Origin of the sequence: Ramlibacter sp. 2FC (assembly GCF_005503345.1) — a bacterium.
Taxonomy (GTDB): domain Bacteria; phylum Pseudomonadota; class Gammaproteobacteria; order Burkholderiales; family Burkholderiaceae_C; genus SCMQ01.
In genome coordinates, this window is record NZ_SCMM01000020.1 from 1 (window position 1) to 56,170 (window position 56,170).

Here is a 56,170-nt window from a genome sequence, read left to right on the forward strand (position 1 = left end):
GCCCCGCCCCGCGCCGCCCCGCCGGCCATGCCGCGCACGAGGTGCGCATCATCGGCGGCCAGTGGAAGCGCACCCGGCTCAAGGTGGCCGACAGGCCGGGCCTGCGGCCCACGCCGGACCGCGTGCGCGAGACCCTGTTCAACTGGCTGGGCCAGGACCTGGCGGGCTGGCGCTGCGTGGACGCCTTCGCGGGCACCGGGGCGCTGGGCTTCGAGGCGGCCTCGCGCGGCGCCACCCAGGTGTTGATGGTCGAGCAGGACGCGGCCCTGGTGGCCCAGCTCGCCGCGACCCAGGCCAGGCTGCAGGCCGCGGCCGTACAGGTGCAGCGCGGCGACGGCGTGCAGGCGCTCAAGCGGCTTGCGCCGGCCAGCGTGGACCTGGTGCTGCTCGACCCGCCCTTCGACGCCGAGCTGTTCGAGCCCGCGCTGCGCGCCGCGGCCCAGGCCGTGGTGCCGGGCGGCCATGTATACCTGGAGGCGCCCGCGGCCTGGGGCGACGAGCAGCTGCTGCCGCTGGGCCTGAGCCTGCACCGCCACCTCAAGGCTGGTGCGGTCCATGCCCACCTGCTGCTGCGCAGCCGCTGAACGCGGCCGGCATAATCGGGCCGAACCCACAGCGAAGCCGCGGCCCCGCGCCGCGCGAGGAGACCCCATGTCACGCAGCGTGCTCGCCGTCTACCCCGGCACTTTCGACCCCATCACCCTCGGCCACGAAGACGTGGTGCGGCGCGCCTGCCAGCTGTTCGACCATGTGGTCATCGCCGTGGCCACGGCCTACCACAAGAAGACCCTGTTCAGCCTGGAGGACCGCATCGCCATGGCGCGCGAGGCCTTTCAGGACAGCCCCCAAGTCACGGTGGACAGTTTCAGCGGCCTGGTGCGCGACTTCGTCGTCGCCAAGGGCGGCAAGGCCATGGTGCGCGGCCTGCGCGCGGTGACCGACTTCGACTACGAGTTCCAGCTCGCCGGCATGAACCGCAACCTCATGCCCGACGTGGAGACCGTGTTCCTCACTCCCGACGGCAAGTACCTGTTCGTCAGCAGCACCTTCGTGCGCGAGATCGCCCTGCTGGGCGGCGAGGTCGACAAGTTCGTCTCGCCGCATGTGCTGGCGCGGCTGATGGAGAAGGCCAGCAGCGGCGTCAAGCCGTGACCAGAGGGCGCAAGGCCTACTTGCGCGTGTAGATCTGGTCGAAGGCCGCGCCGTCGGCAAAGTGGTCCTTGGCCGCCTGGGCCCAGCCGCCGAAGGCCTTGTCTATGGTGAACAGGTTCAGCTTGGGGAACTGCTTGGCGTATTTCGCCTGCGCCTTGGCGAAGGTCGGGCGGTAGAAATGCTTGCCCGCCAGGTCCTGGCCCTCGTCGCTGTACAGGTGCTCGAGATAGGCCTGGGCCACGGCACGCGTGCCCTTCTTGTCCACGTTCCTGTCGACCACGGTCACCGCCGGCTCGGCCAGGATGCTGAGCGAGGGGTAGACCACGTCGAACCGGGTGCCGAACTCCTTCTCCAGCAGGTAGGCCTCGTTCTCCCAGGAGATGAACACATCGCCCTGGTTGCGCTGGGCGAAGCTGATGGACGAGCCGCGCGCGCCGGTGTCGAGCACGGGCACGTTCCCGTACAGCCGGGCCACGAACTCCCTGGCCTTGGCGTCGTTGCCGTACTTGCGCTTGGCGAATTCCCAGGCCGCCAGGTAGTTCCAGCGCGCGCCGCCCGAGGTCTTGGGGTTGGGCGTGATGACCTTGACACCGGGCTTGACCAGGTCGTCCCAGTCCTTGATGCCCTTGGGGTTGCCCTCGCGCACCACCAGCACGATGGTGGAGGTGTAGGGCGAGGCGTTCTGGGGCAGGCGCTTCTGCCAGTCCTTGGGAATCCAGCCGCCGTTGGCGTGCAGGGCGTCGGTGTCGCCGGCCAGGGCCAGGGTGGCGACGTCGGCGGCCAGCCCGTCGATGATGGCGCGGGCCTGCTTGCCCGAGCCGCCATGCGACTGCTTGACCGTCACCTCCTGTCCGGTCCTGGCTTTCCAGTGCCTGGCGAAGGCGGCGTTGAACTCCACGTAGAACTCCCGCGTCGGGTCGTAGGAGACATTGAGCAGGGTGACGGGGGCGGCTTGCGCCAGCGCGCCGGCGCCGGTGGCCGCCAGGGGCAGGGCGCCCAGGGCGCGTATCAGTTGTCGGCGGGTGTTCATGGTGTTCCTCTCCAGGCAAAACAAAGTGCCCTGCATGATCGGAACAAAGCTTCAGATCGAAAACGAATAAGTTTTCAGTTGCTAATCTCAAAAAGATCTATGGTGAAGTTTCCCCCAGCTTCCCGTCGACCTACGGGTTAGACCCTATCGGTGCGTGGTCATGTTGTCATACCATTACGCCATTACTCAAGTCTTTGACAGGAGATTCGATGAAGACGGTGATTGCCCTGCTCGGCGCGGGCGGGAAGATGGGCGTGCGCTTGGCCAAGAACCTGCGCAACTCGGCCTACGAGGTGCGGCATGTGGAGGTCAGCGAGGTCGGCCGCGAGCGGCTGCGCCAGGAGCTGGGTGTGGAATGCGTGGCGCAGGACGCCGCGCTGGACGGCGCCAAGGTGGTGATCCTGGCCGTGCCCGACACGGTGATCGGCAAGGTGGCCGCGGCCATCTCACCGCAGCTCGCACCCGGCACCATGGTGATGACGCTCGACGCCGCGGCGCCGTTTGCCGGCCACCTGCCCCAGCGGGACGACCTGGTCTACTTCGTCGCCCACCCCTGCCACCCGCCGATCTTCAGCGACGCGCTGCGCAACGCCGATGGCCAGCCCGATTTCTTTGGCGGCGGCCACGCGCCCCAATCCATCGTCAGCGCGCTGATGCAGGGCCAGCCCGCGGACTTCGACCTGGGCGAGGACATCGCGCGCACCATCTACGCGCCCATCCTGCGCTCCTACCGCGTGACGGTGGAGCAGATGGCGCTGCTGGAGCCGGGGCTGTCCGAGACTGTGTGTGCCACGCTGCTGGACGTGATGCGCGAGGCCATGGACGAGGTGGTGTCGCGCGGCGTGCCGCGCGAGGCCGCGCGCGACTTCCTGCTCGGCCACATGACCATCCTGTCCGCGGTGATCTTCCAGGAGATCCCCGGCGCGTTCTCGGACGCCTGCAACAAGGCCATCACCTTCGGCAAGCCGCGCCTGATGCGCGACGACTGGCGCAAGGTGTTCGACCGCGAAGAGATCGCCGCGAGCATCCAGCGCATCACCTGAGCCACGCGGCGCGAGCCGCACCCATGACCGCCGGCCGGGCTCGCGACCCGGCCTGGCCGCTGCGTTAAACCCACCGCGAGACCCCATAGACAGGAGACAAGAGATGAAGATTCGCCATGCCCTGCGCGCCAGCCTGGCCGCCACCCTGCTTGCCCTCGCTGCCGGCGCCGGCGCCCAGCAGGTGCTCAAGATCGGCTACACCCCGGCCAAGGACTCGCATTACTGGGTCGGCGCCACGACCTTCTGCGACGAGGTGGAGAAGGGCACCCAGGGCCGCTACAAGTGCCAGCATTTCCCCAACAGCGCCCTGGGCGGCGAGCGCGAGATGATCGAGTCGGTGCAGTTGGGCACGCAGGACCTGGTCAACACCAGCACCGGGCCGCTAGGCAACTTCGTGCCCGAGACCAAGGTGGTCGACATCCCCTTCCTGTTCCGCGACTACGACCATGCGCGCAAGGTCATGGACGGCCCCATAGGCCAGGACCTGCTGAAGAAGATGCAGGCACGCGGCCTGGTCGGCCTGGCCTGGACCGAGAACGGCTTCCGCCACATGACCAACAGCAAGCGGCCCATCGTGCAGGCCGGCGACGCGGCCGGCCTCAAGATGCGCACCATGGAGAACAAGGTGCACATGGAGGGCTACAAGAGCTTCGGCCTGCTGCCCACGCCCATGGCCTTCCCCGAGCTGTTCACCGCCCTGCAGCAGGGCACGGTGGACGGGCAGGAAAACCCGATCCCGGTGATCCTGTCCTCGAAATTCTCCCAGGTGCAGAAGCACCTGTCGCTGACCGCGCATGTCTACTCACCCGCGGTGCTGATCCTCTCGCCCAAGGTCTGGGAAAAGCTCTCCGAGGACGATCGCAAGATCTTCCTCGCCGCCGCGAAGAAGGCCGCCGACGCGCAGCGCCGCAAGGTCAACGACGACGAGGCCAACGGCATCGCCCAGCTCAAGAAGGATGGCATGCAGGTGGTCGAGAAGGTCGATGGCGAGAGCTTCCGCAAGGCGGTCGCGCCGGCCTTCGCGGCCTTTGCCAAGGAGTTCGGTGCCGAGCGCATCGCGGCCATCCAGGCGGTGCGATGAAGCCTGCCGCCGATTGCCCGCTGCTCACCGAACCGGGAGCGGCCCGCCATGGCTGAACGCGTTCCTGAGCAGCCCCACTTGTCGGTGGCCGACGGGCGGGTGCGCGCACGCTACTGGCTGGAGACCGGGGACGATCCCCGGCGCGCGGCCGAGGTGATCGCGGGCGAGCAGTCCAGCGGCACCTTCACCGCCGTGCCGGGCGAGACGCCGGCCCTCAAGGAGCGCTCCGGCGCGCGCGTGGAGCGCGTCGAGCTGCTGGGCCATGCCGACCAGCCCAGCCTGCCGGGCGGCATGCGCTCCGAGCGCTACACCCGCTGCCTGCTCGAGCTGTCCTGGCCGATGGACAACTTCGGTCCCTCGCTGCCCAACCTGATGGCCACCGTGGCGGGCAATCTGTTCGAGCTGCGCCAGGTCTCGGGCCTGCGCCTGCTCGACCTTGCCGTGCCGCAGGCCTTCGTCGACGCCTGCCCCGGGCCCGCCTTCGGCATCGCCGGCACGCGCCGGCTGGCCGGCGTGGAACGCGGTCCGCTGATAGCCACCATCGTCAAGCCCAGCGTGGGCCTGTCGCCGCAGGAGACGGCCGAGACCGTGCGCCAGCTGGTCGCGGGCGGCATCGACTTCGTCAAGGACGACGAGCTGCAGGCCGACGGCCCGCATTGCCCGTTCGACGAGCGCGCCCGCGCCGTGATGGCGGTGGCCAACGAGGCCGCCGAGCGCCTGGGCCGCAAGCCCATGGTGGCATTCAACATCACCGGCGAGGTGGACGAGATGCGGCGCCGCCACGACCTGGTGCTGGCGCTGGGCGGGACCTGCGTGATGGTCAGCCTCAACTCGGTCGGCCTGGCCGGCCTGCTGGCGCTGCGCCGCCACGCGCAGCTGCCCATCCACGCGCACCGCTGCGGCTGGGGCTACCTGAGCCGCAGCCCGGCGCTGGGCTGGGACTATGCGCCCTGGCAGACCTTCTGGCGCTTGGCCGGCGCCGACCACCTGCATGTGAACGGCCTGGCCAACAAATTCAGCGAGCCCGACCACAGCGTGATCGCCGCGGCGCGCGCCGTGCTGCGCCCGCTGTCCGAAACCAAGCCCATGGCCGCCATGCCGGTGTTCAGCTCGGGCCAGACCGGCCTGCAGGCCGCGCCCACCTATGCGGCACTCGGCACGGCCGACCTGATCCACGCCGCGGGCGGCGGCATCCTCGCGCATCCCGGCGGCATAGCCGCGGGCGTCGCGGCCATGCGCCAGGCCTGGGAGGCCGCCATGGCCGGCACCGCGATCCAAAGCCATGCGCAAACCCATCGCGAGCTCGCACAGGCGCTGGAGACATGGTGATGACGGCGACCCCCGAAGGACCGGGCGGCCTGCTGCTGGCCTACTACGGCGACGACTTCACCGGCTCCACCGACGCGCTGGAGGCGCTGACCCAGGCCGGCGTGCCCACCGTGCTGTTTTTCGAGCCGCCCGATGCCCAGGCGCTGCGGCGCTTCCCCGGCGCGCGCGCCGTGGGCCTGGCGGGCCAGGCGCGCGGCCGCAGCCCCGCCTGGATGCGCGAGCAACTGGCGCCGGCGCTGGCCGCGCTGGCGCGGCTGGGCGCGCCCATACTGCAGTACAAGGTCTGCTCCACCTTCGACTCCTCGCCCGAGATCGGCTCTATAGGCTGCGCCATCGACCTGGGCGTGCCGCTGATGCCGGGCCGCTGGTCGCCCATGGTGGTCGGCGCGCCGCGCCTCAAGCGCTACCAGGCCTTCGGCAACCTGTTCGCGGTCGCCAACGGCGAGGGCCACCGGCTGGACCGGCACCCGACCATGTCGCGCCACCCGGTCACGCCGATGGCGGAGGCCGACCTGCGTCTGCACCTGGGCGCGCAGACCGCGCGCCGCCGCGCGCTGATCGACTTCACCCAGCTCAAGGCGGGGGCCGGCAAGGCCGCGCTGAGCGCCATCTGCGAAGCCGCGGCCGAGGTGCCGGTGGTGCTGCTCGACGTGCTGGACGAGCAGACCCTGCGCGAAGCCGGGCGCCTGGTCTGGGAGCAGCGCGGCGAGGGCCTGTTCTCGGCCTCTTCCTCCGGCCTGCAGGACGCGCTGGCCGCGCACTGGCAGGCCAGCGGCCTGGTGGCCGCGCCCGAGCACCTGCCGGCCGCGCAGCCGGTGGAGGCGATCGCCGTGGTCAGCGGCAGCTGCTCGCCGGTCACGGCGGCGCAGATCGCCTGGGCCCAGGCGAACGGCTTTGCCGCCCATCGCCTGGACGTGCCGCGCCTGCTGGACGGCTCGGCGCAGGAGATCGCCCGCGCCGTCGATGCCGCCTGCGCCGCGCTGGCGCAGGGCCGCAGCCCCCTGGTCTACACGGCCGCCGGCCCCGACGACCCGGCCGTGCTGGCCTTCGAGGCCCATGCCGCGGCCGCGGGCCTGGACCGCAGCGAGGCCGCGCTGCGCACCGGCCAGGCCCTGGCCCGCGTGATGCGCGCCATGCTCGACCGCCTGCCCGCGCTGCGGCGCGTCGCCGTGGCCGGCGGCGACAGCTCGGGCGCGGTGGCGGCGGCGCTGGGCGTGCAGGCCCTGACCATGGCGGCCAGGCTGGCCCCCGGCGCGCCGCTGTGCCGCGCCTGGTCGCAGGATCCGCGGCGCGACGGCCTGGAACTGGTGCTCAAGGGCGGTCAGATGGGAGGCGTCGACTTCTTCGGTGCCGTGCGCGATGGCCGGGATTCGTGATAATTCGGCACCCGGCGCCTTCACGCCCTCCCACATCACCCCAGGCCTTACCCATGACCGTGGTCCAACCGATCCTAAAACGCAAGCTCTACCAGGACGTGGTGGACCGGCTGATGCAGCGCATACAGACCGGCGAGATCCGCCCGGGCGAGCAGCTGCCACCCGAGCGCGAGCTGATGGACTTGTATGGCGTCGGCCGGCCTGCGGTGCGCGAGGCGCTGCAGACGCTGGAGCGCTCGGGCATCGTCGAGATTTCGCAGGGCGAGCGGGCGCGCGTGGTCATCCCCACGGCGCAGGACCTGATCCAGCAGATCGCCAGCGGCACGCGGCATCTGCTGCAGGTCCAGCCCGACATGCTCGAGCACCTCAAGCAGGCGCGCATCTTCCTCGAGGTGGGCACGGCGCGCATGGCGGCCGAGCGCGCCACGGATCAGGACGTGGCGGCCCTGCGTGCGCGCATCGAGGAACAGCGCGCCTCGCTCACGCGGCTCGAGGAGTTTCTCTCGCGCGACATGGCTTTCCACCGCGAGATCGCGCGCATCAGCGGCAACCCCATCTTCCCGGCGGTGGTCGAGGCGATTTTCCAGTGGGGCAGCGACTACTACCAGCCCATGGTGCGCGCGCCCGGGGCCGAGCAGCTCACGCTGGCCGAGCATGGCCGGCTGGTCGACGCGATCGCGGCGCACGACCCCGATGCGGCCGAGGCAGCCATGCGCAGTCACCTCTCGCGCTCCAATGAGCTGTACCACCACATCGAGGAAGCGCAGCGCCGCGGGCGCTGAGCCCCCCCGCCGTCATCGCGAGGCCGAAGGCCGCGGCGATCCATGGATGGCCGCGTCGGCTGCGCCGCCTCGCCATGACGGCCCCCTTTTGATCCACTCAGCGCAGCGCGCGGCAGATCGCCTCGGTCATGCCGCTGCAGCTGGCGTTGCCGCCCAGGTCGCGCGGCACGGTCTCGCCCTGGGCGAGCACCGCTTCCACCGCCTGCTCCACGCGGTCTGCGTCCGCATTCAGCGCGGCGTCGCCATGGCGCTCGGCCAGCCAGCGCAGCATCATGGCGCCCGACAGTATGGTTGCGACCGGGCTGGCCAGGTTCTGGCCGGCGATGTCGGGCGCCGAGCCATGCGCGCCCTGGAACAGGCCGTGCGTGTCGCCGACCTCGGCCGAGGCCGCGATGCCCAGGCCGCCCACGGTGCCGGCGCCCAGGTCCGAGATGATGTCGCCGAACATGTTCTCGGCCACGATCACGTCGTAGAAGTCGGGCTTCTTGAGCATGTGGACCGTGATCGCGTCGGCATAGGCGTAGTCGATCTCCACGTCCGGAAAGGAGCGCGCCACCTCGTCGCAGACCGCGCGGAAGAAGGCGTAGCTGCGCAGGATGTTGGCCTTGTCGCACACGGTGACGCGGTGCTTGCCATCGCGCGGCGCGCCCTTGCGGCGGCGCGCCAGCTCGAAGCTGAAGCGCGCGACGCGCTCCACGCCCTTGCGCGTGACCACCAGGGTGTCGGTGGCCAGCTCGCCGCGCAGGTTGACGCCCGCGCCGCGGCTGGCGTAGAGCCCCTCGGTGTTCTCGCGCACGATCACGTAGTCGATCTGGCCCGGCTGCCAGCCCGCCAGCGGCGATTTTGCGCCGCGGTACAGGCGGATCGGCCGCACGTTGGCGTACAGGTCCAGCTTGAAGCGCAGCTGCAGATGCAGGTCGTTGCCGACCTCGGTGCCGTCGGGGTAGGTGATGCCGGGCAGCCCCGCGGCGCCGTGCAGGATGGCGTGCGACTGCCGGCAGGCGGCGTAGGTGTCCTCCGGCAGCACCGCGCCGGTCTTGGCGTAGTGGGCGGCGCCGCCGTCGTAGGAAGTGAAGCGCAGGCGCTCGCCGCAGGCTTCGCGCAGGACGGTGATGGTCGACTGGCAGACTTCGGGGCCTATGCCGTCGCCGTCTATGGTTGCGATCTCGTAAGGGGTCATGGCGCTGGGGGTTGGGGTGGGGGTTCAGCGGCCCGTGCCGGCCGGCAGGGCCTTGGTCCCAGCGTAACAGCAAACCGCGTGCATCGATTAATTTGTATGATGAGTATGCAATATGATCTCTGAAAACACTTCTGACTTCAAGTCGCTCGCCGAGCGTCCGCGGGCCTACCTGTGCCGCCGCTTCACGCCGGCCGTGGAGGCGGCGCTGCGCGAGCGCTTCGACCTCGCCGTCAACGAGGACGACGCCATCCTGCCGCCCGAGGAAATGGTGCGCCGCGCCCGGGATGCCCAGGTGCTGTTCGTCACCGCCACCGAGTCGCTGCGCGCCCCGGCCCTGGCGGGCCTGCCGCAGCTCAAGGCCGTCGCCACGCTGTCCGTGGGCCACGACCACATCGACCTGCAGGCCGCCCAGGCCGCCGGCATCGCCGTGCTGCACACCCCCGACGTGCTCAGCGACGCCTGCGCCGACGTGGCCATGATGCTGCTGCTCAACGCCTGCCGGCGCGGCCTGGAGGGCGACCGCCTGGTGCGAAGCGGCGCCTGGCAGGGCTGGGCCCCGACCCAGCTGCTGGGCATGGGGCTGCAGGGCAAGGTGCTGGGCATCTTCGGCATGGGCCGCATCGGCCGCGCGATCGCCGAGCGCGCCCGCGGCTTCGGCCTCCAGGTCCACTACCACAACCGCAGCCGGCTGGAGCCGACGCTGGCGCAGGGCGCGAGCTACCACGCCACGCTGGACGGGCTGCTGGCTGCGAGCGACATCCTGATGGTGGCGGCGCCCGGCGCGCCTGCGCTGCGCGGTGTGCTCGACGCGGGCCGGCTCGCATTGCTCAGGCGCGGCGCGGTGCTGGTCAACATCTCGCGCGGCGACCTGGTCGACGACGAGGCCCTGATCGCCGCGCTGCGCAGCGGCCAGCTGCGCGCGGCCGGGCTCGACGTGTTCGCCAACGAGCCGCGTGTCCACCCCGGCTACCGCGAGCTCGACAACGTCTTTCTCACGCCGCACATCGGCAGCGCCACCGAAGAGACGCGCGACGCCATGGGCTGGCTGCTGATCGACGGCCTGGAGGCGCTGGCGGACGGCCGCCAGCCAACCAACCGCCTCTGCTGACGCCTGCAGACGCAGCCCCTTTTTTCAACCAGGAGACCCCAAGTGAAACGTATCGGCATGATCGGCATCGGCATGATGGGCCACGGCATCGCCAGCAACATCCTCAAGCACGGCTATCCGCTGGCCGTGCTCGAGCACCCCGGCAACCAGCCGCTGGACCAGCTCAAGGCCGGCGGCGCGACCAGCTTCACCCGCGCGGCCGACCTCGCCGCCCAGTCGGACGTGGTCATCCTCGTGCTCACCGGCTCGCCCCAGGTCGAGGCGGTGCTGACCGGGGAGGGCGGCGTGCTCGAGGGCCTGCGCCCGGGCAGCCTGGTGATCGACTGCTCCACCGCCATTCCCTCGTCCACCGTGAAGATGGCCCAGGCCGTGCAGGCCGCCGGCAGCCGCTTCATCGACACGCCCATGACGCGCACGCCCAAGGAGGCCGCCGAGGGGCGGCTCAACCTGCTGGTGGGCGGCGACGCGGCCCTGCTGGAGGAATGCCGGCCGCTGCTGTCCTGCTTCGCCGAGAACATCACCCATGTGGGCGCGGTGGGGGCCGGCCACGGCATGAAGCTGCTGCACAACTATGTCTCGCTGGGCTTCGTGGCCCTGCTGTCGGAAGCCGCGGCCTGCGCCCAGCGCAGCGGCGTGGCCCCAGACGCCTTCGTCGACGTGCTGGCCAAGGGCGGCGGCGGCGGCGCCGCGCTGGAGCGCGTCAGGCCCTACCTGCTGGCGCGCGACACCTCGGGCCTGCGCTTCTCGATCGCCAACGCCTGCAAGGACCTGGGCTACTACAACGCCATGGCCTCCGACGCCGGCGCCCAGCAGGGCATCGCCGAGGCGGTGCTCGGCACGCTCAAGGAGGCGCTGGACCAGGCCGGCAGCCAGGCCCTGGTGCCGGAGCTGACCTCCATCCTGGCGGGCGAGGCGGCAAAGGGCTGAGGCTGGACTGGCCTGGGCTGTTCGCGGGCGGTCTGGCCGCATCGCGGCGGCTTGTCGCAATGCGATTCGCTGTCTATGCTGGATCCGGTGCCCGCGCAAGCCAGGGTGCCCGGTTCCTCTTCCGCATGAACAACGAAAGGCAGGCTCCCATGGACTTCCGCACAGGTGATCGTCTTCCGAGATCGACCGGCCGCTTCCGGGCGGCCCTCGCGGCCTGTCTGCTGCTGCTCGCCGGTGCGCTGGCCGCGCCGGCGGCCCACGCCGCGCGGGATTCGCTGGAGAACCGCTACGAGATCGCGGTCTATCCGAACGGCGGCAAGCCGGACCTGACCGTCGATCCGATCCGCCTGAAGTCGCAGCTCAGCGTCATCGACCGCTACTTCGATCCGAACAGCGCTTCCGACCGCTGCGCCTACGAGGAGGGCGTGATCGGTGGCTACGGCTGGCGGCGCCTGATGGTCTTCGACGTGGTGATCGTCAACGCCGGCGACGGCGACCTCCTGGTCGGCGACCGTTCCGATCCCGACAATCCCTATGCGGGGGCCTTCTACCTCGATCCCTGCCACGGCCATTACCACCTTCAGGGCTTTTCCGAGTACCGGCTGCTCTACAAGGACGGCAATCCGGCCCAGGTCGGGCGCAAGCAGGGTTTCTGCTTCGAGGATTCGTTCAAGTACACCGACCATCCGAGCAACGGTTACCACTGCGGCTACCAAGGCATCACCAGCGGCTGGGGCGACTGGTACTACAAGCAGCTGACCGGCCAGTGGATAGACGTGACCGGCGTCCCCGACGGGGACTACCTCCTGGAAGTGGAGATCAACCTGCAGAAGCGCCCCTACCGGTTCGACGAGGGCGAGAACCGGTACGCCAACACGACCCAGACGCCGGCGACGCTTCCCAAGCGGCGCCAGCGCTGAAAGCCCGAGCCCGCGTCCGCGCGCCGGGCGGGTCAGTGCCCCGCGAACAGGCCAGACTCGTTCAGGAGATCGAAGGCAATCTCGGGCCGCTGCTCCATGCTTTTCCTGATCGCCGCGGGAATCGCCTGCCGGGTCTTGCGGCACAACCCGGGCTGCTCGTGCACCAGGATCACGATCCCGCGCAGGCTGCGGACTTCGTTCGGGCTGCTGGCTATGCTCAGGCGGATGCCCAGCTGCTGGGCCAGGCGCTCTTCCATGTGGCGCAGGTCACTCAGGCTGCTCAGGTTTTCCAGGCGCTGGATCAGCCGCTTTTCCTCTTCGCGGGTCAGGCGCAGTATCCGCAGGTCACCCTCGGGGTCCTGCAGCAGTGCGTCTCGACCGCACACGCATGCCCCCGGGGGGCATTCGGTGCGTATCGGAAAGGGGGGGCTCTTCATGGGTCCGGGTCGACCTGGAATGACGTGGGTTCTCACATTCTAGGGACGAGCGGTGGGCTGCTGCCGATGCCGTGGACACCTCGGAGGGGATGCCGGACGAACCGTACGGATTTATGCTGGACGCATGAGCACATCGAAGACCTTGCTGATCGTCTACCACTCGATGACCGGCGGCACGCGCCAGATGGCCGAGGCTGCGCGCGCCGGCGCCGCGGCGGAAACCGGCGTCCAGGTGCGGCTGCTGCGTGCGGCAGAGGCTGGGGCTGCCGATGTGCTCGCCGCGGATGGCTATATCTTTGCCACGCCGGAAAACCTGGCGGCCATCAGCGGCCAGCTCAAGGACTTCTTCGACCGCAGTTATTACGCCGTGCTCGACCATGTCAACGGCCGCCCCTACGCCAGCCTGATCTGTGCCGGCAGCGACGGTCAGAACGCGGCGCGGCAAATCGAACGCATCGCCACCGGCTGGCGGCTCAGGCCCGTGGCCGAGCCGCTGATCGTGTGCACACATGCGCAGACGCCGGAAGCCATCCTGGCCGCCAAACAGATAGTCACCGATGAGCTGGCGCGGTGCAGGGCCCTGGGCGAGGCGATGGCCGCGGGTCTGGCGCTGGGGGTGTTCTAGCTGCCGACACACCTCAACTGCCGCCCTGGCCCGACGCGCGCGGCTTGTCCTCGCTGAACGACTTCGCGACGAAGTCGACCAGGGCCTTCACCCGTACCGACGATCTGTGCTGCTGCGCATAGACGGCATAGATGTCGGCGTCGGGGCTGGCATGGTCGGCGAGCAGCTTGACCAGCCGGCCGCTGGCCAGGTAGCGCTCCACATCCCACTCGGCCCGCAGCAGGATGCCGTGGCCCTCGAGCGCCCAGTTCACGGCGATGCCACCGTCGTTGGTCGTGAGATTGCCGCGGATCTTCACCGTCTCGCCCTTGTCCGATCCGCTGCGGCCTGGGCGCAGGGCGGTGAAGCGCCACTGGCCATAGGCCTCGTCGCCCTGGCGAATGCCGATGCAGTTGTGCTTGGCCAGGTCGCGCGGCGTTGCCGGAACGCCATGCCGCTTGAGGTAGCCCGGTGAGGCCACGACGACGCGCTTATTGGGTGCGATGAAGCGCGCGATGCCGCGCGAGTCCGGCGGATGTCCGAAGCGGAAGCAAACGTCGTACGCGTCGTCGGTGAGGGCAGGCGGATTGACGGACAGCTGCAACTGAACGTCGACCTTGGGGTGCTTGCGCACGAACTGCGAGATCAGCGGCGCGATGTGGCTGCGGCCGAAGCCGAGCGTGGCGTTCACGCGCAGCGTGCCCTGCGGCGCCTGCTTCAGGCCGCCGAGCTGGTGCTCCATCTCCTCGATCTCGCCGAGGATCTTGCGCGCGTTCTCGAGGTAGATCTCGCCTTCGGGCGTGAGTCCCATGCGGCGTGTGGTGCGGGTGACGAGCGCGAGCCCGAGCCGCGTCTCGATCTGGGTGAGCCGCTTGCTCACCGCAGGCGTGGTGATGCCCATCTCGCGCGCGGCGGCCGTCAGGCTGCCGCAGTAGACGAGCGTGGAGAAAAAGCCCAGGTCGGCGGGTTGGATGACCTTGTCCATGGCGCCGATTGTCCCTCTCAATTGTTGAATTCAGGTTAAGTATGGTTTTCATTTCCGCACGGTTGTTGACTTCATGGGGGCCTACAGTCTGGCTGTCGTGCACGAGGCGCGACCCCACCGAACCCCTGGAGACAAGCATGTCCAATCCTTACCGCAAGCTCTCAGCCGGCATGGTTCTGTGCGCCGCAGCGGCTGCCGCTTCGGCACAGAGCTGGCCCGCGAAGACCGTGACCATCGTCGTGCCGTTCCCGGCCGGCGGCACCACCGACGTCCTGGCGCGCGCCATTTCCACCAAGCTGTCGGCCGCGATCGGCCAGGCCGTCATCGTGGACAACAAGCCGGGCGCCGGCGCGACGCTAGGCGCCGCCCAGGTGGCCAAGGTGAACGACGGCGGCCACACGCTGCTGATGGGCGCCGTGCACCACACCGTGGCGGCCAACCTCTACAAGAATCTCAGCTACAGCTTCGAGAAGGACTTCCAGCCGATCAGCACCGTGGCCATGGTGCCGAACGTGCTGGTGGTCAGCGCCACTGCGCCTCATGCGAGCGTCAAGGATCTCGTGGCCGCCGCCAAGGCCAAGCCCGAGGCCCTGTCCTACGGCTCCAACGGCAACGGCACGGCGCAGCACATGATAGGCACGCAGTTCCAGCTCGAGACCGGCGCCCGCCTGCTGCACGTGCCCTACAAGGGCAGCGCGCCGCTCACCACCGACTTGCTGGGCGGGCAGGTGAACATGTCGTTCGACACCGTCACGCCGGTGCTGCCCTTCATCAAGGAGGGCAAGCTCAAGCCCCTGGCCGTGACCACCGCCAAGCGCTCGGCGGCGCTGCCCAACGTGCCCACGCTGCAGGAGGCGGGCGTCCCGCACCTGGCCATCGGCACCTGGTTCGGCCTGCTCGCGCCGGCTTCGACGCCCAAGGCGGTCGTGACGCGGCTCAACCAGGAGGTGGTGAAGATCATCAACAGCCCCGAGTTCAGAAAGCAGATGGCCGACATCGGTGCCGAGCCGGTCGGCAACAAGCCCGAGGAGATGGCGAAACAGATCCGTGACGAGACGGCCAAGTTCGCCGAGCTCGTCAAGACCGCGAAGATCACTTTGGAGTAATGGAGATGCAGCAACAAGAAGCCGTGCTGGACCACGACGCCGCCGTCGCGGACCTCACGAACCTGATGGCGAAGTTCACCGCCTACATCGGCAAGCGCCTGCCCACCGACGTGCAGCACAAGCTGGGTGAACTGCGCGAGAAGGAGGTCAACTTCCTCGCCAAGGAGGTCTACGAGTCGATGCGGCAGAACCAGGATGCCGCGGACAAGCTCGACCGCCCGAGCTGCCAGGACACCGGCGTGATCCAGTACTTCCTGACCGCGGGTGCGAAGTTCCCGCTGCTGGGCGAGCTGGAGGACATCCTGCTGGGCGCCACGCAAGGCGCCACCAAGGACGGCCCCCTGCGCCACAACGCGGTGGAGACCTTCGTGGAGAAGAACACCGGCACCAACACCGGCTCCAAGATTCCCTGGCTGGACTGGGAAATCGTTCCCCACGACGACAGCGTGATCATCGACGTCTACATGGCGGGCGGCGGCTGCACCTTGCCTGGCGCATCCAAGGTGCTGATGCCGGGACAGGGCTACGAGGGCGTGGCGGAATTCGTGTTCGACGTCGTCAGCTCGCGCGGCGTGAACGCCTGTCCCCCGCTGCTCGTCGGCGTGGGCGTGTCGACCTCGGCCGAGACCGCGGCGCGCCTGTCCAAGAAGGCCATCCTGCGTCCGGTGAGCTCGCGCCATTCGAACGACAACGCGGCGCTGATGGAAGAGCTGCTGGCCGACGGCCTCAACGAGCTCGGCCTGGGCCCGCAGGGCCTGACCGGCAATGCCAGCGTGATGGGCGTGAACATCGAATCATCGGCGCGCCATCCGTCCACCATCGGCGTGGCCGTGTCCACGGGCTGCTGGGCGCACCGCCGCGGCCGCATCAAGATCAAGGCCGACATGAGCTGGGAAGTCATCTCGCATCAAGGATTCAAGCTGTGAAAAAGACACTGACCACCCCCATCAAGGACGAGGACCTGGAGTCGCTGAACGTCGGCGACGTGGTCTACCTGACCGGCACGCTCGTCACCTGCCGCGACGTCGCGCACCGCCGCCTGATCGAGCTGGGCCGCGAGCTGCCGGTGAACCTCGAGGGCGGAGCCATCTTCCACGCCGGGCCCATCGTGCGGCAGAAGGAGGACGGCGAGTACGAGATGGTGTCCATCGGCCCCACCACCAGCATGCGCATGGAGAAGTTCGAGAAGGAGTTCATCCGCCGCACCGGCGTGAAGCTGATCGTCGGCAAGGGCGGCATGGGGCCCGAGACGCAGGAAGGCTGCGTCGAGAACAAGGCCGTGCACGCGATCTTTCCGGGCGGCTGCGCGGTGCTGGCCGCCACCAAGGTCGAGAAGATCGAAGCGGCGGAATGGACGGACCTCGGCATGCCGGAAACCCTCTGGGTCAACCGCGTGAAGGAGTTCGGCCCGCTGATCATCTCCATCGACACCAAGGGCAACAACCTGATCGAGGAGAACAAGAAGGTGTTCAACGAGAAGAAGAAGCCCATCCTCGAGCGCATCAACCAGCAGGTGCGGTTCATCAAGTAGGCGAAGGGGCGGCCGCTCAAACCTCCGCGCCCTCCACCAGGAAGCGCACGCGCGTCACCCCCTGCCACTCGTCCGCGTCGAGTCGGAAGGCGAGCTTGACGCGCGCAGGCGGGGGTTCGGTGGGTGATGCGTGTTGACGAGGCGCGGCGTCACGACGTGGCCCCGCAGGTTCAGCACACCAACGCCCCGTCCTGAGTCTCGCGACGTGCGTTGTCCATCGTGACCAGCACGTCGGCGTCTTGTAGGACGAGCAGGCGCCGCGCCCCAGCTATTGATACTCGAATGCGAGGAAGAGCAATAGCGGCGGCGCCTGCATCGGCCGGTGTCAGTCCTTGCGCCAGAAGCCACGGTGCGGCACGGCGGCCTCGTCTTCCATCACCGGGCCAATGACCTCGATGCGCCGCTGACCGCGCGCGAAGACATCGCGGCAGGGCAGGGAGAACGTCGGGTTTTCCGGGTGGTCCCCGGTGAGTTCGAGCAAGGCGTACTCGGACAGCGCATAGACCACGCGGCCGATTCCCGTCCAGTAGACCGCGCCGGCGCACATGCAGCAGGGCTCGGCGCTGGTGAACAGGGTGCAGAGGGCAAGTTCTTCAGGTGCAAGCTTGCGGGCAGCCTCAGCGGCGGCAACGAGTTCGGCGTGTTGCGTCGGATCACCCTCAGGCGGCATGGAGTTGTTGAAGGCGGTCGAGATGATCTTGCCGTTGGCGTCGGCCACGATCGCCGCGAACGGATGCCGTCCGCGCGTGCGCGACTCGGTGGATAGCGTGATCGACAGCCGCAGCAGGTCGATGTCCCGTCCGCTGAGGCGGGCCTGCAGCGAGGGCAGCGTTGACGTGGGGAGAGTCTTGTTCATGGCATCGGATTGTCGCGCGGCAGGTGGCATCGCTACCCACCACTGGATCGACTAGGTCTGTCCTTACTTGCCAGCCCCAGGCACCTTGCCTTCGACGCCCTTGACGTAGAAATTGATCGCACCGAGGAAGGCGTCGTTGGCGACCTTGTCCTTCGCCAGTACGACCTTGCCCGTGTTGTCGGTGATCGGCCCCTTCCAGATCGAGAAGCTGCCGTCGCGCAGGCCTTTCTTCACCGCGTCGACCTTCGCGCGCGCTTCCGGTGGAACCTTGTCGGAGATCGACACCAGGTCGATGGCGCCTTCCTTGACGCCCCACCATGCGCGACCCGTCGTCCACTTGCCCTGCAGCGCGTCGCGCGCCGCCTTTACGTAGTACGGCCCCCAGTTGACGATCGAGGACGCGAGGTGGGCCTTGGGCGCGTACGCGGCCATGTCCGAATCCCAGCCGAAGGCGTACTTGCCGGCCTTCTGTGCCGTCTGCAGCACGGCCGACGAGTCGGTGTTCTGCATCAGCACGTCGGCACCGCCGTTGATCAGCGACTGCGTGGCCTCTGTCTCCTTGGGAGGGTTGAACCACTCGTTGACCCACACGACCCGGACCTTTACGTTCGGGTTGACGCTCTGCGCGCCCAGCGTGAACGAGTCGATGTTGCGGATCACCTCCGGAATCGGCAGCGACCCGACGAAGCCGAGCACGTTCGTCTTGGTCATCGCGCCAGCCAACACGCCGGCCATGTAGGCGCCTTCGTAGAAGCGCGCGTCGTAGGTGCGCAGGTTGGGTGCTGTCTTGTATCCCGTGGCGTGTTCGAAGCGGACGTTCTTCGATTCCGATGCAGACCGGAGCAACGGCTCCATGTAGCCGAAGGAGGTGCCGAAGATCAGCGTGTTGCCCTGCTCGGTCAGGTCATGCACCACGCGCTCGGCATCGGCGGATTCAGGGACGTTCTGCACGAACGTCGTCTGGACCTGGTTACCGAACGCCTTCTCGACCGCCTTGCGGCCGTTGTCGTGTGCGAAGGTCCAGCCTCCATCGCCCACGGGGCCCAGGTAGATGAAGGCGATCTTCAGCGGCGCCTGTTTGGCGCCCGTGGCGGCTGGCTCAGCCGCCTGCGAGACGCCGCCGTGCGCCAATAGGAGCGCACCGCTGACGACCGCGGAGCACAGTCCGGGCTTGGACAGTAGGTGAGCGAGGTATCGAGTCATAAGATCTCCATTGCAGTGACAGTTGCCTTACCCTTCAATCGACCCAGGCTCGGCACCTGTGCCTCTTGAACCCATTGCGAATGCGGTTCACGCGCCTTCACGCGACGCGCCGCTTACTCGGCCACGGCCCGCAGCGCGTTCACCGACCGGTGCTGCTGCAGCCACGCGTCGCGCCGCTGGAACAACCCCGGAACGGCGTCGTTTGCCTCGGCGATCAGGGTGCCGATGTCGCCGGTGAGCAGGCGTCCCTCGTCCACGACGATGCGTCCCGCGACCATGGTCATGCGAACGTCGCCGCCCTGGGCCGCGTGCACCAGGTTGTGGTGAAGGTTGGCCAGCCGTCCCGTGACGAGTGGCGTCATCCGCGGCGTGTCGGTTCGCACCGCGATGATGTCCGCCTGCTTGCCCGCTTCAAGCGTGCCGAGCGAGTCGTCCATGCCGAGGGCGCGGGCCCCTGTCACGGTCGCCATGCGGCAGACGCTCCACGAGTCCAGGGCGGCGGCGTCCAGCCGATGCAGCTTGGCCAGCAGCGAGGCGATCTTCATCTCCTCGAGCATGTCGAGGTTGTTGTTTTCCTTTTCGCCATCGGTGCCCAGCCCCACGGCAACGCCGCGCGCCAACAATTGCTCCACGGGGCACACGCCGCTGGCCAGCTTCATGTTGCTCGTGGGGTTGTGAGCCACGCCGACGCCATGTACCGCCAGCAGATCCATCTCCTGCTCGTCGACCCAGACGCAGTGCGCGAGCAGCACGCGATGCGCGTCGAGCAGCCCGAAGCGCTCCAGCGCCTGAACCGGACGAACCCCGTAGCGACGCTGCGTTTCCTCGACATCGAAGCGGCTCTCGTTGCTGTGGGTGTGCAGGCCGACGCCATGCTTGTGGCTGATGGCGACCGCGCGCGCCCAGGCTTCAGGCGTGGCGTAGAACATGTGCTCCAGCCCCACCCAGACATGAATGCGGCCATCGGCCCGTCCATGCCAACCTTCGATCAGCGCCTCGTTGGTGTCCAGCGTCTCGAAGTAGTTGTGGTCGGGGTGTTCGCCCACGTAAGGGACCAGCACGGCGCGGATACCCAGCTGCTCCGCCGCCCGGGCGCTGCCGTCCATGTAGCGCCACATGTCGACGATCGTCGTCGTGCCCGACAGCAGAGCTTCGGCGTAGCACAGCTGCGAGGCCAGCGCTGCTTCCCGGGCGTTCAGCACGCGATGCATCGGGTCGATGAACTGCTGCAGCCAATCCCAGACCGGCAGCCCTTCCGCGGTGCCGCGCAGCAGCCCCGAATGGGCGTGCGTGTTGATGAGGCCGGGCATCAGAAGCGTGTCGTCATAGCGCTTGACCGCGACGCGGGGATGGGTGGCCAGCACGATGTGCGCTGCGTCGACCTGCTCGATCCGGCCGTCGGCGCCGACCAGCACGGCGCCTTCTTCGATCAGGCGGTTGTTGGCCGTCATGGGTAGAACGAACTTGGCGCAAAGGATCTGGGGTGCCATGGATACTGTCCTCTTGGATGCGGCAGATTCTGCGAGGCCGAGCTGCCTGCGTAAAATCAGATTCCATCGAAAATCCAGATAGGTTGTCGTGCGCCCCTCGTTGGAGCAACTCGAAGTCTTTGCGGCGGCAGCGCGGGAGCGGTCCTTCTCGGCCACGGCGAGGAAGCTCGGCAAGTCGCAGTCGGCGATCAGCACGGCCATTGCAGAGCTCGAGATCGACCTGGGCGTCGAACTCTTCGACCGAGGTGCGCGCTATCCAGTGCTCACGCATGCCGGCACGGCGCTTCTGGCCGAAGTCGATGCGATCCTGTCGCATCGCGACACGTTGCTGGATCGCGCCAATGCGCTGACAGGCCTGTGCGAGCCGCGTGTCGCGATCGCGATGGAAGACGCATGCCCCTATGGCGTCATCGCGCCGACGCTTTCGCGCTTCGCGGCTCGGTTCCCAATGGTCCAGGTCGAGATTCTGCAGCCGCTGAGCACGCCCTTGGCCGAGATGATCCTGGCCGGAGAGGCTGCGCTCGGACTGGGCTGCCCTCAGCCCGACTACCCGGCAGGCATTGGCTTCCGCCGTCTGGGCGAAGTCACGCTGGTGAACGTCGTGCGGGCCGATCATCCGCTGGGTGCGATTGCATCGGTGTCGTTCGCGCACCTTGCCGACCACATGAAACTCTCGATGGCGGCGCAGTCGCGAAGGGTGACGACCAGCGAGTACCTGAAGTCGCCGCGCCAATGGCTGGTGCACAGCGAGCTTGCGCTGCTGGAGCTACTGAAGGGCGGACTGGGGTGGGCCGCGGTGCCGCGACGGCTGGTGGCCGACGAGCTGGCATCTGGCGAGCTCGTCGAATTGAGGCTCGAAGCCTATCCGTTCACCCAATGGACGGTGGGCCTGGACCTCGTCTGGCAAGTCGATACCAAGCCAGGCGTCGCGGGGACTTGGCTGCGCGTGGAACTTGGAAACACCAAGGTGTTCGGCTAATGCCTGGCCCGCCAGCCTGCCCACCGACCGGGGGCAGTGGCTGGTCCGGACCGTACCTGATAAATTACATCCTTTGCCACTGATTACGACTTTATGCGATCCGATCATCGTCATCCGGAGTGCCGTCATGAGTGAACCGTGGGTGTCCGTCGAGCAGATTGCCGAACACTTGGGCGTGACGCGCGACTCGATCTACCGCTGGATCGATCGAAAGGGCTTGCCTGCGCACCGCGTGGGGCGACTGTGGAAATTCCAGCTCTCCGAGGTCGATGAATGGGTGCGCGTGGGCGGGGCCGACGACGAGCCGGAGAGCGGGGGCGAACAAAAATGAAGTACAGCAGGGGAGGGATCGCGTGAGCCTGGAAGGACAACTCCTCGACCAGAAGTCCTTGCGGGCCGTGACCGGCAAGACGGCGGACTGGAACGAAATCGCCAAGGATTGCATCGCCTTTGCCAATGCAACGGGCGGTCGGCTGCTGCTTGGCATCGAGGAGGGGCAGGATGCGCCGCCAGCCGGTCAACAAGTCCCCGCCGATCTGCCCGACACCCTTCGGCGCAAGCTGGCAGAGCGCACCGTCAACGTTGCCGTGCTGCCTGATGTCGTCACCGCCTCCAATGGCGGCCAATACATCGATTTGCGCATTCCCCGCGCGATGGCCGTGGCGTCCACCACCGATGGCCGCTACTTTCTGCGCGTGGCCGATCAGAGCAAGCCCGTCACGGGCGACGACGTAATGCGGCTGGCCAGCGAGCGTTCCGCGCTGCCGTGGGAAACGCAGACCACCCTGCATATCCCTCGCGTCGAGGCAGATGCCGCCAAACGCGACAAGCTTCTGCAAGCTTTGCGCGCATCGGATCGCGTCAAAGCCTCGGTCAAGGAAAAGACCAACGATGAGCTGCTCGACCACTATCAGCTCGCGCAAGGCAGCACCCTCACCAATCTGGGCGTTCTTTGCCTTGGCCGCCAGCATCACCGCGCCCAACTGACCACGGCACCGGTCATCCAGTTCATCAAGTACGACGATCACGGCCAGAAGGTGAACAAGCTGGTGTGGGACGACCACACGCAAAGCCCGATGGAGCTGATCGAGGCGGTCTGGCTTGAGGTGCCCGACTTCCGCGAGCGCTACGAACTGCCTGATGGCCTGTACCGCCAGAACGTGCCGGCCTTTGACGAGGTGGTGGTGCGTGAGCTCCTGGTCAACGCGCTGGTCCATCGCCCCTACACCCAGCGCGGCGACATCTTCCTGAACCTGCACCCGGACAGGCTGGAAGTGGTCAACCCCGGCCCGCTGCCGCTGGGCGTCACGCCGCAGAATGTGCTGCACACCACTGTGCGTCGCAACGAACACCTTGCCCGCCTGTTCCACGACCTGAAGCTGATGGAACGTGAAGGCAGCGGTTTCGACAAGATCTTCGAGGTGCTGCTGTCACAAGGGCGCCCCGCGCCGGAGCTGATCGAGACGCACGACCGCGTGCAGGTCACGGTACGCCGGCGCATCCTCAAGCCCGAAGTCATCGACTTCATTGCCAAGGCAGATCAGACCTACCAGCTCACCCAGCGCGAGCGCATCGCCCTGGGCCTGCTGGCGCAGCACGATGCGCTGACAGCACGCGAGCTGGCGGTCGTCCTCGAACTGCCGTCAGTCGAAGCGTTGCAGCCTTGGCTCAAACGTCTGCTCGACTGGCATCTGCTGCAGAGCGCAGGACGCACGCAGGCTACGCGCTATTTTGTTGATCCTGGCCTGCTGCGCAGCCTCAACTTCACTGGCGAAACCACCCTCAAGCGCATCGAGCCGCATCGTCTCCATGCCTTGATCGTGGAAGACGTAGGCCGCTATCCGGGCACCAAAATCGGCGACATCCACCAGCGGATCGGTCTGGAAATCCCGCGCTCACGCGTGCGCCGCGCGGTTGAACAACTGGTGAAAGACGGCAAGCTGTCTCAGGAGGGGGTGCGAAGTGGCACACGTTATCGCCTTCCCTGACTTGGCTCAAAACCGCGCCTATCCGCCAAGTGTGAGCCAAAGCAGTGCGCCAAATAGAGCCGTCAGCCAGCTAACTCACTGTCACGTCAACGATTTTTCTTTGGCTCGCAGCCCGTACCTGGGCCAAAGCGTCAGGCCACGCGCGCTATCGGACAATTTACGCCATATCGGCGATAGCTGGGCGATAGAAGGTGGGCGATACGCCCTCGAAAGCTCAATAAATCAAAGGGTTGTATCGGAATTTCACAAAGCGTCGTGGGCGGTAGACTCGCCCGAAGCGAGGGGGGAAGACGCATGACGCCAGAAACCAAGGCGCGCCAACTGATCGACCAAAAGCTGGAACAGGCCGGCTGGATCATCCAGGACATGAAACAGCTTAACCTGTCGGCAGGTGTAGGCGTGGCCGTGCGCGAATACCCCACCGACAGTGGCCCGGCCGACTACGTGCTGTTCGTCAACCGCCATGCGGTGGGCGTGATTGAAGCCAAGAAGGACAGCGCTGGCGAAAACCTGACCGCGACGGAAGCCCAGACCGAGCGCTACGCCACCGCCAATCTGAAATGGCGCAAAGACAACACGCCCCTGCGCTTCCTGTTCGAGGCCACGGGCCAGATCATCCGCTTCACCGACAACGCCGACCCCGCGCCGCGTTCGCGCGAAATTTTCCACTTCTTCAAGCCGGAAACGCTGGCCTCCTGGCTCGCGCAGCCTGACACGCTGCGCCGCCGCTTGGCCGAGCAAATGCCCGCGCTTCCTGAAAAGAACCTGCGGGATTGCCAGATCAGCGCCGTCACCGGGTTGGAGAAGTCTCTTGCGCTGAACAAACCCCGCGCCCTTGTGCACATGGCCACTGGCGCCGGCAAGACCTTCACGGCGATCACCTCGGTCTATCGCCTGCTCAAGTTCGGCGGCGCCAAGCGCATCCTGTTTCTGGTCGATACCCGCAATCTCGGCAAACAGGCCCATCAGGAATTCATGGCCTATACGCCGCCAGATGATGCCCGCAAGTTCACCGACCGGCGCGCAACTGCTGGACCGCATCCTCATCGAACGCCGTGCTCGCTGGGAAACCAAGCAGCTCGCCAAGTTCAAGGAGCAAGGTAAAGCCCCGCCCAAGGACTGGCAGAAGAAGTACTCCGAGCCAGTGCAGCCGGATACCACCGGTTTGCCAGGGTTGCCCGAGGGGTGGGTGTGGGCGAGTATTGAGCAGATCGCATCCGACGAGCGATACAGCCTTGCGATAGGCCCATTTGGTAGCAATCTCAAAGTTCCGGACTACCGCGATTTTGGCGTGCCTTTGGTCTTCGTTCGCAATATTCGGTCAGGTAAGTACGGCGGAGAGCACACCAAATACGTGAACCCAGAGAAAGCCATCGAGTTGAGTGCTCACAGTGTCGCCGCAGGCGATGTATTGGTTACAAAGATGGGCGAGCCGCCAGGTGATGCGGATGTTTATCCCGCCGATCAACCTTCAGCAATCATCACGGCTGACTGCATATTCCTCGATGACCACCTCGGCCTTGATCCGGACGAGGGCATCGAATCTGTGCTGTTCGTACTGCGCCAACCGCCGTGGAAGTCAAAGGCTGCCAATGGCGACCCGCGCTTCTGGAATGCGCGCGGCGTGGTGCGTGATTTCTTGTCCCGCCTTTATGACATTGCTTTGGCGCCGGTCGACATCAGTCGCCAGGTGCCCACTTCGATCTGGAACAAGACAAGGCTTCAGTTCAAATACCTGTACGTGAAGGACATCGCCGCTCTGCGGCGTTTGGTAGGCAACCAATCACCTGCGCAGTTTTTCCGTGATCTGGAGAGCACCTACGTCTCCGAGCTGATCGAGGAGGTGCGCATCCGCGTGCGCCTCAAGAAAAACGATGGCAGCGTGACGTTCCGCGAGCTCAGCGAGGGTGAACAGCAGTTGCTGACCGTGTTAGGGTTGCTGCGCTTTACCGCCGAGGATGAAAGCCTGTTTTTGCTGGATGAGCCAGATACGCATTTGAATCCGCGCTGGAGCGTGGACTACATCTCGTACTTGAAGCAATTCATCGCCAACGGCACGAGGCAAGAAGAGACAAGCCACATCCTGCTGACAACTCATAACCCGCTGGCCATTGCGGAACTTGAGCCATCACGCCAGATGACTTAACCGACCGCTTTCGGTCTTGAATCAGACCTCGGTGATCGCTAAGTGACGGACCGGTCGTGGCCGTTCCTTTGCACAGACGAACAGCCGGTCTTCTTGACAGCGAACGGTCGGACCGGACACATTTCGACCGCCGCCAGTCAGCCTCGATGACCAAGCCCCGTTGAGCACGAAGCCAGCGATGGGCTCAGCCCCCTCAAACCTCCGCCCCCTCCACCAGAAACCTCACCCGCCTCACCCCCTGCCATTCGTCCGCGTCGAGCCGGAAGGCGAGCTTGACGCGCGCGGGCAGGGGTTCGGTGTGGCCGAACCAGATGCCGTCCACGGGCTGGCCCTGGTGCTTGAGCTTGAGCGCCAGGTGCTTCTCGCCGACCAGGCGCTGGCTCAGCACCTCGACCTCCTCGCTGAACACGGGCGGAGCGAAGCCCTGGCCCCAGACCTCGCGGTGCAGGGTGTCGACCAGGTCGGGGCGGCGGTACTCGGGCGCGAGCGGGCCGTCGGTGTCCAGGCGGCGCGTCAGCGTGGCGGCGTCCAGCCATTCCTGGGCCACCTGGCTCAGCGCCTGCTCGAAAGTGTCGAAATGCTCCTCGGCCACGGTGCAGCCGGCGGCCATGGCGTGGCCGCCGAAGCGCAGCAGCACGCCGGGGTGGCGCTTGGCCACCAGGTCCAGCGCGTCGCGCAGGTGAAAGCCGGGGATGGAGCGGCCCGAGCCCTTGAGCTCGTGCTCCTTGCCCGGCGCCTGGCTGGCCGCGAACACGAAGCTGGGGCGGTGCAGCTTGTCCTTGATGCGCGAGGCCACGATGCCGACCACGCCCTCGTGGAAGTCGGGGTCGAACACGCAGATCGCGGGCGGCGGCTCGTCGCCCTCGTCGAACAGCGACTCGGCGATCATCATGGCCTGCTCGCGCATGCCGCCCTCGATCTCGCGTCGCTCGCGGTTGATGCCGTCCAGCGTCTTGGCGAGCTCGTCGGCGCGCGCCGCGTCGTCGGTCAGCAGGCATTCGATGCCCAGGGTCATGTCGGCCAGGCGGCCGGCGGCGTTGATGCGCGGGCCCAGGGCGAAGCCGAAGTCGAAGGTGGTGGCGCTGCGCGCCTGGCGGCCGGCGGCGGCGAACAGCGCGCCCATGCCGGGCGGCAGGGCGCCGGTGCGCACGCGCTTGAGGCCCTGGGCGACCAGGCGGCGGTTGTTGGCGTCGAGTTTCACCACGTCGGCCACGGTGCCGAGCGCGACCAGGGGCAGCAGGGCGTCGAGCTTGGGTTGGCTGGCGGCGTCGAACAGTCCGCGCTGGCGCAGCTCGGCGCGCAGGGCCAGCAGCACGTAGAACATCACGCCCACGCCGGCGATGCTTTTGCTTTCGAAGCCGCAGCCGGGCTGGTTGGGGTTGACGATGACCTCGGCCTCGGGCAGCTCGGGGCCCGGCAGGTGGTGGTCGGTCACCAGCACGGCCAGGCCCAGGGCGCGCGCCTCGGCGACGCCCGCCACGCTGGCGATGCCGTTGTCCACGGTGATCAGTAGGTCGGCGCCGCTGTCCTTGACGCGCCGCGCGATGGGCGGCGTGAGGCCGTAGCCGTCGACCACGCGGTCGGGCACCAGGTAGCTCACCTGCTTGGCGCCGAGCAGGCGCAGGCCGCGCAGGCCCACGGCGCAGGCGGTGGCGCCGTCGCAGTCGTAGTCGGCCACGATGCACAGCCGCTTGTCGGCGGCGATGGCGTCGGCCAGCAGCTGGGCGGCCTCGCGCGCGCCCTTGAGCGCGGTCGGCGGCAGCAGGCGCGCCAGGCCGTCGTCGAGCTCGTCGGTGCTGGTCACGCCGCGCGCGGCATAGAGGCGCGCGAGCAGGGGGTGGATGCCGGCCTGTTCCAGGATCCAGGCGGCGCGGGGCGGGATGTCTCGGGCAAGAATCTTCATAGCAGGGCAAGAACGCTGGCGGCGCTGGGGCGGCGCAGCAGGGCAGTAAGGCGGGTGACCAGGCCGGCTTGGCCGGCCCCGAAGCTGCGCGCGCGGTGCTCGCTGGCCAGGGTCAGCCGGGCCAGGCCGCTGCGTTCCAGGGTGGCCAGCAGCTGGGCGCATTCCTGGCCGTCGATGCGCTGCCAGGCTTGGGCCCAGGCGGGCCAGTTCTCGCGCAGCGCGGCTTCGCGCAGGTCTTCGGGAACGATGGGGGCGGCGCCGGGCGGCGGCGCAACGGCCTCGGCGGGCAGGGCGCCGGCGCCGCTGATCCAGAAGGCGTTGACGGCGGCCAGGCCGCGCGCCGCGCGCGCCTCGTTGACCGGGTGGGTGTAGAGCAGCATCTGCATCTCGCTTTGCAGGCGCTGCAGCGGCCGGGCCGCGCGCGTGGCGGGCAGCCAGGGCTTGACGTTCTGGCCGATCACGCGGTCCAGCGAGGCCGTGGGCAGCTCGCGCAGCAGCTCGCCGCGCGCCAGCCAGCGCCCGGGGCTCTGGAACTGCAGGGCCAGGCCGTCCTCGGCGAAATATGGCGCCATCGCCGCGAACAGGGCGTGGGCCTCGGCCTCGTCCAGCTGCAGGGCGGCGGGGTCGGCCAGCGTCACGCTGTCCATGCCGACCTGCCAGTGGCAGGGCGTGATCCAGGCCCAGGCCTCGCTGCCGGGCTGGCCGCCGCTGGCCAGCAGCTGCTGCGCGGCCCAGGGCGTGTGGCCGGGCCGCTCGTCCAGGCCCAGGGCGCGCGCCAGCACGCGCTCGTGCGGCAGCGCCAGCGGGTGCGCGTCCTCGGGGTCGTCGGCCAGGGTCTCGCCCGGCGCCAGCCGCGCCAGCAGCCGCTCCAGGTTGGGCAGGCGCAGGCTCTCGAGGGCGGCGCGGCCGGCGGGGGAGTGGCTGGCGGCGTAGGGGATCAGCAGGTGGGGGGTGTCCGGCATGCCGCTATTGTCCGGGATGCCACAATCGGCCTGTCTCCAACTCTCGCAGCGCGATGCAAATTCCCTACGAACTGATCCTGGGCTGGCGCTACACGCGCGCGGGCCGGGCCACGCGGCGCAACGGCTTCATCTCGTTCATCTCGGGCGTGTCCATGCTGGGCATCTCGCTGGGCGTGGCGGCGCTGATCATCGTGCTCAGCGTGATGAACGGCTTCCAGAAGGAGGTGCGCGACCGCATGCTGGGCGTGGTCTCGCACATCGAGATCTTCGCGCCCGGCGGCCAGGCCCTGCCCGACCCGGACAAGACCCTGCACGAGGTGCGGCGCAACCCCAACGTGATCGGCGCCGCGCCCTTCATCGCGGCCCAGGCCCTGCTGGCGCGCGGCGAGGACATGAAGGGCGCCCTGGTGCGCGGCATCAACCCGGCGCTGGAGCCGGGCGTGACCGACCTGGCGGTGGAGCTCAAGAACACCGGCCTCAAGAATCTCGTGCCGGGCGGCTTCGGCGTGGTGCTGGGCGTCGACCTGGCGCGCAGCCTGGGGGTGCGCGAGGGCGACGCGGTGACCCTGATCGCGCCCAGCGGACAGATCACGCCGGCCGGCGTGGTGCCGCGGCTCAAGCAGATGACGGTGGTCGGCACCTTCAACTCGGGCCATTACGAGTACGACTCGGCCCTGGTGCTGCTGCACCAGGAGGACGCGGCCCGGATCTTCCGCCTCGAGGGCCCGACCGGCATACGCCTGAAGATCCGCGACCTGCACCAGGCGCGCGAGGTGGCGGCCGAGCTGGCCGGCAGCCTGAGCGGCGAGCTCCTGATCCGCGACTGGACGCGCCAGAACCGCACCTGGTTCGCCGCCGTGCAGCTGGAAAAGCGCATGATGTTCATCATCCTCACGCTGATCGTCGCCGTGGCGGCCTTCAACCTGGTCTCCACCCTGGTCATGACGGTGACCGACAAGCGCGCCGACATCGCCATCCTGCGCACCCTGGGCGCCAGCCCGCGCAGCATCATGGGCGTGTTCGTGGTGCAGGGCGCCATGGTGGGCGTGATCGGCACCCTGGCCGGCCTGCTGCTGGGTCTCGCCATCGCCTACAACATCGACCTGATCGTGCCCTGGCTGGAGCAGCTGCTGCAGGCCAGCTTCCTGCCCAAGGACATCTACCTGATCAGCCGCATGCCCAGCGACCCGCAGCGCAGCGACATCCTGCCCATCGCGGTGATCTCGCTGGTCCTGGCCTTCGTGGCCACCCTCTACCCGAGCTGGCGCGCCAGCCGCGTCAACCCGGCGGAGGCGCTGCGCTATGAATGAGCTTTCTTCGCCCCCTCTCCCCCTGGGAGAGGGCCGGGGTGAGGGCGGAGGCGGCGTGGTGCTGAGCGCCACCCAGCTCGCCAAGCGCTTCACCGAAGGCCCGCTGGACGTGAGCGTGCTGCGCGGCGTGGACCTGCAGGTGCACGCGGGCGAGACCCTGGCCATCGTCGGCGCCTCGGGCTCGGGCAAGAGCACGCTTTTGCACCTGCTGGGCGGGCTCGATGCGCCCAGCAGCGGCCAGGTGCAGCTGCAGGGCCAGCAGCTCTCCAGTCTCTCGCCGGCGCAGCAGGGCCGGCTGCGCAACCGCCACCTGGGCTTCGTCTACCAGTTCCACCACCTGCTGCCCGAGTTCAGCGCGCTGGACAACGTGGCCATGCCGCTGTGGATCCGGCGCATGCCGCGCGAGCAGGCGGCGCAGCAGGCCGCGCGCATGCTGGCCCAGGTCGGCCTCGAGGGCCGGCTGCAGCACCGGCCGGCCGAGCTGTCGGGCGGCGAGCGCCAGCGCGTGGCGATCGCGCGCGCCCTGGTCACGCAGCCGGCCTGCGTGCTGGCCGACGAGCCCACGGGCAACCTGGACCGCGCCACGGCCGATGGCGTGTTCCAGCTCATGCTGCGCCTGGCGCGCGAGCACGGCACGGCCTTCGTGCTGGTCACGCACGACGAGACGCTGGCGGCGCGCTGCGGCCGCCAGCTGCGGCTCGATCAGGGCCGCCTGGGCCAGGCCCAGCCCACGGGAGCGGGCGCATGAAGTTCCGCATGTCCGAGAACTCGCTGTTCGCCATCCTGCTGCGCTCGTCCTGGTGGATCAGCCTGGCGATCGCGGCGGCGATCGCGCTGGCCGCGCGGCTGGCCCTGCCGCCGGACCTGGCGCCGTTCGGCATCATGGGCGCCTTCCCCTTCCTGGTGATCGCGGTGCTGGCGGCGCGCCGGCAGTGGCGCGCGCCCAGCGCGGCGCGCGTGCAGCAGACCCTGGCCGCGACGGGCGCCATGGGCTGGCGCGAATTTGCCCTGCAGCTGGAGCAGGCCTGGCGCGGCGAGGGTTACGAGGTCACGCGGCGCGAGGGCGGGGCCGACTTCGCGCTGAGCAAGGCCGGCGTGGCCACGCTGGTGAGCTGCAAGCGCTGGAAGGCGGCCAGCCTGGGCGTGGAGGCGCTGCGCGAACTGCGGGCCGCCATGGCGCGCGCCGAGGCGCGCGAGGGCCTGTGCATCGCGCTGGGCGAGGTCACGCCCCAGGCCGGCGCCTTTGCCAAGGCGAACGGCATCCGGGTGCTGCAGGCCGCCGAGCTGGCGCAGCTGCTGCGCGGCGCGGACCTGGGCAAGTCCTGGGCACAATAGGGCCTAGGGAGCGGCTCTTGGGACAAGGAGCGATGCCATGCAAGACCCTTACGACCTGCAGCGCTTCGTCACCGCGCAAGACCCGGTCTACGCGCAGGTGTGCGCCGAGCTGGCGGCCGGCGCCAAGGCCAGCCACTGGATGTGGTTTGTGTTCCCGCAGCTCAGGGCCCTGGGCCGCAGCGCCACGGCGCATTACTACGGCCTGGCCTCGCGCGCCGAGGCCGCGGCCTACTGGCGCCACCCCCTGCTGGGCCAGCGCCTCAAGGACTGCACCGAACTCGTGCTGGGGGTGCAGGGTCGCACGGCGCACCAGATCTTCGGTGGCGTCGACGAGCTCAAGTTCCGCTCCTGCATGACGCTGTTCGCCGCCGTGGCGCCCGAGGAGCCGGCGTTCCGCCAGGCACTCGAGAAATATTTCGGCGGGGCCGCCGACCCGAGGACGCTGGAGCTGCTCGACGCCGCCTGAACCAGGGCTCAGGCGATGCGGCCGAACCACCACAGCGAGAGCCCGGCCGCCAGCACCGACAGCAGGGCCGCGGCCATCGCCAGCAGGGCCGAGATCTCGGTCTCCTTCTTCTCGACCGTGAGACGCGAGCCCAGGGTCTCGTAGACCTTCTTGAGGTCCGCCGCGCTGCCGGCGTAGAAGTAGTCGGCCTGGGTCTGCTTGGCGATGGCCTTGAGGGTTTCCTCGTCCAGCCGCACGCGCATGGACCAGCCCTCGAAGCCTATGGTCTCGCCGTCCACCGTGCCTATGCCCACGGTGTAGACGCGCACGCCGCGGTCGGCGGCCATCTTGGCGGCTTCCAGCGAGTCCACGCCGGTGGTGCGCTGGCCGTCGGTCAGCAGGATGATGGCGGCCGAGCTGTAGGAGCCGGGCGCGACCGGGGTGAAGGGCTTGGGGTCGTTGGCCGGCTGGTCGATCGCGATGCCGCGCAGGCGCTGGCCGCCGCCGTAGGTGAGCTGGCCCAGGTCGATGCCGGCGTCGGGGAACAGGGTGGCCAGCGAGACCACGATGCCGTTGCCGATCGCCGTGCCGCGCTGCAGCTGGAAGCGGTCGATCGCCGACACCAGGTCCTCGCGGTTGGTGGTCGGGGCCTGCACCAGCGAGGCCGTGCCGGCAAAGGACACGACGCCGACCTTCACGGCGCGCGGCAGCTCGGCCAGGAAGGCCTTGGCCGCGTTCTGCGCGGCCACCAGGCGGTTGGGCTGCACGTCGGTGGCGCGCATGCTGCCCGACACGTCGATGGCCAGGATGATGGTCTCCTGCTGCGAGGGCAGGGTTACCACCGCCAGGGGGCGTGCGGCGGCCAGCAGCATGGCGGCCAGGGCCAGCAGCCACAGCAGCGGCGGGATGTGGCGGCGCAGGCCGGGCCCCTTGCCCAGGGCCTGCTTGACGATGGACAGGCTGGCGTAGCGCAGCGCCAGCTTCTTGCGGCGGTGCAGCAGCCAGGCGTAGAGCAGCACCAAAAGCGGCAACGCCAGCTGCAGCCACAGGAATTGGGGCCAGAGGAAGTTCATGGGCGCACTCCCGGGGTGGCAGCGGGGTGGCGCAGGTGGCCTGGCAGGCCGCCTGTCGCCAGGCGCTGACGCTGGCGGCGCAGTTCGACAAAGCGCACCACGGCCTCGACCAGGTCGTCGCTGGTGGACAGCTCCAGCGTGTCCACGCCGGCCTGGGCCAGCGCCTGGCGCAGATCGGCCTCGCGTTGCGCCGCGATGCGCGCGAAGCGGCGCCTGAAGCCCGCGTCGTGCGTGTCGACCAGCAGTTGCTCGCCGGTCTCGGCGTCGCGCAGCGGGACCAGGCCGAGATCGGGCAGCTCGAGCTCCAGCGGATCGAGCAGGCGCACCGCCACCACCTCGTGGCGCAGCGCGAGCTGGGCCAGTGGCCGTTCCCAGCCAGGCTCGCTGATGAAGTCGGACACCACGAACACGGTGGCGCGCCGGTGCATGGCATGGGCCGCGGCCTGCAGCAGCTCGGCCAGCCTGGTCTGGCCTTGCGCGGTGTCTTCGCTGCCGCAGGCCTGCATGCGGTGCAGCAGGTGCAGCACATGGCGGCGCCCGCTGCGCGCCGGGATCACCGCCTCCACCCCTGAGCCGTAGAGCAGGGCGCCGACGCGGTTGCCGTGGCGCGTGAGCAGGCGCGCCAGCACGGCGACGAAGCCGGCCGAGACCTCGCGCTTGGCGCTGGCGCCCGAGCCGAAGTCCACCGAGGGGCTGAGGTCCAGCAGGAACCAGGCCGTCATCTCGCGATCCTCGGTGTAGACGCGCACATGGGTCTGCTGCAGCCGCGCGGTGACGTTCCAGTCGATATGGCGCACGTCGTCGTGGTGCTGGTATTCACGCAGGTCGGCCAGGTCCAGGCCGGCGCCGCGCATCAGCGTGCGGTAGTCGCCCTGCAGCAGGCCGTCCAGCCGGCGGATGACGGTCCACTCGAGGCGGCGCAGCACCTGCTCGGCCCGTCCGGCCACGGCCTCCGGGGCCGCCGGCTTCTCTGGTTCATGCGGCGAGCTTTTCATGTTCCAGCGGCTTCGGTGGGGCGGGCACGCGGGCCATGAGCTTGCCGACCAGGGTGTCGGCCGACAGGCCTTCGGACAGCGCCTCGTAGGACAGCACCAGACGGTGGCGCAGCACGTCGGGCGCGAGGTCGCTCATGTCCTCGGGCAGCACGTAGCCGCGCCCGCGCAGCAGGGCCAGGGCGCGCGCGCCCTCGGTCAGGTGGATGGTGGCGCGTGGGCTGGCGCCGAAGGTGATGAAGCGCGCCAGCTCCTTGAGGCCGGCCTTGTCCGGCGCGCGTGTGGCGGCCACCAGGCGCACCGCGTACTGCACCAGGGAAGGGTCGACGTAGATGCGCCGGCACTCGGCCTGCAGCGCGGCCAGCTGCTCGGTGGTGGCGACCGCGTTGACCTGGACGGCCGGGCCGGTGACGCGCTGCACGATGACGAATTCCTCCTCGTCGCTGGGGTAGCCGACCAGCACCTTCATCATGAAGCGGTCCACCTGGGCCTCGGGCAGGGGGTAGGTGCCCTCGGTCTCGATCGGGTTCTGCGTGGCCATGACCAGGAAGGGCTCGGGCACATGGTGGGTCTGGCCGGCGATGGTGACCTGGCGCTCCTGCATCACCTCGAGCAGGGCGCTCTGCACCTTGGCCGGCGCGCGGTTGATCTCGTCGGCCAGCAGCAGGTTGGTGAACACCGGGCCCAGCGAAGTGCTGAACTCGCCGGTCTTCTGGTTGTAGACCCGCGTGCCCACCAGGTCGGCCGGCACCAGGTCGGGCGTGAACTGGATGCGCCGGAAATGGCCTTGCACCGTCTGCGCCAGGGTCTTGACGGTCAGCGTCTTGGCCAGGCCCGGCACGCCTTCGACCAGCAGGTGGCCCTGGGCCAGCATGGCGACCATGACGCGCTCGAGGAAGCGGTCCTGGCCGACCACCACGCGCTTGACTTCGTAGAGGATCTGCTCCATCAGTTCGCCGGTCGGGCTGCGGGTGGGGGCCTGGTCCATGCGCTCTCTCCTCTGTTCAGAACGGATGCATGCCCACGGCCGAGGCGGCGTTCTCGATCGGCACGGCGAAGCCGATGCCGATGAAGGTGCGTGCGGGCGTGGGGTTGAGGATGGCGGTGACGATGCCCACCACCTCGCCTTCCATGGTGACCAGCGGGCCACCCGAGTTGCCGGGGTTGGCCGCCGCGTCGAACTGGATCAGGTTGCTCATGCGCTGCTGGGTGACCGGCGAGCGGAAGGTGCGCTGCAGGCCCGAGACCACGCCGGCCGAGACCGAGGGGCCGATGCCGAAGGGAAAGCCCACCGCCACCACCTGGTCGCCGGGCAGCAGGCCGCCGGTGCCGCGCAGGGTGGCGGCGTGCAGGTCGTCCGGGATCTTGTGCGCCTGCAGCACGGCCAGGTCGTTCTCGGTCTGCAGGCCGGTGACCGAGGCCGTGGCCTCCAGCCCGTCGGCGAACATCACCTTGACGCTGTCCGCGCCCTGCACCACATGCAGGTTGGTCAGGATCACGCCGGTGTCCACGATCACCACGCCCGTGCCCACGCCGCGCTCGGTCTCCTTGTCCTGCTGGCCCTCGCGCTCGCGCTGGTAGCCGGTCACGCGCACCACCGAGGGGCGCACGGCCTCGGCCGCCCGGGTGGCGGGCGAGGGCAGGGGGTGCTGCTCCAGGCTGTGGCGCACCGCGGCGTCGATCTGGGCCTGGGTCAGGCGCGGCATCGGGCGCAGCGCCGCGGCCAGGGCGAGCGCCAGGGCCAGCGACAGCAGGGCGATCAGGGCCCAGAGCGCGCGTGGCTGCTGCGGCAGGCGGATGCGGCGCCGCGGCGCGGCCGGCATGGGCGGGTCCGCCGCGGCCTCCTCGACTGCGGCAGGCGGCTGCGCCGGCGCAAGCGGCGGCGGGGGCGCGCCGGCACCCGAGCGGCTGTAAAGCGCAGTTTTCCGCATGCCTCACCTGCAGCACGATGATGGAAACCTCACGGTAGCACGGTTCGCCGCTTTGTGCACGCGCGGCGCGGCGCTTGCGGCATCATCGCGCCATGACGGTCTGGATAGACACCCATTGCCACCTCGACGCGGCCGAGTTCGCGGGCGACGTCGAGGCCGTGCGGGCGCGCGCGGCGGCGCGCCAGGTGGGCCTGTGCGTGCTGCCCGCGGTAGCGGTCGCCCACTTCGGCGCGCTGCGCGCGCTCGCGCAGCGCCTGGGCGACGCCTATGCCCTGGGCATACACCCGCTGTACGTGGCCCAGGCTGGCGAGGCCGACCTGGCGGCGCTGGACGCCGAGCTGGCGCAGCACCGGGCCGACCCCCGCCTGGTCGCCGTGGGCGAGATCGGCCTCGACTACTTCGTGCCCGAGCTGGCCCAGGGCGAGGCGCGCGAGCGGCAGGATTTCTTTTACCGCGAGCAGCTCAAGCTGGCGCGCAAGCATGGCCTGCCGGTGCTGCTGCATGTGCGCCGCTCGGCCGACCAGCTGCTCAAGGGGCTGCGCGAGGTGGGGGTGAGCGGCGGCATCGCCCACGCCTTCAACGGCAGCCTGCAGCAGGCGCGCGCCTTCCTGGCGCTGGGCTTCAAGCTGGGCTTTGGCGGCGCCCTGACCTACCAGCGCGCGCTGCAGCTGCGCCGCCTGGCTGCCGAGCTGCCGCTGGACGCCCTGGTGCTCGAGACCGACGCGCCCGACATGCCGCCGCACTGGCTCTACACGCCGGCCGAACAGCGCGCGGCGGGCCGGCCGCAGGGCCGCAACGAACCGGGCGAGTTGCCGCGCATCGCGGCCGAGCTGGCGCAGCTGCGCGGCATGGCGGTGGAGGAACTGGCGCAGGCGACCACGGCCAATGCCCTGGCGGCCTTGCCCCGGCTGCGGGGGCTCGCAGGCTCGGGCGCCTGAGCCTGCGCCTTCCCCGGAGCGTGCGGCGGTTCGGCCACAATCGCCGGTTTCACTCGCACCCGATGCCTGCCGACACCCCTCCCGCCGTCTGCCCCGAACGCCTGACCGGCCTGCCGCCGCGCGTGTCCGAGCGGACCGTGGTGCTGGTGCTCGGCAGCTTCCCCAGCGTGGCCTCGCTGGCCGCGCAGCAGTACTACGCGCACCCGCAGAACCATTTCTGGAAGATCCTGCAGGCCATCTGGCCCGAGCATGCCTGTCCAGCGGACGGCTACGAGCAGCGCATCGCCTGGCTGCTCGCGCGCGGCCTGGGCCTGTGGGACGTGTACGCGAGCTGCGAGCGCGAAGGCAGTCTGGACAGCCGCATCCGCCATGCCGAGGTGAACGATTTCGCCAGCCTGAAGGCGCGCTGCCCGCGCCTTCAGGCCATCGCCCACAACGGCGGCGAGAGCTTCAAGCACGCGCCGCTCGTGGTGCGGAGTTTGAGCGCCGCCGGGCCGCCCCAAGGCGCCCAGCCCCTGCCGGTCTACAAGCTGCCCTCGACCAGCCCGGCCAATGCCTCGTGGAGTTTTGCGCGTAAGCTTGCCGCCTGGCGCGAAGTGTTTGCCGCGCATGGACTGACCGGATGAGCACAGCCCGAACGACCTCCCCCTCCCGCACCAAGAAGACCGCCCCCCTGCCCGACGTCAATTTCTCCGACTACGGCGACGTCCGCTTCCTGCACCTGGGCAGCGAATGGGTGCAAGGCTCGATGCGCATGGACGCGCCGTTCGACATCGACCTGGAGTACGTGCAGCGCATGATGGCCTGGCTGCTGTTCGTCGCGCCGGACAGCGTGGCCAGCCGCCACGCCATGCAGCTCGGCCTGGGCGCGGCGGCGCTGACCAAGTTCTGCCGCAAGCGGCTGCGCATGAAGACCACCGCGATCGAGCTGAACCCGCAGGTGATCGCGGCCTGCCGGCTCTGGTTCAAGCTGCCGCCCGACGACGCGCGCCTGCAGGTGGTGCTGGGCGATGCGGCCGAGGTGGCGCGCAGCCCGCACTGGCAGGGCCAGGTGGATGCCCTGCAGGTCGACCTGTACGATCACGAGGCGGCGGCGCCGGTGCTCGACAGCGAGGACTTCTACGCCGACTGCCGCGCGCTGTTGACCGAGGAGGGCTGCATGACCGTCAACCTGTTCGGCCGCTCGTCGAGCTACGAGCGCAGCCTGGAGAAGATCGCCACCGCCTTCGGCGAGGACGCCCTGTGGGCCTTCAAGCCCACGCGCGAGGGCAACACCGTGGTGCTGGCGCAGCGCCAGGCCAGCCGCCCCAAGCGCGCCGAGCTGCTCGAGCGCGCGCAGGCCATAGAGACGCGCTGGAAGCTGCCGGCCTCCAAGTGGCTGCGCGTGTTCAAGCCGGTGCTGCGATGAAAGCCAGTCCAGTGAGCGCGGCGCGTCCGCCCCTGCCGGGCCAGGCCCACAGCGGGCCGCTGGACTGGCGCCGCCTGGTCGAGTGGCTGCGCGAGGACGGCGTGGTGACGATCGAGGAGGCGCGGCGCACCGTGGCGCGCTGTTCGCAGGCCGAGAGCGTGCAGCACCCGCTGCTGCGCCTGGCGCGCGTGGCCATGCAGCGCGCCAGCGACGGCAAGCCGCTGGACCTGGATGCGCTGACCGAGTGGCTGGCCACGCGCGCGGGCCTGCCCTACCTGCGCATAGACCCGCTCAAGGTCGACGTGGGCAAGGTGGCCGACATCATGAGCGCGCCCTATGCCGAGCGGCACCACATCCTGCCGGTGCAGTTCGTCGGCGGCGAGGTGGTGGTGGCCACCGCCCAGCCCTTCGTCAGCGACTGGGTGGCCGAGGTCGAGCGCCAGTCGCGCCGCAGCGTGCGGCGCGTGCTGGCAAGTCCGCAGGACATCCAGCGCTACACCGCCGAGTTCTATGCCCTGGCCAAGTCGGTGCGCGCCGCGCAGCGCGCCGGCGGCCAGGGCGGCGCGGCCAGCTTCGAGCAGCTGGTGGAGCTCGGCAGGAGCAACAAGCAGCTCGACGCCAACGACCAGGGCGTGGTGCAGGTGGTGGACTGGCTGTGGCAGTACGCCTTCGACCAGCGCGCCAGCGACATCCACCTGGAGCCGCGGCGCGAGCAGGGCGTGATCCGCTTCCGCATCGACGGCGTGCTGCACCCGGTCTACCAGCTGCCGATCGGCGTGATGAACGCCATGACGGCGCGCATCAAGCTGCTGGGCCGCATGGACGTGATGGAAAAGCGCCGGCCGCAGGATGGCCGCATCAAGACTCGAAATCCCCGGGGCGAGGAGATCGAGATGCGCCTGTCGACCCTGCCCACCGCCTTCGGCGAGAAGATGGTGATGCGCGTCTTCGACCCCGACACCGCGGTCAAGGACCTGGACGCGCTGGGCTTCTCGCCGCACGATGCCGAGCGCTGGGAGGCGCTGGTGCGGCGCCCGCACGGCATCGTCCTGGTGACCGGGCCCACCGGCTCGGGCAAGACCACCACGCTGTACTCCACGCTCAGGCGCCTGGCCACCGAGGAGGTCAACGTCAGCACGGTGGAGGACCCGATCGAGATGATAGAGCCCAGCTTCAACCAGACACAGGTGCAGCCGCAGCTGGACTTCGGCTTCGCGGAAGGGCTGCGCGCCCTGATGCGGCAGGACCCGGACATCCTCATGGTCGGCGAGATCCGCGACCTGGCCACGGCCGAGATGGCGATCCAGGCGGCCCTGACCGGGCACCTGGTGTTCTCCACCCTGCACACCAACGACGCGCCTTCGGCCCTCACGCGGCTGACCGAGCTGGGCGTGCCGTCCTACCTGGTCGGCGCCACGCTGCTGGGCGTGCTGGCCCAGCGCCTGGTGCGCACGCTGTGCCCCGGTTGCAAGCAGCCCGACGCGGCGGCCGAGCGCGAGCTGCTGGACGAGGCCGTGCGGCCCTGGAAGCTCAGCGGCGACTGGCGGCCCTACAAGCCCGTGGGCTGCGTGGACTGCCGCATGACGGGCTTCATGGGCCGCATGGGCCTGTACGAGCTGCTCACCGTAGGCGAGCCCTTCCGCCAGTGCATCGCCGGCGGGGCCACCGTGCAGGCGCTGCGCCAGCAGGCCCTGGCCGATGGCATGCGCCCGCTGCGCCTGGCCGGCGCGCTGCGCGTGGCCGAGGGCCTGACCACGCTCGAGGAAGTGCTGACGGCCACGCCGCCGATCGATTGATTGACCTGGGTAAACCCTGAGGTTTTCCGCCGAGTGGCACATGTCTTGCATTCGACATAGGTGGAACCCACATCGGGCGGGGGATGCTTTCCCTCCAAAATCCGCCAGTCGAAAAATCGTTTCGAGGAGATCGTTCGTGAAAATCAAAAGTCAGAAAGACTTTTTCTCTGGGCTGATGTTCACTGCCGTGGGCGGTGCGTTTGCCTGGGGCGCCACCAATTACACGATTGGCGAAGGCGCTCGCATGGGTCCTGGCTACTTCCCGCTGATGCTGGGCATCCTGCTGGCCATCCTGGGCGCCTTCATCATGTTCGAAGCCCTGGTGGTGGAGACGCCCGACGGCGAGAAGATCGGCAAGTGGGCCTGGAAGCCGCTGGGCTTCATCATCGGCGCCAACCTGCTGTTCGGCGTGCTGCTCGGCGGCCTGCCCAGCATCGGCGTGCCTGCCATGGGCATGATCGTCGCGATCTACGGCCTGACCATCGTCGCCAGCCTGGCCGGCGACCGCTTCAACCTCAAGGAAGTGCTGATCCTGGCCACCATCCTGGCCATCGGCAGCTACCTGGCCTTCGTCGTGCTGCTCAAGCTGCAGTTCCCTGTGTGGCCGAGCTTCATCGCAGGCTGAGAGAAAAAGAACCATGGACCTGATCAACAACCTCGCGCTCGGTTTTGGCGTCGCCTTCACGTTCCAGAACCTGATCTATGCCTTCATCGGCTGCCTGCTGGGCACGCTGATCGGCGTGCTGCCCGGTATCGGCCCGGTGGCCACCATCGCCATGCTGCTGCCCGCCACCTACGCGCTGCCGCCCGTGGCCGCGCTGATCATGCTGGCCGGCATCTACTACGGCGCCCAGTACGGCGGCTCGACCACCGCGATTCTGGTCAACCTGCCCGGCGAATCCTCGTCCGTGGTCACGGTGATCGACGGCTACCAGATGGCGCGCAAGGGCCGCGCCGGCCCGGCGCTCGCCGCCGCCGGCCTGGGCTCGTTCTTCGCCGGCAGCGTGGGCACCCTGATCCTGGCGGCCTTCGCCGGTCCGCTGACCGAGGTGGCCTTCAAGTTCGGCCCGGCCGAGTACTTCTCGCTGATGATCCTGGGCCTGATCGGCGCCGTGGTGCTGGCCTCGGGCTCGCTGCTCAAGGCCATCGCGATGATCGTGCTGGGCCTGCTGATGGGCCTGGTCGGCACCGACGTGAACTCGGGCGTGGCGCGTTTCAGCTTCGACATCCCCGAGCTGACCGACGGCATAGGCTTCATCACCATCGCCATGGGCGTGTTCGGCTACGGCGAGATCATCGCCAACCTCTCGCACCCCGAGGACCAGCGCGAGGTCTTCACCGACAAGGTGGAAGGCCTGATGCCGACCAAGGAAGACTTCAGGAACATGATCCCCGCCGTGCTGCGCGGCACGGCCCTGGGCTCGGCCCTGGGCATCCTGCCGGGCGGCGGCGCCCTGCTGTCGGCCTTCGCGGCCTACACCATCGAGAAGAAGACCAAGCTCAGGCCCGGCGAAGTGCCGTTCGGCAAGGGCAACATCCGCGGCGTGGCGGCGCCCGAGTCGGCCAACAACGCCGGCTCGCAGACCTCGTTCATCCCGCTGCTGACCCTGGGCATCCCGCCCAACGCCGTGATGGCGCTGATGGTGGGTGCCATGACCATCCACAACATCCAGCCCGGCCCGCAGGTGATGACCAGCAACCCCGAGCTGTTCTGGGGCCTGATCGCCTCGATGTGGATAGGCAACGGCATGCTGGTGATCCTGAACCTGCCGCTGATCGGCCTGTGGATCAAGCTGCTCACCGTGCCCTACCGCTGGCTGTTCCCGGCCATTGTGCTGTTCTGCGCGATCGGCGTGTTCTCGACCAACAACAACACCTTCGACATCTGGATGGTGGCGATCTTCGGCGTGATCGGCTACAGCTTCATCAAGCTGGGCGTGGAGCCCGCGCCGCTGCTCTTGGGCTTCATCCTGGGGCCGATGATGGAGGAGAACCTGCGCCGCGCGCTGCTGCTGTCGCGCGGCGACTGGAGCGTGTTCGTCACGCGCCCGCTGTCGGCCGGCCTGCTGGCGGCCGCCTTGCTGTTGCTCATCATCGTGCTGCTGCCGGCCGTCAAGAGCAAGCGCGAGGAAGCCTTCCACGAGGAAGAGTGACGCGCAGCATCCCCGCGCCTTGAAAGACGGCAGCTTCGGCTGCCGTTTTTCATTGGTGCCGGCCTGCGTAGCTGGCCGCAGCCCGTCTGTCCATTGGCGTATGCACCCTCGCGCGCCACCGGCCGCGCGGCATGATCGGGTCCATGGCCGGCCGCAGCCCCAGGCGCCGCCGGCTCGGAGAGCCATGGACCTGATCAGCAATCTCGCGCTCGGTTTTGGCGTCGCCTTCACGTTCCAGAACCTGGTCTACGCCTTCATCGGCTGCCTGCTGGGCACGCTGATCGGCGTGCTGCCAGGGGTCGGCCCGGTGGCGACCATCGCCATGCTGCTGCCCGCGACTTACGCGCTGCCGCCGGTGGCCGCGCTGATCATGCTGGCCGGCATCTACTACGGCGCGCTGTACGGCGGCTCGACCACCTCCATCCTGGTCAACCTGCCCGGCGAGCTGTCCTCCGTGGTCACGGTGATCGACGGCTACCAGATGGCACGCCAGGGCCGCGCCGGCCCGGCGCTCGCTGCCGCCGGCCTGGGCTCGTTCTTCGCCGGCTGCGTGGGCACGCTGATCCTGGCGGCCTTCGCGGCCCCGTTGATCGAGGTGGCGTTCAAGTTCGGCCCGGCCGAGTACTTCTCGCTGATGGTGCTGGGCCTGATCAGCGCCGTGGTGCTGGCCTCGGGCTCGCTGCTCAAGGCCGTGGCCATGATCGTGCTGGGCCTGCTGATGGGCCTGATCGGCACCGACGTGAACTCGGGCGTGGCGCGTTTCAGCTTCGACATCCCCGAGCTGACCGACGGCATAGGTTTCGTCACCATCGCCATGGGCGTGTTCGGCTACGGCGAGATCATCGCCAACCTCTCGCACCCCGAGGACCAGCGCGAGGTCTTCACCGGCAAGCTGGAAGGCCTGATGCCGACCAGGGAAGACTTCAAGAACATGGTGCCCGCCGTGCTGCGCGGCACGGCCCTGGGCTGCGTACTGGGCATCCTGCCGGGGGGAGGCGCCTTGCTGGCCTCCTTCTCGGCTTATTCGCTGGAGAAGAAGACCAGGCTCAAGCCCGGCGAAGTGCCGTTCGGCAAGGGCAACATCCGCGGCGTGGCGGCGCCCGAGTCGGCCAACAACGCCGGCTCGCAGACCTCGTTCATCCCGCTGCTGACCCTGGGCATCCCGCCCAACGCCGTGATGGCGCTGATGGTGGGTGCCATGACCATCCACAACATCCAGCCCGGCCCGCAGGTGATGACCAGCAACCCCGAGCTGTTCTGGGGCCTGATCGCCTCGATGTGGATAGGCAACGGCATGCTGGTGATCCTGAACCTGCCGCTGATCGGCCTGTGGATCAAGCTGCTCACCGTGCCCTACCGCTGGCTGTTCCCGTCCATCGTGCTGTTCTGCGCGATCGGCGTGTTCTCGACCAACAACAACACCTTCGACATCTGGATGGTGGGCGCCTTCGGCGTGATCGGCTACGGCTTCATCAAGCTGGGCGTGGAGCCCGCGCCGCTGCTCTTGGGCTTCATCCTGGGCCCGATGATGGAGGAGAACCTGCGCCGCGCGCTGCTGCTGTCGCGCGGCGACTGGAGCGTGTTCGTCACGCGCCCGCTGTCGGCCAGCCTGCTGGCCGCAGCGGCCCTGCTGCTGGTCATCGTGCTGCTGCCGGCCGTGCGATCCAAGCGCGAGCAGGCCTTCGGCGAGGAAGGCTGAGGCGGCGCTTCCATGCCTGGCCGGGCGGCCGCTTCCGGTGCCGCGGGCCCGTACCCGGTTGGTAACCCGGCAGCCCTGCGGCCGCGGTCACAATAGGGGCCAGAGGTCCGCATGTCATCCATTACCCATCCCGCCCAACACCCTCAGCGCGTGGCGCTGCACAACGAGATCCATGCCCGGCCGCCCGAGGCCATGACGGCGCCGCTGGCGATTTCCCACCTGGTCATGGCCTGCGACGCGGCGCAGCGCGAGGCCAGCCGCGCCCATGTGGCGGCGCTGCTGCGCGACCACCACCTGGCGCCGCCCGACGCCCAGACCACCCACCTGCGCATGGACCTGGGGCCGTTCCGCATCCGCTGGGAGATGCACACCGAGTTCGTGACCTGGACCTTCATGCGCGCGTCCTCGCTCGAGGCCTTCGGCGAGCGCGAGCCCGAGGGCGCGACCGCCGTGGTGCCGCAGGACTGGCTGGCGGCGCTGCCGGGCCAGTGCCTGGTGGGCCTGCACCTGTGGGTGCTGCCCACCCACATCTTTGGCTCGGGCTCCCTGGTCAAGCATGTGCTGCACGAGGACACGCTGGTCGCCTCCACGGTGGCCGACGGCCACGGCGAGGTCTACACCGATTTCGGCATCCATGCCGACGGCTTCTCGCGCATGGTGCTGCTGGCCGGCGGCATGACGCCGCGTCGCCTGGGGCGCCTGGTGCAGCAGCTGCTGGAGATCGAGACCTACCGCATGGCGGCCCTGCTGGGCCTGCCGGCGGCGCGCGAAGCCGCGACCGCGCTGGCCTACGCCGAGCGCGAGCTGGCGGCCCTGGCGGACGCCATACGCACGGCCCGGCGCGACGACGAGCCCGTGCTGCTGGACCGGCTGACCCATCTGGCGGGCCAGGTCGAGAGCCAGTACGCGGCCTCGCACTCGCGCTTCTCGGCCAGCTCGGCCTACTTCGAGCTGGTGGACAAGCGCATCATGGACATTTCCGAGTCGCGCCTGGCCGGCATGCAGACCATACGCGAGTTCATGGACCGGCGCCTCACGCCGGCGCGCAGCACCTGCGAGTGGGCCACGCGGCGCCAGGACGCGCTGTCGCAGCGCGTCTCGCGCATGAGCAACCTGCTGCGCACGCGGGTCGAGATCGAGCAGCAGCAAAGCAGCCAGGCCCTGCTGGCCACCATGAACCAGCGCCAGGACCTGCAGCTCAAGCTGCAGTCCACGGTGGAAGGCCTGTCGGTGGCGGCCATCACCTACTACATCGTGGGCCTGGTCAGCTACCTGGCCAAGGGCGCGCAGGCCCTGGGCTGGCCCTGGAGCCCCGAAAGCACGGCGGCCGTGGCCATCCCGGCCGTGGCGCTGGGAGTCTGGTGGTCGCTGCGCCAGCTGCACCACAAGCTGTTCAAGGCCCGGGCCCACGTGTCTTGAGCGGGCGGTAGCAGGCGGCTATGGTTGATTGCGTCGTCCCGCTCAACGCGAACGCTGCTTTTCCGGTCCCATCGCTGGAACCGGTGTTCTCCGGAGGCGGCTGAATGCAGTTCGTCCGCCACGGTCCCGATATTCCCGAACGTCTGTTGCAGGCGCACGAAGACGGGCGCGTGGTGTTCTTCTGCGGCGCGGGCATTTCCTACCCCGCGCGGCTGCCGGGCTTTGCCGGTCTGGTGGACAATCTCTACCAAGCCCTTTCGGTGACACCCAATCCGGTGCAGCAATCCGCGATCAAGGCCGGACAGTTCGACACCGCCATCGGCCTGTTGGAAGCAGATGTCGTCGGTGGCCGGGGAAAAGTGCGTAGCGAACTGGCGACGATCCTGACGCCCAACCTCACGGCCCCAAACGCGACGGCCACACATGAAGCCCTGCTGACGCTGGCGCAGAATCGCGAGGGCCGCACCCGGCTCATCACCACCAACTTCGACCGTCTGTTCGAGGAAGTCAGGGTAGCAAGATCGCTGTCGTTCCCTGATTTCAGAGCGCCTCTGCTTCCCGTGCCGAAAAACCGTTGGGACGGACTGGTGTATTTGCACGGTTTGTTGTCTGCGGTGCCATCGTCGGGCGAACTGGATCGGCTGGTTGTTTCCAGTGGCGACTTTGGGCTGGCCTACCTGACCGAACGCTGGGCCGCGCGCTTCGTCAGCGAGTTGTTCCGCAACTACACCGTCTGCTTCGTCGGCTACAGCATCAACGACCCGGTGCTGCACTACATGATGGATGCGCTGGCCGCCGACCGCCTTCTGGGCGAATCGCCGCCGGAGATGTTCGCCTTCGGAAACTATTCCAAAGGCAAGGAGGTGGAGCGCGCCAACGAATGGAAGGCGAAGAACGTCACGCCCATTCTCTATCGCGAGTACCAGCACCACGCCTATCTGCACAAGACTCTGCGCGCTTGGGCCGAAACCTACCGCGACGGTGTGCGCGGAAAGGAACGCATCGTCGTCGAATGCGCCATCGCCCGCCCACTGGCGAGCACGAAGCAGGACGATTTCGTCGGGCGGATGTTGTGGGCGTTGAGCGATCCGGGCGGCTTGCCCGCCAAGCGGTTCGCGGAACTCGACCCCGTGCCGTCACTGGACTGGCTGGAGCCGTTGAGCCAAGAACTCTACCGCCATGCCGACTTGGGGCGGTTTGGCGTGCAGCCCCAAGCTGCCGTGGACGATGAGCTCGCCTACAGCCTGACCGGCAGACCAACCCCGTACCCGCTCGCGCCGTGGATGACGATTGTCGATGCCGGGCATCGCAGCAGCCGCTGGGATGTTGTGATGTTCCAACTGGCCCGCTGGCTGACTCGTCACCTCGATGACCCGAAACTGCTGGTCTGGCTGATCAAGCGTGGCGGTCAACTGCACGACCAATTGGTCTGGCTGATCGAACGTCGTCTCGACGATCTGGACAGACTCGCCAGTAGCGGCAGCACCACCGAACTGGATCGCATCCGGGTGAGCGCGCCCAACGCCATTCCCCGTTCCGCAATGCGAACGCTCTGGCGCTTGCTCCTCAACGGGCATGTGAAGTCCAGACTACGCGACCCGAGCCTCTATCGCTGGCGCGATCAGTTCAAGCACGATGGGCTGACCGCCAGTGTGCGCTTCGCCCTGAGGGAAGCCTTGACACCTTGCCTGTCATTGCGCGAGCCGTTCCGCTGGTCAGGCGCGGACGATGACGACGAAGCGCAGGATCGCATCAAGAACATTGTGGAATGGGAGGTCGTGCTGGCATCGGATCACGTCCATTCCGGCCTGCGCGACCTGCCCAAGAATGAACAGTGGACGGCGGCACTGCCGGAGCTGCTGGACGACTTCAGCGCCTTGCTGCGGGACGCGCTCGATTTGATGCGTGAACTCGGTGGCGTGGACAGCGAGAGCGACCATTCCTACGTCCATCAACCCTCGATTTCTGATCACTCGCAGAACAGGGACTTCCACGACTGGACGGCGCTGATCGAGCTGGCCCGCGATGCATGGTTGGCGATTGCCGCAAAGTCGCCGGAACGGGCGCGAATCGTGGCCGAGACGTGGGCGCACGGGCCGTACCCAGTATTCCGCCGCCTTGCGTTGTTCGCCGCCACGCAGGAGCGCGTCATTCCACACCGGCAAGCTCTCGATTGGCTGTTGGCGAATGAGCGGCGGTGGCTCTGGTCGGAGGAAACCAGACGCGAAACCATGCGCCTGCTGGTTTCGTTGGCTCCACAACTGGATGCAACGATGCTGGCGGAACTGGAGCAGACCATTCTTTCCGGGCCGCCCCGCGACCTGTACCGCGCCGATATCGAGCCTGAGGCTTGGAACAGGATCGTGGATCACGGCGTCTGGCTGCGACTTGCGAAGACGGCCCAAGCAGGCGCAACCCTCGGCGAAGCGGGACAATCACGGCTTGATGCCCTCTCAGCACAGTACCCGTGGCAGCTTGCAGCGGATGAGAGTGACGAATTTCCCCTCTGGATGGGAGGCGGCTGGGTCGGGGATCGTGATCCGTGGAGGCCATTCACTCCCGTTCCGCGCACGAGACGCGGTGTGCTGGACTATCTGCTGGCGCATCCCGTGCTGGAAGACTCGCAGCAGGACGACTGGCGCAAGCTGTGCTCGGATATGTTTCAGGCAACGGCCTACGCTCTGTGCAAACTTGCGCAGCAGAACAATTGGCCGGTCGAACGCTGGCGCGATGCGCTGCAAGCCTGGGCGGAAGAAAAACTGCGCGACCGCTCATGGCGTTTCATGGCTCCGGTTGTCGTCGGTGCGTCAGATGACTTGATGCAAGCCTTGTCCAACGGCATCAGTTGGTGGCTGCAGGCCGTAGCGAAAACCTTCGAGGGTCACGAGGATTACTTCCTGACGTTGGCCCAGCGCATCTTGCGATTGGATTTCGAGGGTGATGGCGACGCCGACGATCCCGTTTTCCGCGCCATCAATCATCCCGTTGGTCATGTGACGCAGGCGTTGCTGGACTGGTGGTATCGCCAAGAACCAAACGATGGGCAAGGGCTGCAGGAAACCATCAAACCCATCTTCACGGAGCTTTGCGATACGCAGATCGCCAAGTTCAGGCACGGTCGGGTATTGCTGGCTGCCCATGCTCTCTCGTTGTTCCGGGTGGATAAAGCTTGGGCGGAGCAGCACTTGTTGCCTCTGCTCGACTGGAATCGTTCCGCAACCGAAGCGCAGGCCGCGTGGGAAGGCTTCCTTTGGTCGCCACGGCTGTATCGCCCGTTGATGGAGGCGATCAAGCCCACTTTCCTCGATACGGTCAATCACTATGCGCAGTTGGGCAAGCACAATGAGCAGTTCGCCGCGTTCCTGACGTTCGCAGCGCTCGATCCCGGTGACACTTTCACCATGGCGCAATTGGCCACCGCTATTCGCGCGCTACCACCAGAGGGCTTGCGCGAATCGGCTCAAGCCTTGGTGCGTGCTCTGGAAGGTGCTGGCGACCAGCGCGAGGATTACTGGAAAAACCGGGTCTTGCCGTTTTGGGAAAAGATCTGGCCGAAATCCAACGATCAAGCATCGAGCGCCAACGCCGAATCGCTGGCTCGCCTGTGCGTCGCGGCAGGCGGTGAGTTTCCATCGGCGATGGCAGCGGTCGGTAATTGGCTGCGCGTGGTTCAGTACCCCGACTACGTGATTCACCGATTGCAGGAGTCCGGCCTGTCCACCCGTTTTCCAGAAGATGCACTGCGGCTGCTATTCACCATCTTGGGCGACCAGCCATCGTGGCTGTCACCGGAACTGCGCCAATGCCTCGATGCCATCGGTCAGGCAGCGCTGAATTTGCGTCAAGATCACAGATTCATGAGAGTGGATGAACTCGCGCGGAGATTTGGGCTTTGAAACTGGAACGTAGTCGATGACGATCACGAATACCAAACTGCCCATCAACCTCGACGACCTGCTGCGCCAGCGCACGGTAGAGGGCGAGCGCATCGAATACAAGGCCGGGTGGAATCCGGACGCGATCATCCGCACCCTGTGCGCCTTCGCCAACGACTTCGAGAACCTGGGCGGCGGCTACGTGGTGATCGGGCAGGACTGCGACGCCAGCGGCCAGCCCGTGTTTCCACCGGTCGGACTGCCCGCCAACCAGCTCGACAAAATCCAGCGCGAACTGCTGGCGCACTGCCAGTTGATCCAGCCGCCGTACTTTCCGGTGTTGAGCCTTGAGGTGGTCGAAGGCCGCAAGCTGATTGTGCTGTGGGCGCCGGGCGGGCAGACCCGGCCGTACAAGGCGCCGGAAGCGGTCACGGCGAAGCACAAGGTTTGGAAATACTTTATCCGCCGGTACAGCAGCACGGTCGAGGCCAAGGGCGACACCGAGCAGGAACTGCTGAGCCTGGCCGCCAAGGTGCCCTTCGACGATCGCTACAACCAGTCGGCGCGCGTTGCTGATCTGTCAAAACCCTTGATGCAGGAGTTCTTGCAGGAGGTGGGCAGCGCGCTGGCGGCGGATGCGCCGCAGCTTTCCGTCGAGGCGCTGGGGCGGCAGATGAACGTGGCGGGCGGCCCCGCCGAGTCTCCGTGGCCCAAGAACGTGGGCCTGCTGTTCTTCAAAGAAACGCCGGAGCGGTTCTTCCCCGGCGTGCAGATCGATGTGGTCTGGTTCCCCGAAGGCGCGGGTGGCGACCGCTTCGACGAGAAAATCTTCAAGGGGCCGCTGGCGCGGATGACGCGCGAGGCGCTGGGCTACATCCAGCGCAACTACCTGCACGAAACGGTGATCAAGCATCCCGACCGCGCCGAGGCCACGCGGGTCTGGAACTTCCCCTACGCCGCCATCGAGGAGGCCGTGGTCAACGCGGTCTATCACCGTTCCTACGAAGAGCGCGAGCCCATCGAGGTGCGCATCAGCCACGACGAGCTGGTGGTCGTCAGCTTCCCCGGCCCGGATCGGTCGATCCGGATGGAAGACCTGAAGGCGGGCCGCGCCGTCAGCCGCCGCTACCGCAACCGGCGCATCGGCGAGTTCCTGAAGGAACTGGAGATGACCGAGGGTCGATCCACGGGCATCCCGAAAATCCTGAAGGAGATGGCGGCCAACGGATCGCCCGCGCCACTGTTCGAGACGGATGATGACCGGCTCGCGTTCGTGATTCGGCTGCCGCGCCATCCGATGGCGCTTGTCCCATCCGGGCAAGTCACCGGGCAAGTCACCGGGCAAGTCACCGGGCAAGTGACGGAGGAAGTCGAGCGTTTGCTGCGCGCGCTGGCCGGCGAAATGTCGCGGCAGCAGATTCAGGATGCCCTGTCCCTCAAACACCGTGATCACTTCGAAAAAGCCTACCTGAAACCGGCGCTGGCCGCGCGGGTGATCGAGATGACGCTGCCGGATGTACCCCGCAGCAGCAAGCAGCGCTACCGCCTGACGGCCATCGGACGGCAATGGCTGGCGCTGCACCCTGACGGCGGCTCGCGTTGAGCTTGCATCGTGGCAAGGGATGGTCTTGACGCCCGTCAGCTTCGCGCCCAGCGCCGGCGCGGCCGCCGGCCGATAATCCGGCCATGCCCTTCGATTTCGCCAACCCCTACGGCAGCACACGCCTGCCGGTGTTCGCGCGCAATCTGGTGGCCACCTCGCACCCGCTGGCGGCCCAGGCCGGCCTGCGCATGCTGTGGCAGGGCGGCAATGCGGTCGATGCGGCGGTGGCGGCCGCGGCCGCGATGACCGTGTGCGAGCCGGTCAGCAATGGCCTGGGCAGCGACGCCTTCTGCATCCTCTGGGACGGCCGGCAGCTGCTGGGCCTCAATGCTTCGGGCCGCGCCCCCGCCAGCTGGACGCCCGAGTATTTCTACCGCAAGTACGGCGCGGCCGCGGCCACGCCGCCGCGCCGCGGCATGGACTCGGTCACCGTGCCGGGTGCCGTGAGCGGCTGGGTGGCGCTGAGCGAGCGCTTCGGCAAGCTGCCCTTCGCCGAGCTGATGCAGCCCGCGGTCGAGATCGCCGAGCGCGGCTACCTGCTGCCCGTGGTGGTGCAGCAGAAATGGGCGGCGGCCACGGCGGAGCTTGAGGCCCAGCCCGGCTTCGCGCGCAGCTTCCTGCCCTGGGGGCGCGCGCCGCAGGTGGGCGAGCTGTTCCGCTTCCCGGCGGCGGCGCGGGCCCTGCGCGCCATCGCCGCGACGCGCGGCGAGGCCTTCTACCGCGGCGAGATCGCGCAGGCGCTGGACCGCTTCTCGCTGGCCCATGGCGGCGGCCTCAGGGCCGCAGACCTGGCGGCCCACCAGGCCGAGTGGGTGAACCCCATCAGCCGCGACTACCGCGGCCATCGGCTGCACGAGATCCCGCCCAGCGGCCAGGGCATCGCGGCGCTGATCGCCTTGGGCATCCTCGAGCAGTTCGACCTGGCCGGCCTGCCGCTCGATGGCGTGGATGCGCAGCACCTGCAGATCGAGGCCATGAAGCTGGCCTTCGCCGACACCTACCGCTACGTGGCCGAGCCATCGGCCATGACGGTGACCCCCGTGCAAATGCTGGATGACGCCTACCTCGCTGGGCGTGCCAAACTCATACGCATGGACCAGGCGCAGGATTTCGGGGCCGGCAACCCGGCCGGCGGCGGCACCATCTACCTCACGACGGCCGACGAGAACGGCATGATGGTCAGCTTCATACAGAGCAACTACATGGGCTTCGGCTCGGGCTGCGTGGAGCCCGAGTTCGGCATCAGCCTGCAGAACCGCGGCCATGGTTTCAGCGTGGCGGCCCATGGCGCCAACCCGGCCAACCTGGTGGCGCCGGGCAAGCGGCCTTTCCACACCATCATCCCGGCCTTCCTGACCCGGGACGGCCTGCCGGTGATGAGCTTCGGCGTGATGGGCGCCAACATGCAGCCGCAGGGCCATGTGCAGACCCTGGTGCGCATGCTCGACCATGGCCAGAACCCGCAGGCGGCCTGCGACGCGCCACGCTGGCGCTACAACGCGGGCCTGTCGCTCAATGTCGAGGCCAGCATGCCGGCGGAAACGGTGCAGGGCCTGGCCGAGCGCGGCCACCGCCTGGACGTGCTTAGCGATTCCTACCAAGACTTCGGCGCCGGCCAGTTCATCTGGTCCATGGGCGACCCCCAGGTCGAGGGCTACATGGCCGCCAGCGACGCGCGCCGGGACGGGCAGGCCGTTGGCTTCTGAGATCGCGGCCGTCCGACGCGCGCCCAGCCTGGCACCGGGGCTGGCGCTGGCCATGGCCGGCGCCATCGCCTTCAGCGGCAAGGCCATCATCGTCAAGCTGGCCTACCGCCACGGGGTCGATGCCGTGACCCTGCTGATGTACCGCATGCTGTTCGCGCTGCCCATCTTCGCCGCCATGGCCTGGTGGGCCAGCCGCGGAAAGACGCCGCTGGCCGGCCGCGACTGGTTGGGCGTGGTCTGGCTGGGCTTCACGGGCTACTACCTCTCGAGCTTCCTCGACTTCGCCGGGCTGCAGTATGTCTCGGCCGCGCTGGAGCGCCTGGTGCTCTACCTCAATCCCACGCTGGTGCTGTTGCTGGGCTGGATGCTGTATGGCAAGCGCATCTCGCGCCCGCAGGCCCTGGCCATGGCGGTGAGCTACGGCGGCATGCTGCTGGTGTTCGGCCACGAGCTCAGCCTGCCAGGCCCCCACACGGCCCTGGGCGCGCTGCTGGTCTTGCTCAGCGCGGTCAGCTACGCGGTCTACATGAGCTACAGCGGCGAGCTGGTGCACCGCCTGGGCTCGCTGCGCCTGGCGGGCCTGGCCACCACGGTGGCCTGCCTGCTGTGCATCGCGCAGTTTGCCGTACTGCGGCCGCTGTCGGCGGCGCAGGTCGCGCCCGAGGTGATCTGGCTCTCGCTGCTCAACGCCACGGCCTGCACCGCGCTGCCGGTGTTGCTGGTCATGATGGCGATCGAGCGCATAGGCGCCGGCCTGACGGCGCAGACCGGCATGGTCGGCCCGATGTCGACCATTCTGATGGGCGCGCTGATCCTGGGCGAGCCGCTCAATGCATGGGTCATCGCCGGCACCGTCCTGGTGCTCGGCGGGGTGTTTCTGGTCACGCGCCGCAAGGCGTGAGGCTTTTTCAAAGAGGAGTCGAGGACATGGATCTGGGTATCACAGGCAAATGGGCACTGGTCGGCGGTGCGAGCAAGGGGCTGGGCTGGGGCTGCGCCCAGGCCCTGGCGTGCGAGGGCGTGAACGTGGTCATGGTGGCGCGCGGTGCCGAGGCGCTGCAGGCCGCGGCCGCGCGGTTGCGCGCGACGGTCGGCGCGGGCGTGCAGGTGCTGCCGGTGGCGGCCGACATCACGACCCCCGAGGGGCGCGCGGCGGCCCTGGGCGTGGCCGGCGGGCCGGGCAAAGATTTCGACATCGTGGTCACCAACGCCGGCGGTCCGCCGCCCGGCGATTTCCGCGACTGGGACCGCGAGGCCTGGATCAAGGCGGTGGACGCCAACATGCTGACGCCGATCGAGCTGATCAAGGCCACGGTGGACGGCATGGCGGCGCGCGGCTTCGGCCGCATCGTCAACATCACCTCTAGCGCGGTGAAGGCACCGATCGACATCCTGGGCCTGTCCAACGGCGCCCGCAGCGGCCTGACCGGCTTCGTCGCCGGCGTGGCGCGCAGCAAGCTGGCGGCGCAGGGCGTGACGCTGAACAACCTGCTGCCCGGCAAGTTCGACACCGACCGCATCGCCGCGACCATAGGCGCTGCGGCACAGAAGAGCGGCAAGAGCGTCGACGAGATCCGCCGCGTGCAGCAGGCCCAGATCCCGGCCGGCCGCTTCGGCACGCCCGAGGAGTTCGGCGCGATCTGCGCCTTCCTGTGCAGCACGCAGGCGGCCTACATCAACGGCCAGAACCTGCTGGCCGATGGCGGGGCCTACCCGGGTACCTTCTGAGGCCACGAGCCCGCCCGGCAGGCCCTGGGCAGCTGGACAACCCCGGGTTGTCACGCACACAAACGACAGCCTGCTGGCCAAGCTGCGGTTTTCCTAAGATGAAACATGTCACGGCCCCGCCCCGCCTGCGGGGACCGCGGACCGCCCCCTGTTTCCGAACCCGAGGAGAACCATGAAGCCGATGAAAACCCTGAGCGGCCTGCTGGCCGGCCTGCTGCTGAGCGCGGGGGCCCTCGCGCAGACTTTCCCGAGCAAGCCCGTCACCATGATCGTGCCCTGGCCCGCCGGAGGCCCGTCCGACTTCGTGGCCCGCAAGCTGCAGAACGACATGGCCAGGTCGCTGGGCCAGGCCATGGTGGTGGATAACGTCGGTGGCGCGGGCGGTGCGATCGGCGTACAGAGGATGCTCAATGCCCCGGCCGACGGCCACACCCTCGCGCTGGGCAGCCCCGTGGAGCTGATCGTCGCCCCGCTGACCATGGCGGCCGTCAAGTACAAGGCCGAGGACATGAAAATCGTCGGCCAGGTCGTCAAGGCCCCGCTGGTGCTGCTGGCCCGCAAGGACTTGCCGGCCAACAGTTTGGAAGAGCTGATCCAGCTCGCCAGCCGCCCGGGCGCCCAGGGGCTGTCGATCGGCAATGGCGGCAACGGCAGCCTGTTCCACCTCGCCGCCGAGAAATTCAGTCAGCAAACCGGCACGAAGTTCGTGCATGTCCCCTACAAGGGCACGGCGCTGATGATCGCCGACCTGATGGGCGGGCAGGTCGATCTGGCGTTCACCGTGTTCGCCGGCAGCATTCCCGCCACCCTTGCCGAAGGCAAGGTCAAGGCCATCGGCATTGGTGCCAAGGCCCCGCTGCCCAGGTTCCCGCAGATTCCCGCCCTGGCCGCACACCCCAGGCTGGCGGGGTTCGAGTTCGATTCCTGGGCCGGCGTCCTCGTGCCGCGCAGCACGCCCGATGCGGTGGCGGACCGCCTGAACAAGGCCGTCTACGAGGCATTGCGCAATCCCGACACGCGCACCGCGTTCGAAGCCACTGGCAACCAACTGGTCGACCCGACCCCGGTGGCGGAACTGGACCGCATCTACCGCGCCGAGATCGCCCGTTACCAGGCGATTGCCAAGTCCATCCACTTCGAGCCGCAGTGACGCGGCCGAGCCGACGCGCCTGACATGCCCATCAGCCACGCCGTCCTCGGTCCCGAGCAAACTGCCGAGGCCCTGCCGTACCCGCAGCTCGCACAAAGCGTCAAGGCCTTGCTGGCCGACCCTTCGGTCTCGGTGCCGCCGCGCATCGTGCAGCCGCTGGCCCAGGGCGGCAGCCTGTTCGTCATGCCGGCGTCGGACGAAAAGCTGGCCATCGCCAAACTCATCACCTTCATGGCGGACAACCCCGGCCGCGGCCTGCCGGCGATCCAGGGCGACATGCTGGTGTTCGACGCGCAGGACGGGCGTCGGCTGCAGATCCTGCACGGCCCCACCGTGACCGCGCGCCGCACGGCCGCGGTGTCGCTGCTGGCGGCCATGGCGCTGGCCCCGGCGCCGCAGGGCAGGCTGCTGATCGTGGGTGCCGGCGTGCAGGGGCGGTCGCACCTGGAGGCCTTCGTGCAGGGTCTGGGCGTGCGCGAGGTGCTGGTCGCCTCGCGCTCGGCGGCCAGCGCCGAGGCGTTGGTGCAGCATGCCCATGGCCTGGGCGTGCAGGCGCAGCGCAGCGACGACCCCGATGCCGCGCGACGACGCCTTTGTCTGTGCCGTGGGCGCCTTCACGCCGCGCATGGTCGAATGGGCACCCGAGGTCTGCCGCCACATGGCCGGGCGCGGCCGCGTGGTGGTCGACAGCCGCGACGCCGACCACGAGGCCGGTGACCTGCTGCAGGCGGGGCTGGACCCGTCTGCGTTCGCTTCGCTGGCGGACGTGGTCAACGAGTCCCCGCGCTGGACGAGCCAGGCCACGCGCGGCGGGCCGGTGTTTTTCAAGAGCTGCGGCTGGGCCGGTTGGGATCTGGCCGCCGCCCACTGCGTCGTCCATCCCTGAGTTTTCTCTGGCCCGAATGCGTGGTCGCACTCAGGCCGCGTCGAAGAAGTAGCGTTTGAGGCCGGCCAGGATCATCTCGACGGCCAGCGCCGAGAGCACCAGGCCCATGAGCTTCTCGGTCGCCGCGACCATGGCGTCGCCGACCCAGCGTCGGATCCGCTCCGCTGCGATCAGCACCGTGCCGCACAACGCCATGGCCAGCGACAAGGCCGCGATCCAGGACGCCATGCCGTCCGGCTGGCGCGAAGCCAGCAGCAGCACGGTGGCCATGGCCGAGGGGCCGGCCAGCAGCGGCACAGCGAGCGGGAACACCAGCGGCTCGCGGCCGCTCACGGCGTCCTGCTGCGCGCCCTCGTGGGTGAAGATCATGCGGATCGCGATGATCAGCAGGATCACGCCGCCGGCTACCTCGAGCGAGCGCTCGGACAGGTGCATCAGCGCCAGGAAGCCGCTGCCGGCGAGCATGAAGCCGAGCAGGATCGCGAAGGCGATCAGGCTCTCGCGCAGTGCCACGCGGGTGCGGCGCTCGGGCGCCACGCCGTTCATCACCGAGATGAAGATCGGCAGGGCGCCGAACGGATCGAGCACCAGCAACAGCAGGATGA

51 protein-coding genes and 1 pseudogene (1 of these 52 cut by a window edge) are annotated in these 56,170 nt (G+C 68.4%); 38 read left to right on the plus strand and 14 right to left on the minus strand.

The window, feature by feature from the left end; genetic code table 11:
• Together rsmD and coaD are read left to right on the plus strand one after the other, a co-directional pair.
• A partial coding sequence (gene rsmD, locus FFS10_RS10575; protein WP_502702810.1) for a 16S rRNA (guanine(966)-N(2))-methyltransferase RsmD occupies positions 1-584 on the plus strand: 584 nt, incomplete at its 5' end.
• Positions 585-651: 67 nt separating this feature from the next.
• A complete protein-coding gene (coaD, locus tag FFS10_RS10580) occupies positions 652-1,152 on the plus strand; it encodes a pantetheine-phosphate adenylyltransferase (RefSeq protein ID WP_137894268.1) in 501 nt (166 codons plus the stop codon).
• A gap of 16 nt (positions 1,153-1,168) precedes the next feature.
• On the opposite strand, the gene FFS10_RS10585 is transcribed toward coaD, so the two are convergent.
• Positions 1,169-2,182, minus strand: coding sequence for a sulfate ABC transporter substrate-binding protein (locus FFS10_RS10585; RefSeq protein ID WP_137894271.1), 1,014 nt, complete (start codon positions 2,180-2,182; stop codon positions 1,169-1,171).
• A gap of 209 nt (positions 2,183-2,391) precedes the next feature.
• Between FFS10_RS10585 and FFS10_RS10590 the strand changes: the two genes are divergently transcribed.
• From FFS10_RS10590 to FFS10_RS10610, 5 genes are all read left to right on the plus strand, one after another.
• Entirely contained in the window at positions 2,392-3,225 is an 834-nt protein-coding gene (locus FFS10_RS10590; protein WP_137894273.1) for a phosphogluconate dehydrogenase C-terminal domain-containing protein, read from the plus strand.
• A gap of 103 nt (positions 3,226-3,328) precedes the next feature.
• Entirely contained in the window at positions 3,329-4,306 is a 978-nt protein-coding gene (locus FFS10_RS10595; protein WP_137894275.1) for a TRAP transporter substrate-binding protein, read from the plus strand.
• Positions 4,307-4,354: 48 nt separating this feature from the next.
• Positions 4,355-5,635 carry a ribulose-bisphosphate carboxylase large subunit family protein gene (locus FFS10_RS10600; protein WP_137894277.1) on the plus strand — a complete coding sequence of 427 codons (1,281 nt, stop codon included), beginning with the start codon at positions 4,355-4,357 and terminating at the stop codon, positions 5,633-5,635.
• Entirely contained in the window at positions 5,635-7,011 is a 1,377-nt protein-coding gene (oiaK, locus tag FFS10_RS10605; RefSeq protein ID WP_137894279.1) for a 3-oxo-isoapionate kinase OiaK, read from the plus strand. The genes FFS10_RS10600 and oiaK overlap by 1 nt, the downstream gene beginning before the upstream one ends.
• A gap of 53 nt (positions 7,012-7,064) precedes the next feature.
• Positions 7,065-7,793 carry a transcriptional regulator NanR gene (locus tag FFS10_RS10610; protein ID WP_502702814.1) on the plus strand — a complete coding sequence of 243 codons (729 nt, stop codon included), beginning with the start codon at positions 7,065-7,067 and terminating at the stop codon, positions 7,791-7,793.
• 97 nt (positions 7,794-7,890) lie between these two features.
• On the opposite strand, the gene FFS10_RS10615 is transcribed toward FFS10_RS10610, so the two are convergent.
• On the minus strand, positions 7,891-8,973 hold the full coding sequence (locus FFS10_RS10615) for an isocitrate/isopropylmalate dehydrogenase family protein (RefSeq protein ID WP_137894281.1): 1,083 nt from the start codon (positions 8,971-8,973) through the stop codon (positions 7,891-7,893).
• Positions 8,974-9,085: 112 nt separating this feature from the next.
• Here FFS10_RS10615 and FFS10_RS10620 point away from each other — a divergent pair, with 112 nt between their 5' ends.
• From FFS10_RS10620 to FFS10_RS10630, 3 genes are all read left to right on the plus strand, one after another.
• Complete coding sequence (locus tag FFS10_RS10620) at positions 9,086-10,081, plus strand: 2-hydroxyacid dehydrogenase (protein ID WP_137894283.1); 996 nt, start codon at positions 9,086-9,088, stop codon at positions 10,079-10,081.
• Between the two features lie 42 nt (positions 10,082-10,123).
• On the plus strand, positions 10,124-11,008 hold the full coding sequence (locus FFS10_RS10625) for an NAD(P)-dependent oxidoreductase (RefSeq protein ID WP_249931245.1): 885 nt from the start codon (positions 10,124-10,126) through the stop codon (positions 11,006-11,008).
• Between the two features lie 149 nt (positions 11,009-11,157).
• On the plus strand, positions 11,158-11,928 hold the full coding sequence (locus FFS10_RS10630; RefSeq protein WP_171016132.1) for a lysyl oxidase family protein: 771 nt from the start codon (positions 11,158-11,160) through the stop codon (positions 11,926-11,928).
• 32 nt (positions 11,929-11,960) lie between these two features.
• Here FFS10_RS10630 and FFS10_RS10635 read toward each other — a convergent pair whose 3' ends face one another.
• On the minus strand, positions 11,961-12,365 hold the full coding sequence (locus FFS10_RS10635) for a hypothetical protein (protein WP_137894287.1): 405 nt from the start codon (positions 12,363-12,365) through the stop codon (positions 11,961-11,963).
• Between the two features lie 124 nt (positions 12,366-12,489).
• Between FFS10_RS10635 and FFS10_RS10640 the strand changes: the two genes are divergently transcribed.
• Positions 12,490-12,990: a flavodoxin family protein gene (locus FFS10_RS10640; protein ID WP_137894289.1), complete on the plus strand. Its 501-nt coding sequence runs from the start codon at positions 12,490-12,492 to the stop codon at positions 12,988-12,990.
• 13 nt (positions 12,991-13,003) lie between these two features.
• Here the strand turns inward: FFS10_RS10640 and FFS10_RS10645 are convergent, their stop codons facing one another.
• On the minus strand, positions 13,004-13,954 hold the full coding sequence (locus FFS10_RS10645; RefSeq protein WP_137894291.1) for a LysR family transcriptional regulator: 951 nt from the start codon (positions 13,952-13,954) through the stop codon (positions 13,004-13,006).
• Between the two features lie 137 nt (positions 13,955-14,091).
• Here FFS10_RS10645 and FFS10_RS10650 point away from each other — a divergent pair, with 137 nt between their 5' ends.
• Genes FFS10_RS10650 through ttdB form a run of 3 tightly spaced genes read left to right on the plus strand, consistent with a single transcriptional unit; the run spans position 14,092 to position 16,591 of the window.
• Complete coding sequence (locus FFS10_RS10650) at positions 14,092-15,060, plus strand: Bug family tripartite tricarboxylate transporter substrate binding protein (protein WP_137894293.1); 969 nt, start codon at positions 14,092-14,094, stop codon at positions 15,058-15,060.
• 26 nt (positions 15,061-15,086) lie between these two features.
• Positions 15,087-15,986, plus strand: a complete 900-nt coding sequence (gene ttdA / locus FFS10_RS10655; protein ID WP_171016135.1) for a L(+)-tartrate dehydratase subunit alpha — start codon at positions 15,087-15,089, stop codon at positions 15,984-15,986.
• Entirely contained in the window at positions 15,983-16,591 is a 609-nt protein-coding gene (gene ttdB / locus FFS10_RS10660) for a L(+)-tartrate dehydratase subunit beta (RefSeq protein ID WP_137894298.1), read from the plus strand. Before ttdA ends, ttdB begins: the two co-directional genes overlap by 4 nt.
• 325 nt (positions 16,592-16,916) lie before the next feature.
• Here the strand turns inward: ttdB and FFS10_RS10665 are convergent, their stop codons facing one another.
• From FFS10_RS10665 to FFS10_RS10675, 3 genes are all read right to left on the minus strand, one after another.
• Positions 16,917-17,447, minus strand: a complete 531-nt coding sequence (locus tag FFS10_RS10665; protein ID WP_137894300.1) for a nucleoside deaminase — start codon at positions 17,445-17,447, stop codon at positions 16,917-16,919.
• 63 nt (positions 17,448-17,510) lie between these two features.
• Positions 17,511-18,650, minus strand: coding sequence for a BMP family ABC transporter substrate-binding protein (locus FFS10_RS10670; RefSeq protein WP_137894302.1), 1,140 nt, complete (start codon positions 18,648-18,650; stop codon positions 17,511-17,513).
• A 113-nt stretch (positions 18,651-18,763) separates the two neighbouring features.
• Complete coding sequence (locus FFS10_RS10675; RefSeq protein ID WP_137894304.1) at positions 18,764-20,140, minus strand: amidohydrolase family protein; 1,377 nt, start codon at positions 20,138-20,140, stop codon at positions 18,764-18,766.
• A 100-nt stretch (positions 20,141-20,240) separates the two neighbouring features.
• On the opposite strand from FFS10_RS10675, the gene FFS10_RS10680 reads away from it, so the two are divergent.
• The 5 genes from FFS10_RS10680 to FFS10_RS23150 all read left to right on the plus strand — a co-directional run bounded on the left by FFS10_RS10680 (position 20,241) and on the right by FFS10_RS23150 (position 25,253).
• The gene (locus FFS10_RS10680) at positions 20,241-21,119 is read left to right on the plus strand and encodes a LysR family transcriptional regulator (RefSeq protein WP_171016133.1); all 879 of its coding nucleotides are present in this window, start codon (positions 20,241-20,243) and stop codon (positions 21,117-21,119) included.
• A gap of 127 nt (positions 21,120-21,246) precedes the next feature.
• Positions 21,247-21,450 (plus strand): helix-turn-helix domain-containing protein, encoded by a 204-nt coding sequence (locus FFS10_RS10685; RefSeq protein ID WP_137894308.1) that lies wholly within the window; start codon positions 21,247-21,249, stop codon positions 21,448-21,450.
• 22 nt (positions 21,451-21,472) lie between these two features.
• Entirely contained in the window at positions 21,473-23,107 is a 1,635-nt protein-coding gene (locus FFS10_RS10690) for an ATP-binding protein (RefSeq protein ID WP_137894310.1), read from the plus strand.
• A gap of 294 nt (positions 23,108-23,401) precedes the next feature.
• A complete protein-coding gene (locus FFS10_RS10695) occupies positions 23,402-24,211 on the plus strand; it encodes a DEAD/DEAH box helicase family protein (RefSeq protein WP_212744119.1) in 810 nt (269 codons plus the stop codon).
• Positions 24,102-25,253, plus strand: a complete 1,152-nt coding sequence (locus FFS10_RS23150; protein ID WP_212744120.1) for an AAA family ATPase — start codon at positions 24,102-24,104, stop codon at positions 25,251-25,253. The genes FFS10_RS10695 and FFS10_RS23150 overlap by 110 nt, the downstream gene beginning before the upstream one ends.
• 193 nt (positions 25,254-25,446) lie before the next feature.
• On the opposite strand, the gene recJ is transcribed toward FFS10_RS23150, so the two are convergent.
• Complete coding sequence (gene recJ, locus FFS10_RS10710; RefSeq protein ID WP_137894312.1) at positions 25,447-27,156, minus strand: single-stranded-DNA-specific exonuclease RecJ; 1,710 nt, start codon at positions 27,154-27,156, stop codon at positions 25,447-25,449.
• Positions 27,153-28,118: a phosphoglycerate mutase gene (locus tag FFS10_RS10715; RefSeq protein ID WP_137894314.1), complete on the minus strand. Its 966-nt coding sequence runs from the start codon at positions 28,116-28,118 to the stop codon at positions 27,153-27,155. Before FFS10_RS10715 ends, recJ begins: the two co-directional genes overlap by 4 nt.
• Before the next feature lie 53 nt (positions 28,119-28,171).
• Between FFS10_RS10715 and FFS10_RS10720 the strand changes: the two genes are divergently transcribed.
• Genes FFS10_RS10720 through FFS10_RS10735 form a run of 4 tightly spaced genes read left to right on the plus strand, consistent with a single transcriptional unit; the run spans position 28,172 to position 31,229 of the window.
• Positions 28,172-29,428, plus strand: coding sequence for a lipoprotein-releasing ABC transporter permease subunit (locus FFS10_RS10720; RefSeq protein ID WP_137894316.1), 1,257 nt, complete (start codon positions 28,172-28,174; stop codon positions 29,426-29,428).
• A complete protein-coding gene (gene lolD / locus FFS10_RS10725; RefSeq protein ID WP_137894318.1) occupies positions 29,421-30,176 on the plus strand; it encodes a lipoprotein-releasing ABC transporter ATP-binding protein LolD in 756 nt (251 codons plus the stop codon). Before FFS10_RS10720 ends, lolD begins: the two co-directional genes overlap by 8 nt.
• Positions 30,173-30,763, plus strand: coding sequence for a restriction endonuclease (locus tag FFS10_RS10730; protein ID WP_171016134.1), 591 nt, complete (start codon positions 30,173-30,175; stop codon positions 30,761-30,763). Before lolD ends, FFS10_RS10730 begins: the two co-directional genes overlap by 4 nt.
• Positions 30,764-30,800: 37 nt before the next feature.
• A complete protein-coding gene (locus FFS10_RS10735) occupies positions 30,801-31,229 on the plus strand; it encodes a DUF1810 domain-containing protein (protein ID WP_137894320.1) in 429 nt (142 codons plus the stop codon).
• 8 nt (positions 31,230-31,237) lie between these two features.
• Here the strand turns inward: FFS10_RS10735 and FFS10_RS10740 are convergent, their stop codons facing one another.
• From FFS10_RS10740 to FFS10_RS10755, 4 genes are read right to left on the minus strand one after another with little or no spacing between them, the layout of a single operon-like run.
• Positions 31,238-32,281 carry a VWA domain-containing protein gene (locus FFS10_RS10740; protein WP_137894322.1) on the minus strand — a complete coding sequence of 348 codons (1,044 nt, stop codon included), beginning with the start codon at positions 32,279-32,281 and terminating at the stop codon, positions 31,238-31,240.
• Positions 32,278-33,276, minus strand: a complete 999-nt coding sequence (locus tag FFS10_RS10745; RefSeq protein ID WP_137894324.1) for a DUF58 domain-containing protein — start codon at positions 33,274-33,276, stop codon at positions 32,278-32,280. The genes FFS10_RS10740 and FFS10_RS10745 overlap by 4 nt, the downstream gene beginning before the upstream one ends.
• The gene (locus FFS10_RS10750) at positions 33,257-34,261 is read right to left on the minus strand and encodes an AAA family ATPase (RefSeq protein ID WP_137894326.1); all 1,005 of its coding nucleotides are present in this window, start codon (positions 34,259-34,261) and stop codon (positions 33,257-33,259) included. Before FFS10_RS10750 ends, FFS10_RS10745 begins: the two co-directional genes overlap by 20 nt.
• A 16-nt stretch (positions 34,262-34,277) precedes the next feature.
• On the minus strand, positions 34,278-35,204 hold the full coding sequence (locus FFS10_RS10755; RefSeq protein WP_137894328.1) for a S1C family serine protease: 927 nt from the start codon (positions 35,202-35,204) through the stop codon (positions 34,278-34,280).
• Between the two features lie 92 nt (positions 35,205-35,296).
• On the opposite strand from FFS10_RS10755, the gene FFS10_RS10760 reads away from it, so the two are divergent.
• The 15 genes and pseudogenes from FFS10_RS10760 (at position 35,297) to FFS10_RS10830 (ending at position 55,565) form a co-directional block, all read left to right on the plus strand.
• A complete protein-coding gene (locus FFS10_RS10760) occupies positions 35,297-36,142 on the plus strand; it encodes a TatD family hydrolase (protein WP_137894330.1) in 846 nt (281 codons plus the stop codon).
• A gap of 62 nt (positions 36,143-36,204) precedes the next feature.
• Complete coding sequence (locus FFS10_RS10765; RefSeq protein WP_137894332.1) at positions 36,205-36,768, plus strand: DNA-deoxyinosine glycosylase; 564 nt, start codon at positions 36,205-36,207, stop codon at positions 36,766-36,768.
• A complete protein-coding gene (locus tag FFS10_RS10770) occupies positions 36,765-37,550 on the plus strand; it encodes a class I SAM-dependent methyltransferase (protein WP_137894334.1) in 786 nt (261 codons plus the stop codon). The genes FFS10_RS10765 and FFS10_RS10770 overlap by 4 nt, the downstream gene beginning before the upstream one ends.
• Positions 37,547-39,346: a type IV pilus assembly ATPase TfpB gene (gene tfpB, locus FFS10_RS10775; protein ID WP_137894336.1), complete on the plus strand. Its 1,800-nt coding sequence runs from the start codon at positions 37,547-37,549 to the stop codon at positions 39,344-39,346. The genes FFS10_RS10770 and tfpB overlap by 4 nt, the downstream gene beginning before the upstream one ends.
• Before the next feature lie 136 nt (positions 39,347-39,482).
• The gene (locus FFS10_RS10780) at positions 39,483-39,971 is read left to right on the plus strand and encodes a tripartite tricarboxylate transporter TctB family protein (RefSeq protein WP_137894338.1); all 489 of its coding nucleotides are present in this window, start codon (positions 39,483-39,485) and stop codon (positions 39,969-39,971) included.
• Between the two features lie 13 nt (positions 39,972-39,984).
• A complete protein-coding gene (locus tag FFS10_RS10785; protein WP_137894340.1) occupies positions 39,985-41,499 on the plus strand; it encodes a tripartite tricarboxylate transporter permease in 1,515 nt (504 codons plus the stop codon).
• Positions 41,500-41,683: 184 nt separating this feature from the next.
• Positions 41,684-43,198, plus strand: a complete 1,515-nt coding sequence (locus tag FFS10_RS10790) for a tripartite tricarboxylate transporter permease (RefSeq protein WP_137894343.1) — start codon at positions 41,684-41,686, stop codon at positions 43,196-43,198.
• A 111-nt stretch (positions 43,199-43,309) separates the two neighbouring features.
• Positions 43,310-44,617 (plus strand): DUF3422 family protein, encoded by a 1,308-nt coding sequence (locus FFS10_RS10795; RefSeq protein ID WP_137894345.1) that lies wholly within the window; start codon positions 43,310-43,312, stop codon positions 44,615-44,617.
• Between the two features lie 104 nt (positions 44,618-44,721).
• Entirely contained in the window at positions 44,722-48,513 is a 3,792-nt protein-coding gene (dsr1, locus tag FFS10_RS10800) for an anti-phage defense-associated sirtuin Dsr1 (RefSeq protein WP_137894347.1), read from the plus strand.
• Between the two features lie 16 nt (positions 48,514-48,529).
• The gene (locus FFS10_RS10805) at positions 48,530-50,095 is read left to right on the plus strand and encodes an RNA/DNA-binding domain-containing protein (protein WP_137894349.1); all 1,566 of its coding nucleotides are present in this window, start codon (positions 48,530-48,532) and stop codon (positions 50,093-50,095) included.
• Between the two features lie 83 nt (positions 50,096-50,178).
• Entirely contained in the window at positions 50,179-51,801 is a 1,623-nt protein-coding gene (locus tag FFS10_RS10810) for a gamma-glutamyltransferase family protein (RefSeq protein ID WP_137894351.1), read from the plus strand.
• On the plus strand, positions 51,791-52,702 hold the full coding sequence (locus FFS10_RS10815) for a DMT family transporter (protein ID WP_283957658.1): 912 nt from the start codon (positions 51,791-51,793) through the stop codon (positions 52,700-52,702). The genes FFS10_RS10810 and FFS10_RS10815 overlap by 11 nt, the downstream gene beginning before the upstream one ends.
• Positions 52,703-52,728: 26 nt before the next feature.
• Positions 52,729-53,529, plus strand: a complete 801-nt coding sequence (locus tag FFS10_RS10820; RefSeq protein ID WP_137894353.1) for an SDR family oxidoreductase — start codon at positions 52,729-52,731, stop codon at positions 53,527-53,529.
• Between the two features lie 172 nt (positions 53,530-53,701).
• Positions 53,702-54,679 carry a tripartite tricarboxylate transporter substrate binding protein gene (locus FFS10_RS10825; protein WP_249931246.1) on the plus strand — a complete coding sequence of 326 codons (978 nt, stop codon included), beginning with the start codon at positions 53,702-53,704 and terminating at the stop codon, positions 54,677-54,679.
• 24 nt (positions 54,680-54,703) lie between these two features.
• Positions 54,704-55,565, plus strand: a pseudogene (locus FFS10_RS10830) (Rossmann-fold NAD(P)-binding domain-containing protein).
• 30 nt (positions 55,566-55,595) lie between these two features.
• On the opposite strand, the gene FFS10_RS10835 reads toward FFS10_RS10830, so the two are convergent.
• Positions 55,596-56,170, minus strand: the 3' portion of a protein-coding gene (locus FFS10_RS10835; RefSeq protein ID WP_137894355.1) for a MarC family protein. It continues 25 nt past the right edge of the window; only the last 575 of its 600 coding nucleotides appear in the window; the start codon falls outside the window, past its right edge — the gene reads right to left on this strand; its stop codon occupies positions 55,596-55,598.

Bases quoted from the DNA above. Each gene is read 5' to 3' on its own strand.
- coaD (WP_137894268.1), top strand. From the start codon at position 652: ATGTCACGCAGCGTGCTCGCCGTCTACCCCGGCACTTTCGACCCCATC.
- FFS10_RS10585 (WP_137894271.1), bottom strand. From the start codon at position 2,182: ATGAACACCCGCCGACAACTGATACGCGCCCTGGGCGCCCTGCCCCTG.
- FFS10_RS10590 (WP_137894273.1), top strand. From the start codon at position 2,392: ATGAAGACGGTGATTGCCCTGCTCGGCGCGGGCGGGAAGATGGGCGTG.
- FFS10_RS10595 (WP_137894275.1), top strand. From the start codon at position 3,329: ATGAAGATTCGCCATGCCCTGCGCGCCAGCCTGGCCGCCACCCTGCTT.
- FFS10_RS10600 (WP_137894277.1), top strand. From the start codon at position 4,355: ATGGCTGAACGCGTTCCTGAGCAGCCCCACTTGTCGGTGGCCGACGGG.
- oiaK (WP_137894279.1), top strand. From the start codon at position 5,635: ATGACGGCGACCCCCGAAGGACCGGGCGGCCTGCTGCTGGCCTACTAC.
- FFS10_RS10610 (WP_502702814.1), top strand. From the start codon at position 7,065: ATGACCGTGGTCCAACCGATCCTAAAACGCAAGCTCTACCAGGACGTG.
- FFS10_RS10615 (WP_137894281.1), bottom strand. From the start codon at position 8,973: ATGACCCCTTACGAGATCGCAACCATAGACGGCGACGGCATAGGCCCC.
- FFS10_RS10620 (WP_137894283.1), top strand. From the start codon at position 9,086: ATGATCTCTGAAAACACTTCTGACTTCAAGTCGCTCGCCGAGCGTCCG.
- FFS10_RS10630 (WP_171016132.1), top strand. From the start codon at position 11,158: ATGGACTTCCGCACAGGTGATCGTCTTCCGAGATCGACCGGCCGCTTC.
- FFS10_RS10635 (WP_137894287.1), bottom strand. From the start codon at position 12,365: ATGAAGAGCCCCCCCTTTCCGATACGCACCGAATGCCCCCCGGGGGCA.
- FFS10_RS10640 (WP_137894289.1), top strand. From the start codon at position 12,490: ATGAGCACATCGAAGACCTTGCTGATCGTCTACCACTCGATGACCGGC.
- FFS10_RS10645 (WP_137894291.1), bottom strand. From the start codon at position 13,954: ATGGACAAGGTCATCCAACCCGCCGACCTGGGCTTTTTCTCCACGCTC.
- FFS10_RS10650 (WP_137894293.1), top strand. From the start codon at position 14,092: ATGTCCAATCCTTACCGCAAGCTCTCAGCCGGCATGGTTCTGTGCGCC.
- FFS10_RS10665 (WP_137894300.1), bottom strand. From the start codon at position 17,447: ATGAACAAGACTCTCCCCACGTCAACGCTGCCCTCGCTGCAGGCCCGC.
- FFS10_RS10670 (WP_137894302.1), bottom strand. From the start codon at position 18,650: ATGACTCGATACCTCGCTCACCTACTGTCCAAGCCCGGACTGTGCTCC.
- FFS10_RS10675 (WP_137894304.1), bottom strand. From the start codon at position 20,140: ATGGCACCCCAGATCCTTTGCGCCAAGTTCGTTCTACCCATGACGGCC.
- FFS10_RS10685 (WP_137894308.1), top strand. From the start codon at position 21,247: ATGAGTGAACCGTGGGTGTCCGTCGAGCAGATTGCCGAACACTTGGGC.
- FFS10_RS10695 (WP_212744119.1), top strand. From the start codon at position 23,402: ATGACGCCAGAAACCAAGGCGCGCCAACTGATCGACCAAAAGCTGGAA.
- FFS10_RS23150 (WP_212744120.1), top strand. From the start codon at position 24,102: ATGATGCCCGCAAGTTCACCGACCGGCGCGCAACTGCTGGACCGCATC.
- recJ (WP_137894312.1), bottom strand. From the start codon at position 27,156: ATGAAGATTCTTGCCCGAGACATCCCGCCCCGCGCCGCCTGGATCCTG.
- FFS10_RS10715 (WP_137894314.1), bottom strand. From the start codon at position 28,118: ATGCCGGACACCCCCCACCTGCTGATCCCCTACGCCGCCAGCCACTCC.
- FFS10_RS10720 (WP_137894316.1), top strand. From the start codon at position 28,172: ATGCAAATTCCCTACGAACTGATCCTGGGCTGGCGCTACACGCGCGCG.
- lolD (WP_137894318.1), top strand. From the start codon at position 29,421: ATGAATGAGCTTTCTTCGCCCCCTCTCCCCCTGGGAGAGGGCCGGGGT.
- FFS10_RS10730 (WP_171016134.1), top strand. From the start codon at position 30,173: ATGAAGTTCCGCATGTCCGAGAACTCGCTGTTCGCCATCCTGCTGCGC.
- FFS10_RS10735 (WP_137894320.1), top strand. From the start codon at position 30,801: ATGCAAGACCCTTACGACCTGCAGCGCTTCGTCACCGCGCAAGACCCG.
- FFS10_RS10740 (WP_137894322.1), bottom strand. From the start codon at position 32,281: ATGAACTTCCTCTGGCCCCAATTCCTGTGGCTGCAGCTGGCGTTGCCG.
- FFS10_RS10745 (WP_137894324.1), bottom strand. From the start codon at position 33,276: ATGAAAAGCTCGCCGCATGAACCAGAGAAGCCGGCGGCCCCGGAGGCC.
- FFS10_RS10750 (WP_137894326.1), bottom strand. From the start codon at position 34,261: ATGGACCAGGCCCCCACCCGCAGCCCGACCGGCGAACTGATGGAGCAG.
- FFS10_RS10755 (WP_137894328.1), bottom strand. From the start codon at position 35,204: ATGCGGAAAACTGCGCTTTACAGCCGCTCGGGTGCCGGCGCGCCCCCG.
- FFS10_RS10760 (WP_137894330.1), top strand. From the start codon at position 35,297: ATGACGGTCTGGATAGACACCCATTGCCACCTCGACGCGGCCGAGTTC.
- FFS10_RS10765 (WP_137894332.1), top strand. From the start codon at position 36,205: ATGCCTGCCGACACCCCTCCCGCCGTCTGCCCCGAACGCCTGACCGGC.
- FFS10_RS10770 (WP_137894334.1), top strand. From the start codon at position 36,765: ATGAGCACAGCCCGAACGACCTCCCCCTCCCGCACCAAGAAGACCGCC.
- tfpB (WP_137894336.1), top strand. From the start codon at position 37,547: ATGAAAGCCAGTCCAGTGAGCGCGGCGCGTCCGCCCCTGCCGGGCCAG.
- FFS10_RS10785 (WP_137894340.1), top strand. From the start codon at position 39,985: ATGGACCTGATCAACAACCTCGCGCTCGGTTTTGGCGTCGCCTTCACG.
- FFS10_RS10790 (WP_137894343.1), top strand. From the start codon at position 41,684: ATGGACCTGATCAGCAATCTCGCGCTCGGTTTTGGCGTCGCCTTCACG.
- FFS10_RS10795 (WP_137894345.1), top strand. From the start codon at position 43,310: ATGTCATCCATTACCCATCCCGCCCAACACCCTCAGCGCGTGGCGCTG.
- dsr1 (WP_137894347.1), top strand. From the start codon at position 44,722: ATGCAGTTCGTCCGCCACGGTCCCGATATTCCCGAACGTCTGTTGCAG.
- FFS10_RS10805 (WP_137894349.1), top strand. From the start codon at position 48,530: ATGACGATCACGAATACCAAACTGCCCATCAACCTCGACGACCTGCTG.
- FFS10_RS10810 (WP_137894351.1), top strand. From the start codon at position 50,179: ATGCCCTTCGATTTCGCCAACCCCTACGGCAGCACACGCCTGCCGGTG.
- FFS10_RS10820 (WP_137894353.1), top strand. From the start codon at position 52,729: ATGGATCTGGGTATCACAGGCAAATGGGCACTGGTCGGCGGTGCGAGC.
- FFS10_RS10825 (WP_249931246.1), top strand. From the start codon at position 53,702: ATGAAGCCGATGAAAACCCTGAGCGGCCTGCTGGCCGGCCTGCTGCTG.